Source organism: Litorilituus lipolyticus (assembly GCF_006439335.1).
In the GTDB taxonomy this organism is placed as follows: Bacteria; Pseudomonadota; Gammaproteobacteria; order Enterobacterales; family Alteromonadaceae; genus Colwellia; species Colwellia lipolytica.
Genome location: NZ_SAWY01000007.1, coordinates 1 through 57,336, shown reverse-complemented (window position 1 = coordinate 57,336; position 57,336 = coordinate 1). Strand labels below are relative to the sequence as shown.

General features: G+C 37.8%; 65 protein-coding genes and 1 tRNA gene (1 of these 66 only partly in view). 39 read left to right on the top strand and 27 right to left on the bottom strand.

Features of this window, described 5'->3' with window-relative positions; translation table 11 throughout:
* Both EPA86_RS03875 and EPA86_RS03870 read left to right on the top strand, forming a co-directional pair.
* Positions 1-1,546, top strand: partial view of a choice-of-anchor B family protein gene (locus EPA86_RS03875; protein ID WP_140602085.1) — the 3' portion only. It extends 1,223 nt beyond the left edge of the window; only the last 1,546 of its 2,769 coding nucleotides appear in the window; the start codon falls outside the window, past its left edge; its stop codon occupies positions 1,544-1,546.
* A gap of 242 nt (positions 1,547-1,788) precedes the next feature.
* Positions 1,789-1,865 (top strand) — tRNA-Ile (locus tag EPA86_RS03870).
* Positions 1,866-2,073: 208 nt separating this feature from the next.
* Here EPA86_RS03870 and EPA86_RS03865 read toward each other — a convergent pair.
* The 7 genes from EPA86_RS03865 to EPA86_RS03835 form a co-directional block, all read right to left on the bottom strand.
* Positions 2,074-2,787 (bottom strand): hypothetical protein, encoded by a 714-nt coding sequence (locus EPA86_RS03865; protein WP_140602083.1) that lies wholly within the window; start codon positions 2,785-2,787, stop codon positions 2,074-2,076.
* Positions 2,788-2,865: 78 nt separating this feature from the next.
* Positions 2,866-3,795 carry an FRG domain-containing protein gene (locus EPA86_RS03860; RefSeq protein WP_140602081.1) on the bottom strand — a complete coding sequence of 310 codons (930 nt, stop codon included), beginning with the start codon at positions 3,793-3,795 and terminating at the stop codon, positions 2,866-2,868.
* Positions 3,796-4,243: 448 nt separating this feature from the next.
* The gene (locus tag EPA86_RS03855; protein ID WP_140602079.1) at positions 4,244-5,107 is read right to left on the bottom strand and encodes a hypothetical protein; all 864 of its coding nucleotides are present in this window, start codon (positions 5,105-5,107) and stop codon (positions 4,244-4,246) included.
* Between the two features lie 245 nt (positions 5,108-5,352).
* A complete protein-coding gene (locus tag EPA86_RS03850) occupies positions 5,353-5,547 on the bottom strand; it encodes a helix-turn-helix domain-containing protein (protein WP_246058243.1) in 195 nt (64 codons plus the stop codon).
* A 79-nt stretch (positions 5,548-5,626) separates the two neighbouring features.
* Positions 5,627-6,436, bottom strand: coding sequence for a DUF6387 family protein (locus EPA86_RS03845; protein WP_140602077.1), 810 nt, complete (start codon positions 6,434-6,436; stop codon positions 5,627-5,629).
* A gap of 121 nt (positions 6,437-6,557) precedes the next feature.
* Positions 6,558-7,379, bottom strand: coding sequence for a hypothetical protein (locus tag EPA86_RS03840; protein ID WP_140602075.1), 822 nt, complete (start codon positions 7,377-7,379; stop codon positions 6,558-6,560).
* Positions 7,380-7,418: 39 nt separating this feature from the next.
* Positions 7,419-8,756: a tyrosine-type recombinase/integrase gene (locus EPA86_RS03835; protein ID WP_170309560.1), complete on the bottom strand. Its 1,338-nt coding sequence runs from the start codon at positions 8,754-8,756 to the stop codon at positions 7,419-7,421.
* 339 nt (positions 8,757-9,095) lie between these two features.
* Here EPA86_RS03835 and ltaE point away from each other — a divergent pair, with 339 nt between their 5' ends.
* Positions 9,096-10,106, top strand: coding sequence for a low-specificity L-threonine aldolase (gene ltaE, locus EPA86_RS03830; protein ID WP_140602071.1), 1,011 nt, complete (start codon positions 9,096-9,098; stop codon positions 10,104-10,106).
* A gap of 17 nt (positions 10,107-10,123) precedes the next feature.
* Here ltaE and EPA86_RS03825 read toward each other — a convergent pair whose 3' ends face one another.
* The gene (locus EPA86_RS03825) at positions 10,124-10,408 is read right to left on the bottom strand and encodes a MazG nucleotide pyrophosphohydrolase domain-containing protein (protein ID WP_140602069.1); all 285 of its coding nucleotides are present in this window, start codon (positions 10,406-10,408) and stop codon (positions 10,124-10,126) included.
* A 137-nt stretch (positions 10,409-10,545) separates the two neighbouring features.
* On the opposite strand from EPA86_RS03825, the gene EPA86_RS03820 reads away from it, so the two are divergent.
* Together EPA86_RS03820 and EPA86_RS03815 are read left to right on the top strand one after the other, a co-directional pair.
* Positions 10,546-12,489: a methyl-accepting chemotaxis protein gene (locus EPA86_RS03820; RefSeq protein ID WP_140602067.1), complete on the top strand. Its 1,944-nt coding sequence runs from the start codon at positions 10,546-10,548 to the stop codon at positions 12,487-12,489.
* A 200-nt stretch (positions 12,490-12,689) separates the two neighbouring features.
* Complete coding sequence (locus tag EPA86_RS03815; protein ID WP_140602065.1) at positions 12,690-13,154, top strand: c-type cytochrome; 465 nt, start codon at positions 12,690-12,692, stop codon at positions 13,152-13,154.
* A 70-nt stretch (positions 13,155-13,224) separates the two neighbouring features.
* Here the strand turns inward: EPA86_RS03815 and EPA86_RS03810 are convergent, their stop codons facing one another.
* From EPA86_RS03810 to EPA86_RS03780, 7 genes are all read right to left on the bottom strand, one after another.
* Positions 13,225-13,905, bottom strand: a complete 681-nt coding sequence (locus tag EPA86_RS03810) for a cytochrome b/b6 domain-containing protein (protein ID WP_140602064.1) — start codon at positions 13,903-13,905, stop codon at positions 13,225-13,227.
* A 145-nt stretch (positions 13,906-14,050) separates the two neighbouring features.
* Positions 14,051-14,749 (bottom strand): type 2 periplasmic-binding domain-containing protein, encoded by a 699-nt coding sequence (locus EPA86_RS03805; protein WP_140602062.1) that lies wholly within the window; start codon positions 14,747-14,749, stop codon positions 14,051-14,053.
* A gap of 105 nt (positions 14,750-14,854) precedes the next feature.
* A complete protein-coding gene (locus EPA86_RS03800) occupies positions 14,855-15,310 on the bottom strand; it encodes a GNAT family N-acetyltransferase (RefSeq protein ID WP_140602060.1) in 456 nt (151 codons plus the stop codon).
* Position 15,311: 1 nt separating this feature from the next.
* On the bottom strand, positions 15,312-15,770 hold the full coding sequence (locus tag EPA86_RS03795) for an outer membrane lipoprotein (RefSeq protein WP_140602058.1): 459 nt from the start codon (positions 15,768-15,770) through the stop codon (positions 15,312-15,314).
* 29 nt (positions 15,771-15,799) lie between these two features.
* Positions 15,800-16,402 (bottom strand): penicillin-binding protein activator LpoB, encoded by a 603-nt coding sequence (gene lpoB / locus EPA86_RS03790; protein WP_140602056.1) that lies wholly within the window; start codon positions 16,400-16,402, stop codon positions 15,800-15,802.
* Positions 16,403-16,457: 55 nt separating this feature from the next.
* Positions 16,458-16,901, bottom strand: coding sequence for a YcfL family putative periplasmic lipoprotein (locus tag EPA86_RS03785; protein WP_140602054.1), 444 nt, complete (start codon positions 16,899-16,901; stop codon positions 16,458-16,460).
* 15 nt (positions 16,902-16,916) lie between these two features.
* Positions 16,917-18,350, bottom strand: a complete 1,434-nt coding sequence (locus EPA86_RS03780; protein ID WP_140602052.1) for a COG3014 family protein — start codon at positions 18,348-18,350, stop codon at positions 16,917-16,919.
* Between the two features lie 179 nt (positions 18,351-18,529).
* On the opposite strand from EPA86_RS03780, the gene EPA86_RS03775 reads away from it, so the two are divergent.
* The 8 genes from EPA86_RS03775 (at position 18,530) to EPA86_RS03740 (ending at position 27,181) form a co-directional block, all read left to right on the top strand.
* Entirely contained in the window at positions 18,530-19,468 is a 939-nt protein-coding gene (locus EPA86_RS03775; RefSeq protein WP_140602050.1) for a 4Fe-4S binding protein, read from the top strand.
* 67 nt (positions 19,469-19,535) lie between these two features.
* A complete protein-coding gene (locus tag EPA86_RS03770; protein ID WP_246058241.1) occupies positions 19,536-19,856 on the top strand; it encodes a cupredoxin domain-containing protein in 321 nt (106 codons plus the stop codon).
* Between the two features lie 361 nt (positions 19,857-20,217).
* Positions 20,218-20,658 (top strand): c-type cytochrome, encoded by a 441-nt coding sequence (locus EPA86_RS03765; RefSeq protein WP_140602048.1) that lies wholly within the window; start codon positions 20,218-20,220, stop codon positions 20,656-20,658.
* 4 nt (positions 20,659-20,662) lie between these two features.
* Positions 20,663-22,054: a cbb3-type cytochrome c oxidase subunit I gene (locus EPA86_RS03760; protein ID WP_140602046.1), complete on the top strand. Its 1,392-nt coding sequence runs from the start codon at positions 20,663-20,665 to the stop codon at positions 22,052-22,054.
* A 222-nt stretch (positions 22,055-22,276) separates the two neighbouring features.
* Positions 22,277-23,011, top strand: a complete 735-nt coding sequence (locus EPA86_RS03755; protein ID WP_140602044.1) for a class I SAM-dependent methyltransferase — start codon at positions 22,277-22,279, stop codon at positions 23,009-23,011.
* Positions 23,012-23,035: 24 nt separating this feature from the next.
* Entirely contained in the window at positions 23,036-24,556 is a 1,521-nt protein-coding gene (locus EPA86_RS03750) for a S10 family peptidase (RefSeq protein ID WP_140602042.1), read from the top strand.
* A 215-nt stretch (positions 24,557-24,771) separates the two neighbouring features.
* Complete coding sequence (typA, locus tag EPA86_RS03745) at positions 24,772-26,589, top strand: translational GTPase TypA (protein ID WP_140602040.1); 1,818 nt, start codon at positions 24,772-24,774, stop codon at positions 26,587-26,589.
* A 409-nt stretch (positions 26,590-26,998) separates the two neighbouring features.
* Positions 26,999-27,181, top strand: coding sequence for a hypothetical protein (locus EPA86_RS03740; protein ID WP_140602038.1), 183 nt, complete (start codon positions 26,999-27,001; stop codon positions 27,179-27,181).
* A gap of 15 nt (positions 27,182-27,196) precedes the next feature.
* On the opposite strand, the gene EPA86_RS03735 is transcribed toward EPA86_RS03740, so the two are convergent.
* Positions 27,197-27,421: a hypothetical protein gene (locus EPA86_RS03735; RefSeq protein WP_140602036.1), complete on the bottom strand. Its 225-nt coding sequence runs from the start codon at positions 27,419-27,421 to the stop codon at positions 27,197-27,199.
* Between the two features lie 99 nt (positions 27,422-27,520).
* Here EPA86_RS03735 and EPA86_RS03730 point away from each other — a divergent pair, with 99 nt between their 5' ends.
* The 22 genes from EPA86_RS03730 (at position 27,521) to EPA86_RS03625 (ending at position 40,876) form a co-directional block, all read left to right on the top strand.
* Complete coding sequence (locus EPA86_RS03730; RefSeq protein ID WP_140602034.1) at positions 27,521-28,405, top strand: virulence factor BrkB family protein; 885 nt, start codon at positions 27,521-27,523, stop codon at positions 28,403-28,405.
* 98 nt (positions 28,406-28,503) lie between these two features.
* Positions 28,504-29,496, top strand: coding sequence for a prolyl aminopeptidase (pip, locus tag EPA86_RS03725; RefSeq protein ID WP_140602032.1), 993 nt, complete (start codon positions 28,504-28,506; stop codon positions 29,494-29,496).
* Between the two features lie 71 nt (positions 29,497-29,567).
* A complete protein-coding gene (dtd, locus tag EPA86_RS03720; protein WP_140602030.1) occupies positions 29,568-30,005 on the top strand; it encodes a D-aminoacyl-tRNA deacylase in 438 nt (145 codons plus the stop codon).
* 244 nt (positions 30,006-30,249) lie between these two features.
* Entirely contained in the window at positions 30,250-30,618 is a 369-nt protein-coding gene (gene rplN, locus EPA86_RS03715; RefSeq protein ID WP_140602028.1) for a 50S ribosomal protein L14, read from the top strand.
* A gap of 12 nt (positions 30,619-30,630) precedes the next feature.
* The gene (rplX, locus tag EPA86_RS03710; protein WP_118959330.1) at positions 30,631-30,945 is read left to right on the top strand and encodes a 50S ribosomal protein L24; all 315 of its coding nucleotides are present in this window, start codon (positions 30,631-30,633) and stop codon (positions 30,943-30,945) included.
* A 15-nt stretch (positions 30,946-30,960) separates the two neighbouring features.
* Positions 30,961-31,506 carry a 50S ribosomal protein L5 gene (rplE, locus tag EPA86_RS03705; RefSeq protein ID WP_140602026.1) on the top strand — a complete coding sequence of 182 codons (546 nt, stop codon included), beginning with the start codon at positions 30,961-30,963 and terminating at the stop codon, positions 31,504-31,506.
* A gap of 4 nt (positions 31,507-31,510) precedes the next feature.
* Entirely contained in the window at positions 31,511-31,816 is a 306-nt protein-coding gene (rpsN, locus tag EPA86_RS03700) for a 30S ribosomal protein S14 (RefSeq protein WP_140602024.1), read from the top strand.
* A gap of 19 nt (positions 31,817-31,835) precedes the next feature.
* Positions 31,836-32,225 (top strand): 30S ribosomal protein S8, encoded by a 390-nt coding sequence (gene rpsH / locus EPA86_RS03695; protein ID WP_425462561.1) that lies wholly within the window; start codon positions 31,836-31,838, stop codon positions 32,223-32,225.
* A 10-nt stretch (positions 32,226-32,235) separates the two neighbouring features.
* Complete coding sequence (gene rplF / locus EPA86_RS03690) at positions 32,236-32,769, top strand: 50S ribosomal protein L6 (protein WP_140602020.1); 534 nt, start codon at positions 32,236-32,238, stop codon at positions 32,767-32,769.
* A 9-nt stretch (positions 32,770-32,778) separates the two neighbouring features.
* A complete protein-coding gene (rplR, locus tag EPA86_RS03685) occupies positions 32,779-33,132 on the top strand; it encodes a 50S ribosomal protein L18 (RefSeq protein WP_118959325.1) in 354 nt (117 codons plus the stop codon).
* 10 nt (positions 33,133-33,142) lie between these two features.
* Complete coding sequence (gene rpsE, locus EPA86_RS03680) at positions 33,143-33,652, top strand: 30S ribosomal protein S5 (RefSeq protein ID WP_130603182.1); 510 nt, start codon at positions 33,143-33,145, stop codon at positions 33,650-33,652.
* Between the two features lie 6 nt (positions 33,653-33,658).
* Positions 33,659-33,838, top strand: a complete 180-nt coding sequence (gene rpmD / locus EPA86_RS03675) for a 50S ribosomal protein L30 (RefSeq protein WP_118959323.1) — start codon at positions 33,659-33,661, stop codon at positions 33,836-33,838.
* A 2-nt stretch (positions 33,839-33,840) separates the two neighbouring features.
* Positions 33,841-34,275: a 50S ribosomal protein L15 gene (gene rplO, locus EPA86_RS03670; protein ID WP_140602018.1), complete on the top strand. Its 435-nt coding sequence runs from the start codon at positions 33,841-33,843 to the stop codon at positions 34,273-34,275.
* Positions 34,276-34,281: 6 nt separating this feature from the next.
* Complete coding sequence (gene secY / locus EPA86_RS03665) at positions 34,282-35,607, top strand: preprotein translocase subunit SecY (protein WP_140602016.1); 1,326 nt, start codon at positions 34,282-34,284, stop codon at positions 35,605-35,607.
* A 27-nt stretch (positions 35,608-35,634) separates the two neighbouring features.
* On the top strand, positions 35,635-35,748 hold the full coding sequence (gene rpmJ, locus EPA86_RS03660; RefSeq protein WP_118959320.1) for a 50S ribosomal protein L36: 114 nt from the start codon (positions 35,635-35,637) through the stop codon (positions 35,746-35,748).
* Between the two features lie 151 nt (positions 35,749-35,899).
* Positions 35,900-36,256 carry a 30S ribosomal protein S13 gene (gene rpsM / locus EPA86_RS03655; RefSeq protein WP_118959319.1) on the top strand — a complete coding sequence of 119 codons (357 nt, stop codon included), beginning with the start codon at positions 35,900-35,902 and terminating at the stop codon, positions 36,254-36,256.
* Positions 36,257-36,269: 13 nt separating this feature from the next.
* Positions 36,270-36,659 (top strand): 30S ribosomal protein S11, encoded by a 390-nt coding sequence (rpsK, locus tag EPA86_RS03650; protein WP_070375058.1) that lies wholly within the window; start codon positions 36,270-36,272, stop codon positions 36,657-36,659.
* A gap of 31 nt (positions 36,660-36,690) precedes the next feature.
* On the top strand, positions 36,691-37,311 hold the full coding sequence (gene rpsD, locus EPA86_RS03645) for a 30S ribosomal protein S4 (protein ID WP_140602014.1): 621 nt from the start codon (positions 36,691-36,693) through the stop codon (positions 37,309-37,311).
* A gap of 25 nt (positions 37,312-37,336) precedes the next feature.
* Positions 37,337-38,326: a DNA-directed RNA polymerase subunit alpha gene (locus tag EPA86_RS03640; RefSeq protein ID WP_118959317.1), complete on the top strand. Its 990-nt coding sequence runs from the start codon at positions 37,337-37,339 to the stop codon at positions 38,324-38,326.
* Positions 38,327-38,369: 43 nt separating this feature from the next.
* Entirely contained in the window at positions 38,370-38,774 is a 405-nt protein-coding gene (gene rplQ / locus EPA86_RS03635; protein WP_118959316.1) for a 50S ribosomal protein L17, read from the top strand.
* A 185-nt stretch (positions 38,775-38,959) separates the two neighbouring features.
* Entirely contained in the window at positions 38,960-39,859 is a 900-nt protein-coding gene (locus tag EPA86_RS03630) for a phosphoribulokinase (protein WP_140602012.1), read from the top strand.
* A gap of 54 nt (positions 39,860-39,913) precedes the next feature.
* Positions 39,914-40,876, top strand: coding sequence for a phosphotransferase family protein (locus EPA86_RS03625; protein ID WP_140602010.1), 963 nt, complete (start codon positions 39,914-39,916; stop codon positions 40,874-40,876).
* 27 nt (positions 40,877-40,903) lie between these two features.
* Here EPA86_RS03625 and EPA86_RS03620 read toward each other — a convergent pair whose 3' ends face one another.
* The 11 genes from EPA86_RS03620 to EPA86_RS03570 form a co-directional block, all read right to left on the bottom strand.
* The gene (locus EPA86_RS03620) at positions 40,904-41,311 is read right to left on the bottom strand and encodes an OsmC family protein (RefSeq protein WP_140602008.1); all 408 of its coding nucleotides are present in this window, start codon (positions 41,309-41,311) and stop codon (positions 40,904-40,906) included.
* 105 nt (positions 41,312-41,416) lie between these two features.
* Positions 41,417-41,776, bottom strand: a complete 360-nt coding sequence (locus EPA86_RS03615; RefSeq protein ID WP_140602006.1) for a DUF3802 family protein — start codon at positions 41,774-41,776, stop codon at positions 41,417-41,419.
* A gap of 230 nt (positions 41,777-42,006) precedes the next feature.
* On the bottom strand, positions 42,007-42,849 hold the full coding sequence (argB, locus tag EPA86_RS03610; protein ID WP_140602004.1) for an acetylglutamate kinase: 843 nt from the start codon (positions 42,847-42,849) through the stop codon (positions 42,007-42,009).
* A gap of 13 nt (positions 42,850-42,862) precedes the next feature.
* On the bottom strand, positions 42,863-43,927 hold the full coding sequence (argC, locus tag EPA86_RS03605) for an N-acetyl-gamma-glutamyl-phosphate reductase (protein WP_140602002.1): 1,065 nt from the start codon (positions 43,925-43,927) through the stop codon (positions 42,863-42,865).
* A 104-nt stretch (positions 43,928-44,031) separates the two neighbouring features.
* Positions 44,032-45,126 carry a succinylglutamate desuccinylase gene (astE, locus tag EPA86_RS03600; RefSeq protein ID WP_140602000.1) on the bottom strand — a complete coding sequence of 365 codons (1,095 nt, stop codon included), beginning with the start codon at positions 45,124-45,126 and terminating at the stop codon, positions 44,032-44,034.
* Complete coding sequence (gene astD, locus EPA86_RS03595; protein WP_140601998.1) at positions 45,126-46,589, bottom strand: succinylglutamate-semialdehyde dehydrogenase; 1,464 nt, start codon at positions 46,587-46,589, stop codon at positions 45,126-45,128. The genes astE and astD overlap by 1 nt, the downstream gene beginning before the upstream one ends.
* 26 nt (positions 46,590-46,615) lie before the next feature.
* Positions 46,616-47,632, bottom strand: a complete 1,017-nt coding sequence (astA, locus tag EPA86_RS03590) for an arginine N-succinyltransferase (protein ID WP_140601996.1) — start codon at positions 47,630-47,632, stop codon at positions 46,616-46,618.
* A 74-nt stretch (positions 47,633-47,706) separates the two neighbouring features.
* Positions 47,707-48,921 carry an aspartate aminotransferase family protein gene (locus tag EPA86_RS03585; protein ID WP_140601994.1) on the bottom strand — a complete coding sequence of 405 codons (1,215 nt, stop codon included), beginning with the start codon at positions 48,919-48,921 and terminating at the stop codon, positions 47,707-47,709.
* A 359-nt stretch (positions 48,922-49,280) separates the two neighbouring features.
* The gene (locus EPA86_RS03580) at positions 49,281-50,426 is read right to left on the bottom strand and encodes an HDOD domain-containing protein (RefSeq protein WP_140601991.1); all 1,146 of its coding nucleotides are present in this window, start codon (positions 50,424-50,426) and stop codon (positions 49,281-49,283) included.
* 124 nt (positions 50,427-50,550) lie between these two features.
* Entirely contained in the window at positions 50,551-51,135 is a 585-nt protein-coding gene (locus EPA86_RS03575) for an anthranilate synthase component II (RefSeq protein ID WP_140601989.1), read from the bottom strand.
* A gap of 203 nt (positions 51,136-51,338) precedes the next feature.
* Entirely contained in the window at positions 51,339-52,517 is a 1,179-nt protein-coding gene (locus EPA86_RS03570) for an alginate export family protein (protein ID WP_140601987.1), read from the bottom strand.
* Between the two features lie 310 nt (positions 52,518-52,827).
* On the opposite strand from EPA86_RS03570, the gene EPA86_RS03565 reads away from it, so the two are divergent.
* The 4 genes from EPA86_RS03565 to EPA86_RS03550 all read left to right on the top strand — a co-directional run bounded on the left by EPA86_RS03565 (position 52,828) and on the right by EPA86_RS03550 (position 57,233).
* Positions 52,828-53,058 (top strand): hypothetical protein, encoded by a 231-nt coding sequence (locus EPA86_RS03565; RefSeq protein WP_140601986.1) that lies wholly within the window; start codon positions 52,828-52,830, stop codon positions 53,056-53,058.
* Positions 53,059-53,415: 357 nt separating this feature from the next.
* Complete coding sequence (locus tag EPA86_RS03560; RefSeq protein ID WP_140601984.1) at positions 53,416-55,305, top strand: tetratricopeptide repeat-containing diguanylate cyclase; 1,890 nt, start codon at positions 53,416-53,418, stop codon at positions 55,303-55,305.
* Positions 55,306-55,610: 305 nt separating this feature from the next.
* Positions 55,611-55,949, top strand: coding sequence for a P-II family nitrogen regulator (gene glnK / locus EPA86_RS03555; protein WP_140601982.1), 339 nt, complete (start codon positions 55,611-55,613; stop codon positions 55,947-55,949).
* A gap of 18 nt (positions 55,950-55,967) precedes the next feature.
* Complete coding sequence (locus EPA86_RS03550) at positions 55,968-57,233, top strand: ammonium transporter (RefSeq protein WP_140601980.1); 1,266 nt, start codon at positions 55,968-55,970, stop codon at positions 57,231-57,233.
* Positions 57,234-57,336 lie beyond the last annotated feature (103 nt).

The window sequence follows — 57,336 nt, the reverse complement described above, 5'->3', positions numbered from 1 at the left end:
GCTATTAGGTAGTGCTGAATATAATGATGTATCTAAAGCAAACCAATATGTTCATTCGGGTTGGGGCACTGAAGATCAGCAGTTTATTTTTCTTCACGATGAATTTGATGAATACCGAGGTGGCTTAAACTCTACCGTGAGAATATTTGAAATTAGCGACCTAGCTAATCCTCAACAAGTTGGCCAGTGGACAGGTTCAACACGAGCCATTGATCATAATGGTTTCGTGCGAGGAAATCGCTATTATATGTCTAACTATGAACGTGGTTTAACCGTTTTAGATATTACAGACCCTGCAACACCAACAGAAATAGGCTTTTTTGATACTTTTACGCCATCAAACAGCGCAAGCTTTAATGGTGCTTGGGGAACTTATCCTTACTTACCTTCAGGTAATATTCTAATAAGTGATATTAATAGTGGCTTATATGTTCTTAAAGATAATACGTTGGCGACAACCCAAGGTACTATTTCATTTGAAACTGCTGCGGTATCAACAGAGCAAGGTGAAACACTAACGCTTAATGTAAACCGTTCAGCGAGTAATGATAGCGCCACTACGGTCTCAGTTAACTATGAAGTTTTTGAAGGTAGCGCAAAATCAGGTGAAGACTTTTTGGTAAGTAACGGGACATTAACATGGCAAGCAAATGATAATACTGTTAAAACTATTACTATTGATATCGCTGCTGCAGATGTATCGACAGAGTTTGAAGAATCATTTTACCTGCGTTTATATAACCCAACAAATGGTGCAGCTATTGCTTCGCCTTCCTATACCACGGTAAATATTGCCGGTGAGATTGATACAGGCGCTGCAAGCTTTATTCAAAGTGAGCAATCATTCCCAGAGAACCAGCAAAATATAACTGTTGAAGTGTCTAGGGATGGTAGTAGCTCAGGAGAGTTGTCTGTCAATTATTCCCTCCATGGTGGCAGCGCTACAATTAATGAAGATGTTGAAGAAACTTCTGGTACTCTTACCTGGCAAGATGGTGATAATGCCAATAAGACTATTAGCTTAGCCATTATTGACGACGATATAGAAGAAGAAACTGAGCAATTCTCACTGGTATTATCATCAAATGAAAATAATGATTTAGGAGCTAATACGAGTATGTTGATTAGCATTTCAGATGATGATAGTAATACTGCACCTGTTGTTGTTATTGCTGAAAACTTTGAGGTAAACACAGGGCAAACAGTAACCCTTTCGGTTGTTTCAGTTACTGATGCTGAAAATGATGAATTAACTTATTTGTGGGAGCAAACTGCTGGCACTAACGTAACGATATCAGACGGTGATAAACAAACAGCTAGCTTTGTCGCTCCTTCACAAGCTGGAGAGTTAAGCTTCACTTTAACTGCAACTGATACCAAAGGTGCACAAAGTAGCGATACCCTTACTGTAACAGTGGTTACGGCACCAGTTACTGTTGAACCTCCAGCACCTAAATCTAGCAGTGGTGGCAGTTTTGGCTTCTTATTTACTTATATGGTTGGCATGGTTTTCTTGATGCGTAGTAAGCTAATTGCTAAGAAGTGAGAATAAGCACAATAGAATTAAACAAAGTAATAGCATGAAGGCAGTACGCTTTTTGCTGTTACTTTGTTAAACGTTATTTAAGCTTTTGTTTAATAATGCGCCAATCAGAAGTGAATTAAGAAAAAATTATAATTCTGATAGTGACAATAAAAATAAAAATGCTTATACTGCACGCGCTTTAATGAAGAGCTTTTCCCAAAAGCGATTGATTAAAGTTTTATTTATTTCAAATAAGTAAATTTGGCCCCTTAGCTCAGCTGGTTAGAGCGCCCGACTCATAATCGGTAGGTCCAGTGTTCAAGTCACTGAGGGGCCACCATCTTTTCTTACTTTTCTAGTAAGTAACTGCAAACATAAATTTTCTGGGCCACTTATAGGCCACCTTAGACATTACTTTATCTAAATTTCTAGTGTTAGCTATTACCACACTGCGGACATTAATAGATGGAGGTTTAAAGTTAATTCGGATTAGATTTTGTATCGTTCACACCCTAATATCCCACACCATTATTGGCTCCTTAGATAAATTAAAGGTTATGCTCTTTTTTGATATTATCCATTAACCCTAAAATAACAGGGCTTTCTGTGATGAATCGCGCTGTAGCGGCAGTTTCAACAAAGATAGGATCTAATTCATTTGGGTTTATAATAAACTCACAATTAGGTTCTTTTAAAAATTTAAGGTCAAAACCAAATGTAGGAACTCCTTCTTTAATACTCATTGAAACCGCTGAACGAATTAAATCGATGGTTTTATCAACACCTTTTCGTTTTTTATCAAAATGTGCGTTTCCTGATTTATTGGCTACATAAGCAATGACTTGCTGCCTTGTTACTGTTTCTTTGTTAATAAAAAATACGGGTTGCTTTAGAAAAGCACTTAACCTAAGAGTCTCTCTTTGGTCAGGATGGTAATTATCTAAACAAACAGCATTTGCACCTTTATTTACAATAAATGCTGATAAATAGATACCTAGAACCGTAGTCCCTCCACTTTGGAAGAATTCAATTCGTCCTTTTTTGTTTGCCTTTTCAATAGGTTTATTATTAGGTCCTTCAATTTCCAGTTTATACTTTCTTGGGTTGGCGACCTGCTGTAAAGTATTGTAAATAAGGAAACTACGAAGTATTGTGCCTGTATTCCTAATGTCAGCATTTGTTAAATCTTCCTTTTGCCACATTGCTTTAAGAATATGAAAATCCTCATAAGTTACAATATCTAGCTCTTTATTCATTTCCATTTTAAATTTCTACCATTAAATATAACGCTCATTATGAGTCCTCCTTCACAATCAAATAAATGTGAATGTGATAACAGGTTATGGTATTGATAACATTTTTTTTGTTTTATCAACGGCAGCCGTTATTGTACTTAGATTTGAATCGCCATCAGTTTTTGGGTATAGAAAATCAAAATCAATACCCTGAATCTTTAGATAGCTAAGAATTTCGGCTTTAAACTTTGCTGGTATTTTATAAAGCTTCCTACCGTATTCATAGGTATCAGATGAAGATGTGTACATAATTTGATCTAACAAAGTAGGTTCATTTATATAAACAAAAGTACCTTTTTGATTAAGTATTCTTTGACTGAAGACTATTTCATCCAATTTAAGTATCGGTGTTGATATAGCAACCTCACGATCTATAACTGTCATTTTATCTTTCATTAATATAGCAACTTCTTCATTAGTCATCACAGAGCCATCAGGCTTAGATACAAAACTTCGATGCCCTCCGCTTTTAAAGAATGAATACATATTTTTAACAAATTTATAGATATCGTATTCATAAACTATACAATCTTGTTCTGGAAACTCTTGGCAAGCAAAATATAAAGCCACTTTTGGGTCAGCAGAAAAATCAATTAAATTTGTTGGTAAACCATAATGTTGTGCAAGGTAAGCTATCGTATTCAAGGATAGCTTTTTTGAACCTAATGACAATAGGTTTTGATAAAACACATCTAAGATCTCTAATGACTGACTACTATATTCTGAATCATCAATAACGGGTAAGGGTATTATTGTGTTATGACCCACATTTGTATCTTCCCATTTTAATTGAGTGTTTTGTTGTAGGTAATATCTATAAAATGTAGAAATACCTACAAAGTTATAATCAGCCATACCTCTATAACAAATATCAGAATTACTAATTTCCTTTTTTAATAAGATTTTTTCTATTTCCTCAAAAGTATTTAATTCCTTTTGATACCATTGTCTGTATTCAAATGTAGGTAATCTCATATTGATTTTTCAACCATCCATATTTTAATCGCTAATTTTACTGTTCAATAACGGCGTTTATACGCTTTAAGTAATATTTGATAATATATCAGTTTTAATCATTTTAATTTAACTGATTAAACATTAGAAAATATATGGCAAAAGAATTTAAGCTAACGTCAACTACGCGCACTGAGAAGTCATTAACAGTAATCTGTTTACGCTAATTCTTACCACACACTTTTTACTTGTAAGGCATATATTGAGTATTTATAAAGAAACAAAGAAAATTATATAGTTCATTTAAAATGGGTTAATCAGCAATAAACTGCCGCAGAAACTCTAATTTAGATAACACTATTTTCCAGGGTCGATTATCCCGTATGGCTATATTAGCTTTGTTATCTATATAGGTGATGAGATGGTTGCCCCGAAGTGAGGGTACAACATTTGTTCAGATCGAAGAACACTAGAAATCAACTAAACGATTCAATGCATTTGCTAGTTGTTCTTCAAAATTTATCTCTTGAAATCTAACCAATTTGTACTTTTCTAATTTTTGAATAAATCTATCTCTTTCTCCTCTTTTCATCTTTCTTGTAACAACTATTAAACTTTCATGCCTTGCAAGCTGTAACCGAAGCCTTTCTTCAATGGTAAAGCCTCTGCTAGTTTTCGGCACATAGAAAATTGAAATAGGACTAAAGTGTTTATGCAGTTCCAAAGCACTATGAAAAGTTATGGCTTCTCGTTGCTCCCCTCTTTTATGCCTAATTTCTATTCTAGTAGTTGGTTTTTCTGGCAAAGCCTCCTTTCCATCAGCTAACCTTTTTAAGTTCAGGTACTTAATATGCTTTTCCTTATCGTAATGCACATACATTCGAGAGGAGTCATTAGAACCAAAATAGAAATTACTTCCCCCATCAAAATGAGTAATCCCCCTGCTTGTACTCATTCCATACACAAACAAATTTTCATGGAGTACCCCATAAATATCAAAGGTGGTTTCTAGTAAAGTAATCCTGCACTTATCAAATATGCATTCTATAGACTCTCCTACAATTGAGGTTAAATGGTCAACTACAAAAGGCCAATCTGATTTATTTCGGTTCACATCAACCCTGACAAAATTCATATTAAGACCTTTGGGTGCAAATTGAATCAACAAATTAGAATCCTCTGTAGGGTCATCTTGAACTTGGTTTCCATCACAGCCTAACCCTACACTTATCTTATGCGTAACTGCATATCGTTTATCTTTAAACCAAAGTTCAGGACAACCCGCTATATTAGGCTTTCTACCACTTAATATTGCATCAATGTCTTCTTGCACATTGATACCTAGGTTTCTGAGTACCTGAGAGCGCTTTGAAGGCTCTATATCAAAGGTGAATGACAACTTATCTATAAACATCTCAGAAATACCTATACGGCTCCGTCTTGAGGTCAAAGGTTGTGAAAATACTCTTTGTATATTATCTTGCCTAGAACTACACCTATTCCTACTAGTTCTTTTAACCATGTGTTTATTACCTGTATCATTTGCACTAATACCCCCTTAATAGATATAAGGCTTATTTATTGTGTTTGAGACATCAATCGGCTTTCTAGAAATTTGAGTACTTCTGATTGTGGGTATAGGACGCGCCCGCCAACTTTAACGAACTTCAAATTGTAACGACCTTCACTACGCCATACGGCTAAAGTCTTTGCTGTTACGCCTATCCAGTTCGCGACCTCTTCAGGTTTTAAGAATTGTTCATTTATGTTCATGCTATTTACTCCTGTTTAATTGATGTAAATAGTTAACCATGTTGATAAATATACGGGGTCCCCAGAAATAGGGCTGTAACTATTGGGGGGAGGTGTTAGTAGAGGAGGCTAAGTCAGATAGGAATTGATGCATTAATACAGCATTTGCTAGGTTTTGAGTCACTCTCTCCACCTTCTTCGTTTGGATGTTTCCTTCGTTCTCTTTAGGAAATAAAAGTGAATCCATATACTTATTTCCGTACTTTTTATTACATATCAATGCATATAAAGTCAGATCAATATATGCAAGTACTTGGTAGCTAATTAGTTCATCAAAGTTATGTTTATTTACTATGCGTTTGAAACGGGTTGGTTTAATCCTTTCATAAGTTTTATCAGGTCCGTAAAAGCCTCTAGTTCGCTTGCCACTAACTTTATTGATTGATTTACACCAAAGAGATTCTCTCTTAATAAAGTGGGTTAGCTCTTTAATAATAGTGTCAGGGTTTGCTTGGTGGTTTATTGATATCACAGAGTTCCTTCTGGAGTGTAATGCTTTTTCAATCTCATCAAAATTACCTAATTTCTCATAGGTATTTTGACTATCGTTTATCGAAGGGGTGAGAATTGGAGAATCTAAGGGAGGACAGATAAACTTTTCTGTTTGGAAGCAAACAGATAAACCTAGCCTAGCTTTTGATACGCTAAATGTATCAACCCATTTAGTGAAATTGATTTCATTGAACTTAACTATGCTATTTAATAGTGCAGCTCTTTGGCTTAATACTATAAGCCATGTTTCTGCTGAGTACGATTCTGTTTCTCTATAAAGATTTAAGGAAAATCCATTAGGTAGATTGTATTGTAGGTTTGTGTCTCCTATTTTTGCTCGCACTTCCAATAAATACATTCAAGTTCCTTGTAATGAGCTAACCCTTATCAAGTATCAAAAATTGCTAATAGTGCAGTTTTTGACGAAAAACGAGTATAAAAGGTTATTAAGCTTGTCGCTCCTACCAGCTTATACAAGTTTAGTTTACCACCGATGTTTCATACAAGCAGACGTCTGTCCAGCTTGCTCCATCATCACTTTCACAAAACTTATAAGGGACTTGCCCCCTAAATGTAACTGGCTTTGTCATTTCTCTAACATCTTGAAGCTGTACTATGCCTGAGCACACTTGAGAGCTTCCCCTTACTTTGTCACCATCTTTATAAACAATACCGCTATAACTTCCATACCTTTGCAGGAATATGTCTACACAAATGCCTCCTACAGCGGTACCATGGTTAGTAAAGAAGCATTGTACATCGCCTCTACCATTGATATTGCATTCATGAACAATTCTAGGCTTTTTCTCAGGTAAGCTATATATATAAGCTGAAACTGAACTGGCAGTTAAGGCTAAAGCTATTAAGGACTTGGCTAGAGTACTTAAGCCTTTGACTTTTTTATAAAGGAGCGTGAAATCAGGGAGCTTAGGAAGGGAGGGGAGGTCTAATGTCTTATGTTGAGCTGTAGCTTCATCCCATAGGGTTTCATTACTTTGTGGTGAATCTTCTATTTCTTCAGAATTATTTATCTGTTCGGGAGTTGATTCATCTTTTTTTGTTATCGGCTTTACTTTGACAACTTTGCAATATACGCCTTGATTATTAAATTGCTCCCATAGTTTTAAAGCTTTAGTCGAGGACAAGTTCTCATGGATTACTTCTCCACGTATAAGTACTTTTTCTATTAGGTTTTCGTTTAAATTTAGACTAGAAAGTAGTGCGATTAAGTTTTGTTCATTGTAATCATCAGATACTTTTCCTGTAAAGATTAGGAAGTGGCTTTGCTCGGTACTTGTCATCTTATTATCCCTAATATTGATTGCTGCTCATATACATAATTAGTTATTACTCACTTGCTCATCATCATTTGAGTTAAGTAAGGCGAACAGAAGCTTTCTCTTTTTGTCGCTATCCATATTGCTTATCGTATCAATGAGGTTAGCATTTAGAGTGCTGTCGGATTCTTTAATGCCTGCTAATATAAGAAACTTATCTTCTATCCTTTGGGCTGGTTCTCTCAACTCTTCAGGCGTTAGTACTGTATAGCCAGCAGTAACATCATCCCGTTTAGTTTTATGATTGGTTAGCCGCTTTAATGTATAAGTACCTATATTTAAACTTTCAGCGATAGAAGTAAATGTTCTCCTAAGATCATGTAAAGTGAAATTGATTTCTGATTTTTCAGATATAGCTTTTATGACCTTTTTGGGCTCTCTGATTTGCCCTAATTCATTATCAGCATCGAAAACAAATGTTGAGTTACTTATTACAGCTTTACGCCTCTTTAAGATTGAATATGTATAGCTTGATAATGGCAGCTCAAGTGGATCACCGTTCTTAGTCTTATCAATATAAAAAGACCTTTCTTTAAAGTCGACTCTATCCCAAGTGAGGTTAAGAAGTTCCTGCTTTCGTAGCCCCGTTAACAAGCATATCTCTAAAAAATCACACACTCCAATGGTAAAGTTATTTCTAAATAAGGCAGCTTCCTTTCTTGTTTCTCTGATAGCATTAAACCAGCCCTTAAAGTCCGACTGTTTAATTCTTGAGGTTTTTCGGTCAACTTTATTCCAAGACCTTAAGTGACTTAAGACCTTTACAGGGTTGGATTTGAAAATGGCATTGTTGTCAATGTCTCTATACTCAAACGATGCAAAGTTGAAAAGAGCTCTAAGAACTCTCATAGCACCATCTGCTTGAGACTTGCTATTGGCTGAAGCTTTTCGATGAATCGTTTTTATATCTTCTTCTTGAAGACTTAGGAGAGGTTTTGATTTCCAATCATCAAAGTAGTTATCGATTAAAGATTGATAACTAATAACAGTTTTCGGAGCCAAGGGCTTATGCTTAAAGTAATCAGCTAATACTTGATTTAGTGTTATAAGTTCTAGTTCTGATTGCTTACGTTTAGCATTAGGGTTTACACCTTGATTAATTGTATTTAGCTCTTCTATTGCTTGCTTTCTTGCATTAGCAATAGTCATAGTGGGGAACTCTCCTAATGAAACATTATATTCCTTTCCACTTTGCTTTTTTCTAACAGTAAACTTTTTCTTTCCTGAGGGATGAACAATTAATACTAACTCTGATATTTGAGTATCATAATAACGTTTCTTGCTCTTCTCTGGCTTGATTGCTTCAAGCTTAGATTTGATGAATGAGAACTTATTATCCATGATTGCTCCATGCAGATCGGACGGTCTAAAGTTTAATGTAAAAATAGACCGCCAATGGGCCGCCATAAAGATTAATTTAGCGCAAAAATAATTAAAGAAGGTTAATAACCAAGTTGAGGTTTTATCTTTAATTTCAGCACTTTGTTAACTTTAGCGGAATCAGGTAATTAAGCAAGGAACTATTGAGATAAAAACTCATAATCGGTAGGTCCAGTGTTCAAGTCACTGAGGGGCCACCACTTTCCTCCTTAGTTAATTACTTATAAAACTTTCAAATTTAGTACTTTTGAGCATATAGTTACTGCATTCAAACTCATTATTCTCCCTTAGGATTCTCTCATGATTGATTTTCGTTCAGACACAGTCACAACCCCTTGCGCTAAGATGCGTACAGCTATGGCTAATGCATCGGTTGGTGATGATGTCTATGGCGATGATCCGAGTGTTAATGCTTTAGAAGAGTGGTCAGCTCAAAGACATGGTTTTGAAGCGGCTTTGTTTTGTAGCTCAGGAACACAGGCTAACTTACTGGCGTTAATGTCACACTGTGAACGGGGAGATGAATACCTTTGTGGGCAGCAAGCGCATAATTATCAGTTTGAGGGCGGTGGTGCTGCAGTATTAGGATCTATTCAGCCGCAACCTATTGCAAATGAACCTGATGGCACTCTTTGTTTAACAAAGTTGAAGCAGGCGATTAAGCCTGATGATTTTCACTTTGCTCGCACTAAATTGATTAGTATTGAAAATACCATTAATGGCAAGGTATTGCCTTTAAGGTATTTAACAAGTCTTAGTGAATTTGCTAAGTCTGAAGGTTTAGCTTTACATTTAGATGGTGCGCGCGTTTACAATGCCGCGGTGGCGCTAAATGTCGATATTACTGATATTGCCAAAAATTTTGACACTATGACCATTTGTTTATCTAAAGGCTTAGGTGCCCCCATTGGTTCATTACTGTTTGGGAGTAAAGCATTTATTGCTAAGGCAAGACGCTGGCGAAAAATGCTAGGTGGCGGTATGCGACAAGTTGGCATTTTAGCCGCAGTAGCAGAAATAGCCTTAAAAGAGAATGTTGAGCGATTAACAGAAGATCATAACAACGCTAAATACCTTGCCGAGCAGTTAAACCAAATAGATGGCATTAAGGTTAATGTAAACTTTGTTGAAACGAATATGGTCTTTGCAACTTTGCATGCCTCACATAACATTGCTGATATTGCTAACAAGTTATTGAATAAAAATATACGTATTACTGCTGGTAGCCCTTTAAGGCTTGTAACACATTTGAATATATCAAAGTCTGATATTGATTTTTTTATCAAAGAGTTAACTCAATTGATAAAGTAAATCATTAAACAAAGCCATTACTTTAAACGTCCGCGTGTACCGCGCTCTTGATTAACTTGCATTTTTGCTAAAATGGCATCCTCAATATTAATGCCTTGCCAGTGGGCAATATCGAGTACACGTAAAATAATATCGGCAAGCTCTTCTTTAAAGGCAGGCGTTGGCTCTTCATGGCGACATTCATTAATTGCTTCCCCCACTTCAGAAGCAACTAGGGCTAGGGCTTCTAACACTGATTTATTATGCCAACCCATAGATTCAACCCACTGGTAATTTTTTTCTGCTATATCATTAATATTCATGTTAATTGCTCTTATTTTTTGAATGGTTATACGCGCTAAACGTTTATTTTAAATACTGTTTAGAATTAATAACAAAACCTTAATATATTCTATACTTGAGTAAATTGATGTAAATAGTTAACGAATAAGGGCTTAACATGGCAGACTGGCTAAAAAATTTAAAAATTCGTGATGCGCTTGTCGCAATTATCAGTGTTGCTCTACTTAGTTTAACGGTTACAACTATACTGCTAAATAATCAAATATTTACCAATGTCTCAGAAACGAGTATCGAAGAAGATATCTTACCTAATCAGTTAGCTAAGGTTGAAGCAAGAATTCGTTCACAATTAAGTCCTCCACTTTCCTTGTCAAAATCGATTACCCAAAATCAGTACTTATTAGACTGGGCTCTCAATAATGAGCCAGTAGAAGAACAAGCTAATGTAATCAATTTCTTAAAGACAATGCAGGAAAAGAATGATGCATTGGTGGTTTTTTGGGTGTCTAATATTAGTAAAAATTATTACAACAATGGTGGGTTACTTAAGCAAATAAATGATGTTGATGATGCTTGGTTTAATAATTTTTTAGCAAGTAATAAGCCCTTTGAAATTGCATTTGACTATGAGGAAGGTACTAAGCAATTAACAGCCTTTGTAAATTATAGGGTGGCTGTAGCAGGTCAGAATTTAGCTGTGGCTGGCTTGGGGTATTCTGTAAATGAAATCAGTGAAGATATACTCACAAATAAGGTGGGAGAAACAGGTTTTGTCTTCGTTACTGACACTCAAGGTAAAGTGATAATTCATCCTGAATTGCCTAACTTAAAGCAACGTCAGCTAAGGGAGTTTGATGGCTTTGCCAATATTTCAGATAAATTGCTGCAGAAAAGTGATAGTTATGTTTTTGATCGTGTATTGAAAGATGGCATTGAATATTATGTTGCTAGTGTTGGTATTACTGAACTGAACTGGAAAATTATTGCAATGCTGCCAGTTGATGAACCTATGTCAAAAATACGTTCAGCATTAACCACAACGGCTACCGTGAACATTTTGATTGCATTATTGTTTATCTTTTTGATGATTTTTATGGCTAAGCGGATCACTAAACCAGTGATTGATATTGGTGATAGGCTGCTAGAAATGGCTAACCAAGGCGGTGATTTAACGCAGCGTTTAGATGAAAACAGAAAAGACGAAGTGGGCGTGCTAGCGAAAGGTTTTAATGCCATTTTAGAAAAGGTTAGTCAGATTATTAATGATATTAAAGAAGTGGAACGAGTTATGGAAACTTCTTTCTTACAATTAAGAGGTACATCGGATGAAATTAATGAAAGTGTCAGTTTACAACAGTTAGAAACTGATTCGGTTGCATCGGCTACCACCCAAATGAATCATAGTATTAATGAAGTAAGTAAGTTGGCACATACTACGGCAGATAAAACAGAATCTACACAAAATCGCGTGATGCAAACTGATGAGCAAGTTCATGAAACTAATAATGTGATGGGCGAATTACATTGTAGTAATGAAAGTACCCAACAAGTTATTAGTCAATTAGCTGAGCAAACTCAAACAATTGGCTCAGTTGTTGAAACAATTAACGGTATATCTGAGCAAACAAACTTACTTGCATTAAATGCTGCGATTGAAGCTGCCAGAGCAGGCGAGCAAGGACGAGGCTTTGCTGTAGTTGCAGACGAGGTCAGAACGTTGGCCGCTAGAACACAAGACTCAACGGCTGAGATAAAACAAGTGATTGAGAACTTACAAAATCAAGCGAGAGAAGCTGTAGATTCCATGAATAAAAATACGAACTTAGCGAATCAAGGGCAAGATAAAACGAATCAAGCAAGTGATGATTTAAAACTTGTCGTGAGTGAAATAAATGAAATCACTGAAATGAATACTCAGGTAGCAACTGCAACGCAAGAGCAAGCCAATGTAATTGGTGAATTGAATGTCAATATATCGAAAATTGCTGATATGGCCATTAATGTTTCTCATCTTTCTGATAATACCAAAGAAACAATTGAGAGCTTAAATCAACAATGTCAGCAGCTAGATGAGCTGGTTTCACAGTTTAAAACGTCATAACAATCTTTATTCTATAACTGCCTATTATTGCGATATAGCTATTCTCTAGGTATATCGCATTGTTTTTATTTAACCTAAGTTCAGCATAAATAATTCAAGCTAATCGGTGAATAACCAGCACAGAGCGATGACTTTATTTGTCACGTTTCACTGATTTAAGTACTATGTAGCTAAATTTATTATAAAAACGGAAATGTCCTATGAAATTATTCTCTACAATAGTGGTTGCTGGCTTATTAACTATTACTGCTGCCAATGCACAACCTGCTAAATCGATGAAGCACGCTAAGAAAACAACTGAGCTGCGCCAAGCTATTTTTCAATTAATGGCAAGCAATATGGGCCCTATGGGAGCAATGGCTAAGGGTAAAATTCCTGTTGATGCTGATAGAGTTGCCACCAATGCACTACGTTTAGAGCAATTTTCATATATGTTAAATGACTACTTTAAAACCGACACAAGTAAATTTGATGTAAAAACAGAAGCACTACCTAAAGCATGGACTGATAAAGCTACTTTTGAAGATAAAGTGAATGCTTTAACTCAAGCTTCTAAAAAACTTCAGGCGGCTGCCAAATCAGGCGATGAAGGTAAAATTAAAAAAGCTATTGGCGGTGTAGGTAAAACTTGTGGTGGTTGTCACGATGTTTTCAAAAAAGACTAAGTAGCATTAGTTAATAACGACATAAAAAAACAGCTGATAAAGCTGTTTTTTTATGTCTGAAATCTTATTATTAATAATAGAACTCTTCCATGGGCGGGGGATTAACCACGACAAGCCAATAAATAAAAGCACAGGCTAGAATTGCGATGAATAACGCGAGTATGAGCTTTGAATGGGGTATTTCATCACTTTCGTTTAGACCAAGCGAAGGCTTTTTGCCCGTTACCATAGCTTTAGTTAAGTGTTGATTTTTTATAAGTTTGTAGAAAACTATAGCGGCCACATGTAACGCAATTGCTGCTAGGATAAAATCAAAAGTGTTAAAGTGAAGCGTTCTCATAAGTGAGTCTACTTCTGCCCCTGCACTGTTGAAATATGGGCCAGAAGTAAATACTTCATCATCAACAAATAACCCACTCACACCTTGTACTAATACGAGGGATAACATAGCAAATACCATCAAACCGCCTAAGGGATTGTGACCCGCATAGACTTGGTCTTTATGCTTAAGATATCGGATTATCTTTTTAGGAGTAGGGAAAAAACTAAAAAAACGTGCATGTTGAGGCCCAACAAAACCCCAAACAAGTCTAAAACTTACCAAGGCTAACACTAAGTAGCCAAGCTTTAAGTGCCAATCAATATAATCGGTCCCTAACTCAGATGTTAACCACAACAACATAATACTTGTTGCAAAGCTCCAGTGAAAAATTCGTAAAGGTAAATCCCAAATAAGATAGTGTTTATTCATTTGACGCGCGCTAATCACTTAAAGGTATGTTGATAATTGAAGTTATTTTACCGTGATCTTAAGCGAAGAAAGAAGTTATTTTGTGTAAAGTTAGCATTTGAGCTAACTCAGAAATAGACAAAAGCATGAAGCCCAACATAATAGCTTATAGAATATGAAGGAGAGATCGCATTACTTCAATTTTTTCGTTGGAGGTGTTGCCATAACCAATGTATTGCGGTGAACCATGGATAATAAAAGGGCTAATATTGAGAGGGAGTTTATATTTTGATTTAATTTGATGGGCCCAGCTTGAGTCCACAAACATAATATCTGCTCTATCGTTTATTAATAATGAGAATAAAGCCACATCTTCTCTTGGATTGGTCACATAATACGAAACAGGCATAATATGACTATTGAGAGTCGCAATGAATTCAGTAAATTCTTTAGGGTATTCGTAGTCTTGTGCAATGATTATTCGACTATTTTGAAAAGCTTGTATCTCCTTGATATCATAAAAAGATAATTTTTCAGCCGTAACAGCCGTAATATTCCAATAGGCAATGGCATGATTGAATAACGTTAATCCGTCTTTATTATCAACAAATAAAGCAAAGTCTATTAACCCTTTTTTGACTAATGTTAAGCAGCGCTTGAACGGAAGCTCATAAAAATTGAAAGTTATACCTAAAGAACCTGATGCCCCTTGAAGTTTGGCAATAGTTTCTCCTTTAATTACTTTGTTTTCTGTAAAAGCAAAAGGACGCCACTCTTCGTAGCATATATTTAGGTTATTGCTTTCTTGGGCAACTACGCACGTGCTTGCAATACAGAAAATTATAATAATCCAAAATAACTTCATAACAAAGATTGTGTTGCTAAGTCTACATATCAGTTTAGTAGTATTTTTGAGCAATGAACAATTTAAAGATTATTTAATATGAACTGCATTTTGCAGAAGGTGCCTTTAAATTATAAAGGCACAGAGTGATGATTGTTTTGTCTTATATCTTAAGTATCTCGACAGTAACTCTGGGGTGAGAGCACCTTGTATTGCTAAAGAAGGTATTAAGTTAAATCCCTGCTTTTGATAAAAACTTGTTAAATCTTCTGAGGCAAATAACACAATTGAGTGATGGTTTGCTTTGCATGTGTTGAGTAGGAGTTTGGCCAAGCCTTGCTTTTGATAATTAGACTCAACAACTAAGCCATGCAATAAGCATTGTGTGTTGTTTTTAGTGATTTTAGAAACAATTGTACTGGCAATAATCCGGCTATTCTTTTTAATGGTGTAAATGCTATCAAAACCTTTTAAGCGAGTAGAAAACTGATTGCTTTTATAAAAACGCAATACGGCCTTCTTTTCGGATTTATCAGCACAAATTACGACTTTAGATTCAGATAAAAGTTCATTACTAGCCATGTTATTGCTGCTTATCAACTCTTACGGTTCCATCCGTCAGGTATACCATTCTTACCTTGTCTTTTGCCTGAAAAAGCATGTTTTTATCCAAATCTTGAATCACCATGAAAGTGTTCTTTTCGGTGGTGATCATTAGTTCAACGAGCTGAATAATCTTACGCTTTTGCTTGTTGTTTTTGTTGTTTGCAACAGAGGCACCAATTAAGGCACCCAAAACGGTAGCAATATCTTGACCACTGCCACCGCCAAATTGGTGACCAATAGCGCCCCCAATTAAAGCGCCACCAAATACATGCCAGCCGTTATGTTGATCTTTGACTAACTCTTCTTGGCTAATGTGTCTTACTGACTCAACTTGACCAAAGAGCACCTTTTCTACAGGCACAGCTTTATTACGATCATAATCAGCCATCACATTGAAGCTAAACAAGAGTAATAATAAGTAGAGTACTTTATTCATGTTTAATGCCTTTTATCAAGTGTAAGTGTTTACCAACTAACAAACTCTTTCTGCTTGGTTTTTCTAATTTCTGTTTCATCAGCCCATTCAACTAAGCCACTTTGTAAATCCATTAATCGCATTGTAAATTTATAGTAGACATCTGACTGGTCTTTATTTGATTTTACTATACTCGCTAAATTACCGTATAGCATGTATTGAGCACCTATTTGTTGACCAAACTGAACCGCTTTATTTGTATCAACCATGCCGCCAGTTTGCTGAAATTGTATTTGCTCTCGTGCAGCGGTCACTCTGCCCATATCAACAAAACGAAACTTTCCTGAACGCAATAATTTAGTCGAAATAGAATCGGTAATTGACTCGGTATCAATATGCTCACTGGTTTTATTTTTAATTCCCTCAACAAATATCACCGGGCGAGTGTTTGCGGTTAATGTGCCGACAACGGGAGATACCAGTAATGAATCGGTCATTTGGCTTGCAACTTTCTGCAAGTCTGTTGAAGCAAAATTAATATCCGTTGTTTCAACAGCTGTGGCATCGCCATAGCGGATAACTGACTTATTAGTACAAGCGGTAGTAACGGTTAAAGTAAGCGCTATGGTACTGAAGGCAATTAATTTATTCATAATATAATCCTTGTATTTCGTAATATTCGATAATGTGTTTACTGTAATTTGGCAATTAAAACTTAAAGGCTTTTTCTGGCACTTCTCGCACATAAAGGTTAAATGATACAGCTTCTAGGGTAGGCGCTAGGCCTTTAACTGCTGTTGTTTGCATACCGTGAAGTTCAAGTGGCTGCCATGGCGTTTTTCTTGCTTCAACAGCAAAACCGTCTTTATCAAACCAATTAAAGTGGTATTGCAATTGTAATGATTTTTGATAATGACTGGTGAGCTGTAAATTCACTTCAAGTAATTCGTTTCGTGTCCTTGTTTTTATATCGCTGATAGTCAGTTGTGAGGATAGCTTTTCGTTATCAACTTTTAAGTGTTGACTAAAGTTTTGCTCTGAAGATAATTCGTCAGAACCTATGCCTGAAGTAACTGGTGGAACATTTTTACAGCCAGTTATAATTAAAGTAATAACTACTGCTAAGAAGTGGTAAATACTTGGCCTAAACATGTTAACTCCTTTACGTTATAAATTAATGATTTGGTAATCAGTGTTGTGACCGATTGCCGTCATCGTTATTAAGGTTTTTCTATTGGCTTTCACTAATACGGGTACTTCTTTGGTAACGCCGTTAATGTGTATAGCAATAGTTTGTTTACCCGTAGGTACAGAGAGCTGACTGATGGATATACTATCGGGCAACGTACTCCAACTGCGAGTGTCAGCATGCTCTGTTGCTATGTTATAAAGACTAGCGAGAATATTACCCACATCACCATTTTTTCGACTTAGCTGTTGGCGAATTTCTTCTTTAGTAATAAGTCGTGCTATTTGGCGTGCGACAATAATGGGCATATCATCTTTTAGTTGCTTAGCGGCAAGAGATTGTATGCGAACAAGCTCTTGTGCCAAATAGCGCTGTTCTTTAAAGGATACAGCTGCAGGTGAATAATGCGTGAGCACATTTTGATAAGTGGGAATGGCCACACTATAAAAGCGCATGTCGTGATGGCTGGTATATATTGGTAAGTTTAAAGAAAACTCAGTTTTATTATTGACGATGCCACGTTCAAATATAACTACAATTTGCCCTGTTTTTTCAGATATCGCCTTTTGACGCAGTAAGGGAGTAGGGGAAAAGCGTGCTTTCATTAGAGCTACATCGTTCGACATTTGTAGTTGATTTGCTAAACGCCAGACATCTTGTTGAATAAATTGATTTTCTGGTGTGATCTCTAAGGCTTTTTTATAATCAATGTAGGCATCATTACTTTGTCCTGCTGCCTCATAAAGTAAGGCGGATAAGTAAAAGGTGAATGCATTTTGAAAACCGTTTTTAATATTGCCAATAGCATTATCCATTGAGGGAAAACTATTAGCCCAGTGTTGCTGAGTGACGCCTTGTTGCTGTAACTGTTGTTGATATTGGTACAATTCATTCTTGTTGTTCTTTAAGGCATTTTCTTGTACTAAATTAGCTCGCCTTACTTCAACGAGCGCTGCAGAAAGGTTGTGTTGGTTTAGGTAGTTTAACGATTGATAACTATGCAACATACTCTGCTCATAAGCAGGTACATCATAGCGAGTGGCATTATCGTTACTGATGATTGCTTGTGCATTTTCCACTCCTTTGCTGAGCTGATATTTTGCTTTGTTATTTTCTTTTTGAATCAGTTGATAGGCTTGCTCAAAGTCTTTCTCACTGACTAGATACTCTTTTGACAAATAGCTTAAGCGCCCTTTCTCAAGTAAGTGCAAATTGTAATTTGTGTCAAAATCATATTTTTCCGGTAACAAGCTTAGTGCCTGAACATAATGACCTTGTTGCTGAGCGTGTTTTACTTTTTGCATTTGCTGATGATAACTTGAAAACAAATCAGAGAAATGGCTAGAAGTACAACCTGACAGAGTTAATGCAACAAATAATGATGCAAGGTAAGCGTAAAATGTTTTCATCATGAGTTAAGCTTATTCTGTTACTCGAAATTCACAAGACTAACTTTGTGTGAAAAATGTAATAAAGTCAGCTGAAGTTGTACGTATTGCTCGCTAATGTTATTGAGTCTGATCTAGATTAAAGCCCATAATTCAATAGTCGTTTATAATTTCTACTATGAATAATTTTTTTTTGACTTTATATGGCGCTTCAAGCTGCACGCATTAGCAGTAAAATAGGCTTTTTCGCTCTATTTTTACTCGCACCACTATTAGATATTTTTCGATATGATGTGGATTTAGGTCACATCATCTTGTTTGGCCATGCTTGGACTATCAGCATTGACTCTATTCTCTATGGAGGAGGTGATAGTGTTGATGCTGCAATCAAGATATTCTCAAGAGTTCTTATACCGGGTATGGCTTTTGTGGCAATTACCGGTTATTTAATATGGAAATTTGGCAGGATTTACTGTGGTTGGTTATGCCCGCATTTCTCTGTTGTTGAGCTAGTAAACGACTTAATGCTTAAGCAATTAAACCGAGTGACTATTTGGGAAAAAGCCTCTATTACTAACAAGAAATTGCTACCAAGAATTATCGTCGGTATTGCTGCTGTTGCTATGGCTTTCCTCTGGGCGGTTGCTTTAGTCACCTATTTAGTTAACCCTACCGAAGTACTTTCAGGCATTGTTAATTTCAATTTAGGCTTTGGTACGTCACTATTTATTTGTGTCGCTACTTTTGTCTTTAGTGCCGATTTTATTTTTGCGCGTCATTTATTCTGTAAATATGGTTGTGCTTTAGGTTTGTTCCAAAGCTTAATTTGGATGGCGAATAATAAAGCGATGGTGATCAAGTTTGATAGAGCTCGTGCCAAAGCCTGTCGAGATTGTATTAACTATCATGAGCATAAGCCATGTGATCAAGCATGCCCAATGCGTTTACCAACACGAAATATGAAGCGGGCAAAGTTTACTTGCACACAATGCGTTCAATGTGTTTCTGCGTGTAATCAAGTGCAAAAAGATAATCCTGAAGGTGGTTTATTGTCATGGGTTAGCGGGGAAGAGGCTAAAGAAGTTGATCGCCCAGCGAGCAAGTACAAAATTGATGAAATTGATATAAAAGAAATTAAATAACCTTATTGCAAAAACGGACTCATTATCTATGATGAGTAACTCTTTAATTTTTCTAACAGGAATGTTTATGAAAATGATCAGTGCGATACTCGCGACAGGTTTACTATTCTCAATGCCAAGCTTTGCCAAAGAAGTGGTGGTTGAAATCTATAAGAAGAAATTTATTCCTGCTGAAATTACCATTGAAGCAGGGGACACGGTTATTTGGAAAAATATCGAAAAACGTCAATACCATAATGTTTGGTTTAAGTCGCTCGATGCAGAAGAGCCTGACTACTTTTTCCCTGATGAAAGTTATCAACGTACTTTTGATGAAGCAGGAAAGTTTCCTTATGAATGTGGGCCTCACCCAAAAATGACTGGAGTTGTAACCGTTAAACAGCCCTAATTCTATGACGTCATAAAAGTGATGTGTTTTTACTTATAAATGAGAGCAGCAAAGTGATGAGTTTCTGCTAAATTTAGACTAGATGTGATTGTTGTGAGGAAAGGAGAATAACAATTTAATACATGTTTAGTTGAATATTTAACCGAAATATCCTTATAAATTGAGTGGTTAAGGGCATTTTAATTTTTTTATTAATCTACTATTGTTTGATGTAGCGCAAGGATCACTATTTTTAAGCAACATTTTTTTACATATTTTAAGAAACTTGATTTCAGTCAAGATGTCCCCCCCGTTAAGCAAGCTATTATCAGTTTGCTTTTTAATACTTATTGCATGAATTATTTCATTAAGGAAAAACACCATGTCAGAGAGCTTTACTAAAGGCATGGCAAGGAATATTTATTATGGGGGAGCCGTGTTCTTCTTCCTAATATTCCTAGCTTTGACTTTTCATACTACAAAAGAGATGCCCAAAAGGGATCATCGACACAACATTACTGAAGCTGTAGAACGCGGAAAAGAGCTTTGGGAAGTGAACAACTGTGTTGGTTGTCATTCTTTAATTGGTGAAGGTGCATACTTTGCGCCAGAACTTGCAAACGTTTATGACCGCCGTGGCGGTAAAGATGGTTTTAAAGCCTTCTTTTCTGGTTGGATGAAATCTCAACCGTTAAACATTCCTGGTCGTCGTCAAATGCCTAACTTCCACTTAACAGATCAAGAAATTGATGATCTGGCTGAGTTCTTAAAGTGGACATCAGAGCTTGATGATAATAACTGGCCACCAAACATAGAGGGTTAATGGCGTGAGTACTTTAAAATATCAATCGCAAGCCGTAGCAAAACCTTATTTTGTTTTCGCTCTGATCTTGTTTGTCGGCCAAATCTTATTTGGTTTATTAATGGGTCTGCAATATGTTGTAGGTGACATTGTTGGTGGTTTAATTCCATTTAACGTTGCTCGCATGGTGCATACTAACTTACTAATTGTCTGGTTATTGTTTGGCTTTATGGGTGCTGCGTATTATTTAGTACCTGAAGAAGCAGAAACCGAACTTCACAGCCCTAAATTAGCTATTGCCTTATTCTGGATATTTGCCGGCGCAGGTGTTGCTACTATATTAGGTTACTTATTAGTTCCTTATTCAACATTAGCTCATTACACAATGAACGAACTATGGCCAACCATGGGACGTGAATTCCTTGAGCAACCAACTATCACTAAAATTGGTATTGTTGTTGTCGCTTTAGGCTTCTTATATAACTTAGGTATGACTATTTTGAAAGGCCGTAAAACAGCTATCAACATGGTTTTATTAACAGGTTTAATTGGTTTAGCGGTATTCTTCTTATTCGCATTCTACAACCCTTCAAACTTAGCATTAGATAAGTACTTCTGGTGGTTCGTTGTTCACTTATGGGTAGAAGGTGTTTGGGAATTAATCATGGGCGCTATCTTAGCTTATGTATTAATCAAAATTACTGGTGTTGACCGTGAAGTGATTGAGAAGTGGTTATATGTTGTTATCGCTATGGCGTTAATCACAGGTATTTTAGGTACTGGTCACCACTTCTACTGGTTAATGACGCCTGAGTACTGGCAGTGGGTTGGTTCTATCTTCTCTGCATTAGAGCCGTTACCTTTCTTCGCTATGGTACTTTACGCATTTAACATGGTTAACCGTCGTCGTCGTGAACATCCTAACAAAGCTGCTACATTATGGGCGTTAGGTACTGCGGTAATGGCATTCTTAGGTGCTGGTGTATGGGGCTTCTTACACACGTTATCGTTTGTAAACTACTATACACATGGTTCTCAAATCACAGCAGCTCACGGTCATATGGCTTTCTACGGTGCTTATGCAATGATTGTTATGACAATTATTTCTTATGCAATGCCTAAGATTCGTGGTATCGGTGAAGCAATGCCTAACCGTGCACAAGTTGTTGAGATGTGGGGCTTCTGGTTAATGACAGTATCAATGGTATTCATTACCTTGTTCTTAACTGGCGCTGGTATCCTTCAAGTATGGTTACAACGTTTACCTGAGTCTGGTGAAGCATTAAGCTTCATGGCAACTCAAGATAAATTAGCTATTTTCTACTGGTTACGTGAAATTGCTGGTGTATTCTTCCTAATCGGATTAATCGCTTACTTAGCAAGTTTCTTTGTAACGGAAAAAGAAGCAGAAGCTTAATTTATTCATAACGTAAATATGTTGAAAAGCCGTAACGAAAGTTACGGCTTTTTTTTGCTTAAAAAAATTGTGCTGTTAACTTATCGACAAAGCTCTATTTATCTCAATAAATCTTCAATTCATCGATTAACGGTATAATCTAGCCACGTAAGCAAGTAGTTTGTCATCTATGCTTAGTGATATTTGTTTTGATCACGTTTAATAATTTTATAAGGAATAAAGATGTCTTGTGTAAAAATTATAAGCTCTATTGTTGGCTTCTACCTTGTTGCAGGGTTGGCTATTGCACACGGTAATCAGACAGATCAAGCAGGGCGTTCTGAACGAGATATAGCTCGAGATCCGTTAAGTCAGGGGCCTGCTATTGTAAAAATGGTTGGCATTACTCAAGGGATGGAGGTGCTTGATGTTCTTGGCGGAGGGGGATATTACAGCGAATTACTAAGCAAAGAAGTTGGTGAAAGCGGTAAGGTATATTTGCATAATAACCAAGCCTATATGCCGTATGTGGAGAAAGAGCTTACGACAAGGTTAGCATCGAATCGTTTGAGTAACGTTGTACGATGGGATAAAGAAACGAAAAACCTTGAGTTGAAGAATGAGCAATTTGATGCGGTATTTTTTGTGCTTGGTTATCATGATTTGTATCATAAAACTAAAGGCTGGGATATTGATAAAGATAGCTTTCTTGAACAATTGCATCACGGATTGAAAGTCGGCGGTAAGTTGCTGGTTATAGACCATTCTGCCAAGCATGGCAGCGGTACTAAGTATTCTCAGCAAGGCCATCGAATTGATGTGGAATATGTCAAAAAAGAATTAGCACAAAAGGGCTTTAAACTAATTAAACAAAGTGATTTATTGGCAAACTTAAAGGATGACAGGTTAATTTCGCCTTTTGCAAAAGAGATTCGCCGTAAAACTGATCGATTTATTTTGTTATTTGAAAAAAAATAACACGTTTTTATTAAAGGGTTTTAGATGAAATATAAAGCAAGAAAACTGGTTGTCATAGTATATGCTGTCTGTGTCTCATTCTTTGCCATGGCAGAAGAAAGTTATGAGCGCAAGCCGATTATTGACAGTAAACAAACGTCAAAACACAGTACTAAAATAAATGGTAAAAAAATAAAGTACACCGCAACAACAGGTACTCAACCTGTGTGGGATGAAGAGGGTACACCAACGGCAAGCTTGTTTTATACTTATTACCAACGTACTGACATAGACAATAATACCAAGCGTCCTTTACTTATTTCATTTAATGGTGGCCCAGGCTCTGCTTCAGTATGGATGCACGTCGCGTACACTGGTCCGAAAGTATTGAATGTTGATGATGAAGGCTATCCGCTGCAGCCTTATGGTGTTAAATCTAATCCTTATTCTATTTTAGACGTAGCAGATATTGTTTTTGTTAATCCTGTTAATACTGGTTATTCAAGAGTTCTTCCTGATAAAGAAGGCAAAATGCCAAGTAAAGAACAGCAAAAGAAAATGTTTTTCGGTGTGAATGCTGATGTAAAGTATTTAGCGGACTGGATTTCTACTTTTGTAACTCGAAACAACCGCTGGCGTTCTCCAAAATATTTAATCGGTGAAAGCTATGGTACAACTCGCGTTTCAGGTTTAGCACTTGAGCTTCAACGTAGACAGTGGATGTATGTTAATGGCGTAATTTTAGTTTCACCAACAGATATTGGTATTAAACGTGAAGGCCCAGTAAAAGCGGCAAATAGATTACCGTACTTTGCAGCGACTGCTTGGTATCACAAAGCTTTGCCTGAAGATTTACAGCAACTAACATTAAACGACTTGCTGGCCCAAGTTGAACCATTTACCGTGAATGAATACTTACCTGCACTAGCGAAAGGTGGTTTTATTGGTGATGAAGAAAAACAGGATATTGCAAAAAAAGTTGCTAAATACTCTGGCCTTTCTGTTGATGAAGTATTGAATAATAACTTGGATATTGAAAACAGTTATTTTTGGAAAGAATTGTTAAGAAGTAGAAAATTTACTGTTGGTCGTTTAGATTCTCGTTATTTAGGCATAGATGAAAAAGTGTCGGGCTCACGACCAGATTACAATGCTGAACTTACTTCTTGGCTTCATAGTTTTACTCCTGCTATTAATTATTATCTTCGTGAAGAGCTAAATTACGTCACAGATTTAAAATACAATATGTTTGGTAATGTTCACCCTTGGGATAGAACTAAAAATAAAACGGGTCAAAATTTACGTTTAGCTATGGCGCAAAACCCTTATTTGAATGTCATGCTTCAGTCTGGGTATTTTGATGGTGCAACGAATTATTTCGATGCTAAGTACACAATGTGGCAACTTGACCCAAGTGGCTTAATGAAAGATCGCCTATCTTTTAAAGGTTATGAAAGTGGACATATGATGTATTTGCGTCGCCAAGATTTACAAGAAGCAAATCAAGATATTCGTGACTTTATCCAGCAGAGTTTACCTACAGCTAATCAAGCGGCAAAATACTAAATTAAATTGCATACCCTAATTTGAGCTAAACTCGTACCAATCAAAGATGGTGAATATACTTCACCATCTTCCCTCTAAATTTTTTAAACTTCGCTAAAACCCTTTAGTGATTTATTTATAAGCAAAGTTCCTGTATAATGCGCGCCCAATTATAGTCCCATTCATATTTTGCTACTTATGTAGCACATACATGATAGTAACAGCGAGTAACGCCTGTGTTAGATAAGTTAAGAAATATTGCAATCATCGCCCATGTTGACCATGGTAAAACGACTTTAGTAGATAAACTACTAGAGCAATCAGGTACGTTGGGTGAGCGTTCAGATCATGACGAACGTGTTATGGATTCAAACGATATCGAAAAAGAGCGTGGTATTACCATACTTGCTAAAAATACAGCGATTAACTGGAATGACTACCGCGTTAATATTGTAGATACTCCGGGTCACGCCGATTTTGGTGGTGAAGTTGAGCGTGTTATGTCAATGGTTGACTGTGTATTATTGATTGTTGATGCGCAAGAAGGCCCAATGCCGCAAACGCGCTTCGTTACACAAAAAGCTTTTGCTCAAGGGTTAAAGCCAATTGTTGTTATTAACAAAATTGATAAGCCTGGTTCTCGTCCTGATTGGGTTATGGACCAAGTTTTTGAGTTATTTGATAACTTAGGTGCTACAGATGAACAGTTAGACTTTAAAGTGGTTTATGCTTCAGCAATTAATGGTTGGGCAACACTTGAAGAAGGTGAAACTGGTTCAGACATGACGCCTTTATTTGAAACCATTGTTGAAGAAGTGCCTGCACCTGATGCTGATCCTGAAGGCTCTTTTCAAATGCAGATCTCTCAACTTGATTACAGCTCATACTTAGGTGTAATCGGTGTAGGTCGAGTTACTCGTGGTAGTGTTAAGCCTAACCAACAAGTTACAGTACAATGTGCCGCAGGTAACATTCATAACGGCAAAGTTGGTAAAGTATTTGGTTACTTAGGCCTAGATCGTCACGAAGTAGAAGAAGCACATGCTGGTGATATCATTGCTATTACGGGTTTAGGCGAACTAAAAATTTCAGATACCATTTGTTGTCCAAATGAAGTTGAAAGCTTACCTGCTTTATCAATTGATGAACCAACGATTAACATGACTTTCCAAGTTAATACTTCACCATTTTGTGGTAAAGAAGGTAAGTTTGTAACGTCACGTAATATCAAAGATCGCTTAGAAAAAGAATTGGTTCATAACGTGGCTTTACGTGTTGAGCAGTTAGATGATCCAGATAAATTTAAAGTATCAGGTCGTGGTGAATTACATTTAGGCATATTAATTGAAAATATGCGACGTGAAGGCTTTGAGTTAGCTGTTTCTCGTCCAGAAGTAATTGAACGTGAAATTGATGGTGTATTACAAGAACCTTATGAAACAGTAACTATTGATGTTGAAGAGCAACATCAAGGTACTATCATGGAGAAAATGGGCGTTCGTAAAGCAGAATTAACTGATATGGCACCAGATGGTACTGGTCGTATCCGTATGGACTTTATCATGCCAAGCCGTGGTTTAATCGGTTTCCAAACTGAGTTCATGACCATTACGTCAGGTTCTGGTTTGATTTACCATACTTTTTATGAATACGGGCCTCACAAGGGCGGCGATATCGGACAGCGCTTAAACGGTGTTATGATTGCAAACGCGACAGGTAAAGCGTTAACAAATGCTATTTTTAACTTGCAGTCTCGTGGTCGCATGATGATTGGTCATGGTGTTGAAGTGTACGAAGGACAAATTGTTGGTATTCATAGCCGAGATAATGATTTAACGGTTAACGTACTTAAAGGTAAGCAATTAACTAACGTTCGTTCTTCAGGTTCAGATGAAGCGCAAGTATTAACACCTGCTATTGATATGACTTTAGAACAAGCTTTAGAGTTTATTGATAATGACGAATTAGTTGAAGTGACTCCTGATAATATTCGTATTCGCAAGAAGTCGCTTAAAGAAAGTGATCGTAAGCGTGAAAGCAGAGCGCCTAAGTAAGCTTTTCTCACTCTGCGGGTAAATGAAAAAACGGTAATGTGCTCATTACCGTTTTTTTATGCGCTAAATATTAGATTCCTAAATGTAAGTGTTGAGTTTTTGCCCTAGCTAATAGAGTTAATAGTTAAATTTAGGTTTGTTTGGTTTGTAAGACATATCTGCAATTACTGTCAGATATTTTTCTGTTTGAAAAAGTTGACCAACAAAACAGGTTTTAAGTTATTGTTTTGTTGAAATAAAAAAATAGGAGTAATATTTTAAATATTTTGTTACTTCTAAAAGGCGTTTTTCACTGTGCAGAACTAAAAAAATTAATCTATTATTTTAATAGTTAGAGGCTATCTGATAGTACGTTTTATCTTACCTAGTGAAGTAATGATGCACTAGGCTCAACAAAAGGATTTGCATTATGTCCCCAGCACAACTTAAGAAACTTCAAGAATTGAGCCAAATATTTAGTCAGGGTAAAGCGAACCCTAAACAAATCCAACAATTGTCAGCATTGTTAGCTCAAATCAATCAATTTGAAGATGAGCACCCCCCACAAACTACAGATGATGTAGCATTTGTTGCTGCTCCAAGGTTTGGCTAACAAAAGCTGTTGATGTTAGCCTGTGTTTTTGTAGGTTGCAGCATCTATTATCGCCCATAAGTGAAAGATACCAGCGATTATTGCTGGTATTATAAAATACCATAGAAAATAACCACCAAAACAAACAATTGCGAAAATTAAAGCCGCAAAAATTCTTCCTTGAACTAATTGCCCTAACCCCGGGAAAAATACAGTACATAATGCTGCGATAACGTTACCCGCAGAACCTTGACTTGCCATAATAAAACCTCTTCATAGTCACTATGAGTAATAATAGTGAAACTAGTAAATTAATAACTGTTATCATAATATAAACTTACACAATCTAGTAACTTAAATTTGTTAACAAATATGAGCTTACCAAAGCATTTTCCAAGTAAGGAATCTCTTTTGAGCGGACATCGAAAAATAGTAGTGTTTTTGACATTTTTCACACAGCGTTTAAAACAAGAGCAATTACCCGTCGTTGCTGGGTACTTGTCATATGTGTCGTTAATGTCACTAGTTCCGTTGCTTGTAGTGATGTTGTCAGTCATGACTGCTTTTCCTTTGTTTGCTGAATTACAGCAATCTGTAGAGGCTTTTGTCTACCAAAATTTTGTTCCCGCAGCTGGCGATGTGGTTCAGCAATATCTATCAGGTTTTGTGAGTAATGCTTCGAAAATGTCGGCTGTCGCAATTCTCTTTTTATTTATTGTCGCGTTGTTGTTGATTTCAGCTATTGATAAAACGTTAAATAAAATTTGGCGAGTTACGCAAAAACGAAGAACGATTACTTCATTGGCATTGTATTGGATGGTATTAACACTTGGACCAATTTTTGTTGGAGCAAGCATTGCATTAACCTCGTATATTATTTCTCTGGTATCGCTTGGTGATTACGACGTGTTTGGCCTGACTAATATCGTTATTCGTTTATTACCACTTTTAGCTTCAGTTTTGGCCTTTATTATTTTGTACATGGCGGTTCCAAATAAAGAGGTGCCATTTAAATATGCTGCAGGTGGTGCTTTCATAGCAGGAATGCTCTTTGAGTTTGCTAAAAAAATGTTTGCATTGTACCTAACCGCCTTTCCATCATATCAGGCTATTTATGGTGCATTAGCTACAGTACCAATACTTTTCTTATGGGTGTATTTATCTTGGCTAATAGTGTTAGCCGGTGCGATATTTAGTGTGACCTTGCAAGAGTTTTCAGGGCGATTAAAACAAAGTGATAGATAAAAATATAAAGTAAGTACATTACCTGTTTTAGATACAGCAAAATAGGCGATAGCGTCTAAACTAAGTAAAGTATAAGTCATTGTTACTTTATAACGTTTATGAGCAGAGCTTTATATGCACCGATCAAGCCCTATCATAGGGAGTGGTTAGCAGTAGATAGCATTCACCAGATATATATCGAACAATCAGGAAATCCTGAAGGCATTGCTGTGATATATCTTCATGACGGCCCTGGAATGGGAAGTTGTGATGAAGCTCGTCGCTTTTTTGATCCTGAAGTTTATCGCATTATTGTTATTGATCAACGCGGTTGTGGTCGTTCAATACCTGCTCCTTGTCTTATTGATAACACCACCGATTTTTTATTGGCTGATCTTGAAAAGGTTCGTCAATACCTTGGTGTCAGCAAATGGCTAATATTTGGTAGCAATTGGGGAGCAACTCTAGCTTTACTCTATACGATTAAATATAAAGCATGTGTCTATGGCTTGATACTTAACGGGGTATTTCTTGCAACTAAAGAAGAGCTGTACTGGCGATATGGGAAAGAAGGGCTTGCCAGGCTGTTTGCTGACTATTTTGATGAATTACTAAAAGGAGTTCAACAAGTACCAAATGAAGGTGAACGCAGTATAGTTACTAATGTTTATCAAAATTGTTTTTCAGGCAAGAATGAATTAGCTATTTTATCGGCATGTAAGGCTTGGTATTGCTGGCATAGACGTATTGAAACATTAGAAACCCTAACACATGAAGAGTGCCATGCTATTACAGCACAGCAAACTCACCAAGCATTATGTTTTGCCCAAGTTGCAAACCACTATTTCACTAAACAATGCTTCCTTCCCGAAGATTACATAACTGAAAATATTGAAGAATGTAGCTTCATTCCCGCCACGATAATACAGGGTCGTTATGATTTTCTTTGCCGAATTAGCAGTGCAGAAAAGCTTATGCCTTTGTGGTCAAGAGCACGCTTACAAATTGTACCAAAAACAGGACATAGCATGCTTGAAGCAGAAAAGATCAGTGCTATATGTCAGTCTACAGATGCCATGGCATCTTTTTTAAACCAAGCAAATCTTATTTAAGGCATCAAAAAACTTTATCAGCTTTGAATGGGTTTGTTAGTATAACGATTTTCGAAAATGAGTAAAAAGCAATGATAGCGTTAATACAGCGAGTTTCTCGAGCAAGTGTCACTGTAGAAGAACAAGTCATAGGTGAAATAGCACAGGGCTTGTTAGTATTGTTAGCGATTGAGCCTGAAGACAACGAAACAAAAGCAAAGCGTTTAGCTCAAAGAGTTGCTGGTTATCGAGTCTTCAATGATGAAAATGGTAAAATGAACTTAAATGTAGAACAAGCAGGTGGTGATTTACTGGTTGTTTCTCAATTTACCTTAGCCGCAGATACTAATAGCGGTTTACGCCCTAGCTTTACTACGGCAGCGAATCCCGAATTAAGCGAACACTTATACGAGTATTTTACTCATCAGTTACGTGAAAAGGGTTTTAAAGCACCTACAGGTGAATTTGCTGCAGATATGAAAGTTGAACTCATTAATGATGGTCCAGTTACCTTCCAGTTAACCATTTAGTGTTACCCAACCACTGTTTAATTTTTAGCTAATTAAACTACCACTTTTGATTTAGTGGTGTTATAATCTCGCGCCCATTAAGTTTGAGAGCAGACCTTATTGCCTAAAGTCTGTACTTAATGGGAGAATGAAAAGGCAGTGACGGGTCAAATTTCTGGCCTTGAATTTAAATTTACTTTCTTGATTTTTCTTAACTTTTTTTGGAGTGAAGTGAGAAAAGAAAGTATTAGCGGAGCAAAAATCAATGATCCAAATGCAATCACAGCTGAATGTTGCTGATAACAGTGGCGCTAAGCGTGTTCAATGTATAAAGGTTCTTGGTGGCTCGCACCGTCGCTATGCACGTATTGGTGACATCATTAAAGTTGCCGTGAAGGAAGCAAGTCCTCGCGGTAAAGTAAAAAAAGGTGATGTTGTTACTGCGGTAGTGGTGCGCACTAAGAAAGGTGTTCGTCGTACAGATGGTTCTGCCATCCGTTTTGATGAAAACGCGGCTGTTGTGTTAAATGCAAACTTACAGCCAATTGGTACTCGTATTTTCGGGCCTGTGACACGTGAACTTCGTAATGAGAAATTTATGAAGATCGTATCATTAGCACCAGAAGTACTATAAGGAGTCACGATAATGGCATCTAAGATTCGTCGTGATGATGAAGTAATCGTACTTGCGGGTAAAGACAAGGGCAAAACTGGTAAAGTTACTAAAGTTCTTGTTGAAGACAGCAAAGTATACGTAGAAGGCGTTAACTTAATCAAAAAGCACACTAAGCCTGTACCTCAGTTACAGCAGCCTGGTGGCATTGTTGAGAAAGAAGCACCTTTGCATGTTTCTAACGTAGCAATCCTTAACCCTAAAACGGGTAAGGCTGATCGCGTTGGTTTTAGATTTGAAGACGGCAAAAAAGTACGTTTTTTCAAGTCTGATAACGAATTAGTTTAATAATTGGAGTAAACGATGGCGAAACTGCATGATTTTTACAAAGATACAGTTGTAGCAGAACTTTCTAATAAGTTCGGTTATAAAAGTGTCATGCAAGTCCCTCGGATTGAAAAGATCACCCTTAATATGGGTGTTGGTGAAGCAATTTCTGACAAGAAAGTGTTAGAGCACGCCACAAATGATCTTACTGCAATCTCAGGTCAAAAGCCGATCACGACAGTAGCACGCAAATCAGTTGCGGGCTTCAAAATTCGTGAAGGCTATCCTATAGGTACAAAAGTAACTCTACGCGGCGAGCGTATGTGGGAATTCTTAGAACGTTTAATCTCTATTTCAATTCCTCGTATCCGTGACTTCCGTGGCTTAAACCCTAAGTCATTCGATGGTCGTGGTAACTACAGCATGGGCGTTCGTGAGCAAATCATCTTCCCTGAAATCGATTACGATAAAATCGATAAAATTCGCGGATTAGATATCACTATTACTACTAGCGCGAAAGACAACGAAGAAGGACACGCATTATTGTCTGCCTTCAATTTCCCGTTTAAGAAGAAGGTGTAGAGTTATGGCTAAAGCGTCAATGAAAGCTCGTGAAGCAAAACGTACTAAACTAGTAGCTCAGTACGCTGAAAAGCGTCGTGCGTTAAAAGAAATCATCTCAAATGTTAACTCTTCTGAAGAAGAGCGTTGGGATGCAGTATTGAAACTTCAAAGTTTACCTCGTGATTCATCAAGTAGCCGTCAACGTAATCGTTGTAACGTTACTGGTCGTCCACATGGTTACTTACGTAAGTTCGGTTTAAGCCGAATCAAGTTGCGTGAAGCAACTATGCGTGGTGAAGTTCCAGGTCTTAAGAAAGCTAGTTGGTAATTCACGGGAGTAAATGGTTATGATGACTGATCCTATCGCGGACATGTTTACACGCATCCGCAACGGTCAATCTGCAGCAAAAGTTGCAGTACAAATGCCATCTTCAAAAGTTAAAGTTGCAATTGCTAACTTGCTTAAAGAAGAAGGTTATATTTCAGATTACACAGTAGCTGAAGGTGTTAAGCCTGAGTTATCTGTAACTTTGAAGTATTTTGAAGGTAAAGAAGTAATTGAAAAGATCAAGCGTGTTTCACGTCCTGGTCTTCGCGTATACAAAAGCTGTGATGAACTTCCACAAGTTCTTGCAGGTATGGGTATCGCAATCGTATCTACTTCAAAAGGTTTGATGACAGATCGCGCCGCTCGCAATGCGGGTATTGGCGGTGAAATCATCGGTTTCGTAGAGTAAGGAGCAAATTATGTCTCGTGTTGCAAAAGCACCTGTCGCTGTTCCTGCTGGCGTTACCGTAACGTTATCAGGTCAAGACATCACAGTTAAAGGTCCAGTAGGTGAACTTTCTCACACTGTTCACGGTTTAGTTAAGGTATCTCAAGAAGAGAATAACTTAGTAACAACTGTAGCTGAAGAAAGTAAGCAAGCTTGGGCTCAAGCCGGTACTGCACGCGCTTTAATCAACAACATGGTTGAAGGTGTGAGTAAAGGTTTTGAAAAGAAATTAGTTTTACAGGGTGTTGGTTACCGTGCAAAAGCTGCTGGTAAGGCGTTAGACTTATCTTTAGGTTTTTCACACCCAATCAAACATGAAATTCCAGCTGGAATTACTGTTGAAACTCCTAGCCAAACTGAAATCACACTTAAAGGTGCTGATAAGCAGTTAGTTGGTCAAACCGCTGCGAACATTCGCGCATACCGTAAGCCAGAGCCTTATAAAGGTAAAGGTGTACGTTACGCTGATGAATACGTTCGTCGTAAAGAAGCTAAGAAGAAGTAGGGTAATACTATGGATAAGAAAACATCTCGTTTGCGCCGCGCTAAACGCGCTCGTGCAAAAATCAGCGAGTTGGGTGCGAATCGTTTAGTTGTATTCCGTACTCCTCGTCACATTTACGCTCAATTAATCGCTCCTACGGGTTCTGAAGTAATCGCTGCGGCGTCTACTGTAGACAAAGAAGTTCGTGGTTCAATTGAAAAAACAGGTAATGTTGCCGCTGCTGCTGCAGTAGGTAAAGCAATTGCTGAACGTGCAAAAGCAAAAGGCGTTGAGTCTGTAGCATTTGATCGTTCAGGTTTCCGTTACCACGGTCGCGTTAAAGCATTAGCAGAAGCAGCTCGCGAAGCTGGTCTTCAGTTCTAGGGGTTTGATAATGGCTAATCATAATCAAGAAAACTCACAACAAAGTGATATGGCTGAAAAGCTAATCGCCGTTAACCGCGTATCAAAAGTGGTTAAAGGTGGTCGCATTTTCAGTTTCACCGCATTAACAGTAGTTGGTGACGGAAATGGTCGTGTTGGTTTTGGTTACGGTAAAGCACGTGAAGTGCCTGCTGCAATCCAAAAAGCAATGGAAAAAGCACGTCGTAACATAGTAACAGTTGACTTGAAGGGTACTACTCTTCAACACCCTATCAAGGGTCGTCATTCTGGTTCTAAAGTTTACATGCAACCAGCTTCTGAAGGTACAGGTATCATCGCCGGTGGCGCGATGCGTGCAGTACTTGAAGTTGCAGGCGTTCAGAACGTATTGTCAAAAGCATACGGTTCTACTAACCCAATCAACGTAGTTCGCGCTACTGTTTCTGCCCTAGCGAATATGCATTCGCCAGAAGGCATGGCAGCTAAACGTGGCAAAAGCGTTGAAGACATTTTGGGGTAATTGAGCATGTCTAAAACAGTAAAAGTAACACAAGTGAAGAGCTCTATTGGTCGTTTACCAAAGCACAGAGCTACATTAAGAGGCCTTGGTCTACGTCGTATCAACCATACAGTTGAGTTAGAAGATACTCCTTCTGTACGTGGTATGATTAACAAGGTTTATTACATGGTTAAGGTGGAGGATTAATAATGCATTTAAATACTTTATCCCCTGCACCGGGATCTAAAAAAGCTAAGAAACGCTGCGGTCGTGGTATTGGTTCTGGCATCGGTAAAACTGGTGGTCGTGGTCACAAAGGTCAGAAGTCTCGTTCTGGCGGTAGTGTGCGTCCTGGTTTTGAAGGTGGTCAAATGCCTTTAAAACAACGTTTACCTAAGTTTGGTTTTACTTCACGTAAGTCTTTAGTTCGCGCTGAAGTTCGTTTACATGAATTAAACCTAATTGAAGGCGATGTTGTAGATATCCATGCACTTAAAGACGCTGGTCTTATCAGCCGTAACATTGAAACAGCAAAAATCATGCTGTCTGGCGAAATTACTCGCAAGATCACTGTTCGTGGCTTAGGCGTAACTAAAGGTGCTCGTGCAGCTATTGAAGCTGCCGGTGGTAAAATCGAGGAATAATACAGAATGGCTACACCAGGAATGGATAATAAAGGCGCAGGCGGTTTGTCTGAGCTAAAACAAAGATTATGGTTCGTATTCGTTGCGATAGTTGTGCTTCGTTTAGGGTCATTTGTACCAATCCCTGGTATTGACGCCGCTGTATTAGCTCAGTTCTTTGAACAACAAAAGGGCACCGTTGTAGAGATGTTTAATATGTTCTCTGGCGGTGCACTTGAGCGAGCCTCAGTATTGGCTCTAGGTATTATGCCGTACATCTCAGCTTCTATCATTATGCAATTGCTTACGGTTATGCACCCAGCAATGGCAGAGTTGAAAAAAGAAGGTGAAGCTGGACGACGTAAAATCAGTCAATACACACGCTACGGCACATTAGTTCTAGCAACAGTTCAATCGATTGCGATTGCGAGAAGTTTACCTGATATGATGCAAGGCTTAGTTATTAATGCTGGCTTTGGTTTCTATTTCACTGCGGTAGTAAGTTTGGTCACTGGTACTATGTTTTTAATGTGGTTAGGTGAGCAAATTACAGAACGCGGTATTGGTAATGGTATCTCAATCATTATCTTCGCTGGTATTGTTGCTGGCATGCCTTCAGCTGTTGGTCAAACAGCTGAGATGGCGCGTCAAGGTGAAATGCACCCATTAGTATTATTGCTTATTGGCGTTGTGGTATTTGCAGTAACTTTCTTAGTTGTATTTGTGGAACGTGGTCAACGACGTATTGTTGTAAACTACGCTAAACGTCAGCAAGGCCGTAAGGTATTTGCTGCACAAAGTACACATTTACCATTGAAAGTGAATATGGCTGGTGTAATTCCAGCTATCTTTGCCTCAAGTCTTATCTTGTTCCCCGGCACAATTGCGAGCTGGTTTGGTCAAGGTGACGGCCCCGTTGCAGATTTCTTGCAAGGACTATCTGGTGCAATGTCCCCAGGTCAACCTTTGTATGTAATGATGCTTGCGGCAGCAATTATATTTTTCTGTTTCTTCTACACGGCATTGGTTTTCAATCCGCGTGAAACAGCAGATAACTTGAAAAAGTCAGGTGCGTTCATTCCAGGGATTCGTCCAGGTGAACAAACATCCAAATACATTGATAAAGTAATGACACGTTTAACCTTAGCTGGTGCGATGTATATTACCTTTGTCTGTTTGGTTCCTGAGTTTATGATGATGGCATGGGACGTACAGTTCTATTTTGGTGGTACATCACTACTAATTATTGTTGTTGTTATCATGGACTTTATGGCACAAGTACAAACGCATATGATGTCTCATCAATATGATAGTGTGCTTAAAAAAGCTAACCTTAAAGGCTACGGCCGTTAGGCTAAAGCTAGGTAAACGGAGTATAAAATGAAAGTACGTGCATCCGTAAAAAAGATTTGTCGTAACTGTAAAGTGGTAAAGCGTAAGGGCGTTATTCGCGTTCTTTGTGCAGAGCCAAAGCACAAACAACGTCAAGGTTAATTTTAACCTAAGCGAAAGCTAAATCTTTTAGGAGTGGCATTATGCAGATATTTCTGTATAATGCCGCTTCGATTTGCGAAAAAGAGTCTGGTTGAGTATCCTAACGGGCTTTTCAACCAATTAATTTTAAATTTTTATAGGAGATGTGTTAGTGGCCCGTATCGCTGGCATTAACATCCCTGATCGTAAGCATGCAGTAATCGCCATTACTGCGATTTACGGTATCGGTGCAACCCGTGCAAAAGCAATTTGTGCGGCAACTGGTATCGCTGAATCAACGAAGATCAGTGAATTAGACGAAGCTCAAATTGATTTGCTTCGTGCAGAAGTGGATAAATTCACCGTAGAAGGTGATTTACGCCGTGAAGTTTCAATGAACATTAAACGTCTTATGGATTTAGGTTGTTTCCGTGGCATTCGTCACCGTCGCAGTCTTCCTCTACGTGGTCAACGCACTAAAACAAATGCGCGTACACGTAAAGGTCCTCGTAAGCCAATTAAGAAGTAAGAGGAACTAGACAATGGCTAAAACCCCAGTTCGTACGCGTAAACGCGTAAAAAAACAAGTTGCTGATGGCATGGCTCATATCCATGCTTCTTTCAACAACACAATCGTGACTCTTACAGATCGTCAAGGTAATGCTTTATCTTGGGCGACTGCAGGTGGTTCAGGTTTCCGTGGTTCACGTAAATCTACACCTTTTGCTGCGCAAGTAGCTGCAGATCGCGCTGGCGCTGCTGCAAAAGAGTTTGGCTTGAAGAATATTGAAGTGTTCGTTAAAGGTCCAGGTCCAGGTCGTGAATCTGCTATCCGTGCCTTAAATGCTGCTGGTTTTAAAATCACCAACATTACAGACGTTACACCAATTCCTCATAATGGTTGTCGTCCTCCTAAGAAACGTCGCGTTTAATCGCTCTTTTTAGGATAGTTGGAGAAAGAAAATGGCAAGATATTTAGGTCCTAAGTTAAAGCTTAGCCGTCGTGAAGGTACAGATTTGTTCCTTAAAAGCGGTGTTAGAGCTATTGACACTAAATGTAAAATCGAAACAATTCCTGGTCAGCACGGCGCCCGTCGCGGTCGTTTATCTGATTACGGTGTTCAACTTCGTGAAAAACAAAAAGTTCGTCGTATTTACGGTGTACTTGAGAAACAATTTAGTAATTACTACAAAGAAGCGGCACGTTTAAAAGGTAATACAGGTGAAAACTTGTTACAACTTTTAGAAAAACGCTTAGATAACGTTGTATACCGTATGGGCTATGCAAGCACTCGTGCTGAAGCTCGTCAATTAGTTAGCCATAAGGCTATCGTAGTAAACGGCGTTGTAGTTAATATTCCATCTTTCACTGTTAAAGCTGAAGATGTGGTTTCTGTTCGTGAGAAATCTAAAACTCAAGCACGTATCATCGCTGCTTTAGAATTAGCTGAACAACGCGAGAAGCCTGTCTGGGTAGAAGTAGATAACAAGAAGCTTGAAGGCGTGTTCAAACGTGTTCCAGATCGTGCTGATTTATCTGCGGAAATTAATGAACAGTTGATTGTTGAACTTTACTCTAAGTAAAGTTGCACTTTAAGAGAGGACATATATGCAGGGTTCTGTAACCGAATTCCTTAGACCACGCTTAGTAGGCATTGAAACCGTTAGTGCTCGTCGTGCTAAGGTAACTTTAGAGCCATTAGAACGTGGTTTTGGTCACACTTTAGGTAATGCTTTACGCCGTATCCTTTTATCTTCAATGCCAGGTTGTGCTGTAACTGAAGTTGAAATTGACGGTGTATTACACGAGTACAGTAGTAAAGAAGGTGTTCAAGAAGACATCATCGAAATATTGTTAAACCTTAAAGGGCTTGCAGTTATTTTAGAAGGCAAAGATGAAGCCGTTCTGACCTTAACTAAGTCTGGTGAAGGCCCTGTAACGGCAGCTGATATTCAGCATGATGGCGATGTAACTATTGCTAATCCAGATCATGTTATCTGCACCTTAACAGGTGATGGCTCTATCAGCATGCGTATTAAAGTTGAAATGGGACGTGGTTATGTTCCAGCTTCTACGCGCCGTGATGCCGAGGAAGAAGATCGTGCTATTGGTCGTTTGTTGGTTGATGCCTCATTCAGTCCTGTAGTAAGAATTGCTTATGATGTTGATTCTGCACGTGTTGAACAACGTACAGATTTAGACAAATTAGTATTAGACATGGAAACTAACGGTACGTTAGATCCAGAAGAAGCAATCCGTCGTGCTTCAACCATTTTAGCTGAACAGCTAGATGCGTTTGTTGAACTACGTGATATTAAAGAAGTTGAGCAAGTGGAAGAGAAACCATTGTTTGACCCTATTTTGCTTCGTCCTGTTGATGACTTAGAGTTAACTGTTCGTTCAGCTAACTGTCTAAAAGCAGAAGCAATTCAATATATTGGTGATTTAGTACAACGTGCTGAAGTTGAGCTTCTTAAAACGCCTAATTTAGGTAAGAAGTCTTTAACTGAAATCAAAGACGTTTTAGCGTCTCGTGGTTTATCTTTAGGTATGCGCTTAGAAAATTGGCCGCCTGAAAGCATCGTTGACAACGACTAGTTCGATCATCGTTTTTTTAATAGTTTGAGAGAAGGATTAACTTATGCGTCATCGTCACAGCGGTCGCCAGTTAAACCGTAATAGCAGTCATCGTAAAGCGATGTTCCGCAATATGGCAAGCTCTTTAGTTAAGCACGGCGTTATCAAAACGACTGTTGCTAAAGCTAAAGAACTACGTATGGTAGTTGAGCCATTGATTACATTGGCCAAAACCGACAGTGTTGCAAACCGCCGTTTAGCGTTTGCTCGTACACAAGACAAAGAAGTAGTAGGTATTTTATTCAGCGAACTTGGTGCACGTTACCAAGATCGCCCAGGTGGTTACACTCGCATTTTAAAATGTGGTTTCCGTACTGGTGATAAAGCGCCTATGGCTTACATTGAGTTAGTAGACCGCCCAGTAGTAGAAGATGCTCCTGAAGTAGTTGAAGAGTCAGCTGAAGCTTAAGCAATCGCTTAATCTTCATGATTTAAAAACCGAGCTATATGCTCGGTTTTTTATTGCTCATGTTATATCAAATAACTAGCGTTAATAGGCAAATATACCCTGTTGGTATCTTACTTACTTGACCTATGCGTTAATACACCGTATAAATTTAGATCCTGTAATTTACCTCGCTAGCGAAACAGAGTATGTCATCAAGAAACCCTATTATTGCCGTCACTGGTTCATCTGGAGCCGGTACGTCAACGACAACATCATCGTTTGAACATATCTTTAGAACATTAGGTATTAGCTCTGTTAATGTTGAAGGGGATAGCTTTCACCGCTTTTCACGCCAAGAAATGGATATGGAGAAAAGAAAAGCTAAAGAGTCTGGTGAGAATATTAGTTATTTCGGAGATAAGGCAAATGATTTTGAAGCTCTAGAACGGCTATTTCGCGATTATGGTGAACATGGTAAAGGTAAAACCAGACGTTATTTACACACCTTTGATGAAGCTGTACCTTATAACCAAATGCCTGGTACTTTCACCCCTTGGGAAGATTTAGGGGAGGGCACAGATTTACTTTATTATGAAGGACTTCATGGTGGCGTGGTAACTGACACAATTGATGTGGCTAAGCATGTTGATTTGCTAATAGGCATGGTACCAATCGTTAACTTAGAATGGATTCAAAAAATTATTCGCGATACCAATAAACGTGGTCACAGCAGAGAAGCTGTTACAGCCAGTATCGTTAGAAGTATGGAAGATTATATTTCTTTTATCACGCCACAATTCTCACGTACGCACATTAATTTTCAGCGTGTCCCTACCGTTGATACTTCCAACCCATTTAGTGCTAAAGCCATCCCTTCCCTAGATGAAAGCTTTGTAGTTATTCGCTTTAGAGAAGTCAAGAATGTCGATTTTCAGTACTACCTAAGAATGATTGATGGTTCATTTATGTCTAGGGTCAGTACATTAGTGGTACCAGGTGGTAAAATGGGATTGGCAATGGAATTAATTTTAACCCCCTTAATACGTGATCTCATCGAAAGAAAAACGCAAGCTAATAAGCAGTTAGATTGGATGAGCGACCTTTAAACGAACAAATAGAGATTTCCCTTTATTTATACTAAGAGTGATCTAACTCATTTTATGGTCAAACTACCAAATCAACCGAGTTATCAACATGCGTGTGAAATTATAGATAATTTTGCACTATCTTTTTGGTTGCCTTTACTCGAAACCCTACAGGAAGATTACGCCTTAGGTGCTGGGCAATGGCATCGAATTAATGAGGGTGGGAATGCCTTATTTGACTTGAACGACGCATATATTGTTAAAGTAGTACCACCCAATTGGATCTCGCAAGGATTAAAAGAGATCGATATAAATAGCATCCTTGTTGAAGATCTTTCGGTTGAGCGACCTGCACTTATCGCACATGGTGAAATCAATGGCTGGTTATACCTTGTGATGACAAAGCTTTCAGGTATTTGTTTAGCAGAAATCTGGCCAGGGTTAACTCAGCAAGAAAAACTCCCAATTATTAAGCAAGTCGGTCAACTGATGCGAGAATTCAGTCAAGTTAAGCCTCTTCAGGTTTCTTGTTTGTCGGTTGATTGGTCAACATATATTGCGCGATTAAAAGAAGACTGCTTAGCTAGGCATAAAAGAAACAAGCTTGATGACCATCTGTATCAACAAATTACCTCATACTTAGAAGAGCATTTATCAGATCTTCAAATTGATAATAATTGTTTCATCCACATGGATTTGCATCCTTGGAACTTAATGGCACAGCAAAACGGCTCTCAGTGGGCTATTAGCGGTGTTCTCGATTTTGGCGATGCAATTATAGGAAAAAGCCATCTGTATGAAGTATTAACTCCCTGTTGCTTTATGGTGCAAGGCGATAAAGTCCTTTATAAAGCGATGATAGAGCAATATGGAATTATAAGTACTGAGAAAATGGATGAGATGCAGGATGTACTCATGTCACTAGCATTAATCAGAGAAGCCTCAGACATAAATTTCGTCATGGGACAGGTACCTAAGATAGGTAAGCGCGATAATTGGTCAACTATCGCGCGAGAGCTATTCCCCTTAATAAATTAATTATTTTGAAGGGGAGCTATTTTTTATCTAATCTTTATTTCTAATTTCAAAGTCATGGGTGATATTAACTTTCTCTGCTAACATCAAAGCTACAGAGCAATATTTGTCAGCAGATAAACTTACAGCTCGCTCGACATGTTTTTCTGCAATATCTTTTCCAGTCACTACAAAGTGTAGGTGAATGTCTTTAAATAGCTTAGGAACGCTATCAACACGTGTTCCGGTAATCTCAACATAACATTCATCAACCTGTTGGCGTGTTTTTTGTAAAATGCTGACAACATCAACCGATGAGCAACCGCCGAGCGATATGAGAACATTTTCTAAAGGGCTTGGTGCTAGATTACCGCCATTTGCATCAAGAACCATCGTATGACCACTTGCTGATGTACCCAAAAAAAGCTCTTCACCGAGCCACTTTACTTGTGCTTTCATTGTAAAATCTCTTAATTAAAAAGGAGAGGGGATAACCACTATATTACCAAAGATTTATTGCGCCAACCTTACAATATTATTGTGTAAGTCTAAGCAATATCTAGTTTATTCGTCTTGTTTCGTAAGGAGGGTATTTATTACGCTATCAAATAGGTTTTTGATAAGGCCAGCAAATTCTTTAATGAATGTTCTCTGTTCGGCGGTTACAGGATTATTAACAACGCCACTTAGAATTTCTTCTAAGTCATATACAATAGCATCAACTTCTCGAATTATTGCATTACGTTGATTGAAGGAGAGAGTTGAATTTTGACTACAAACCATGATGATTTGTTCACTGAGCTCAATTTCTATTACTTCCATCACAGACTCTGAGTCTTCAGCTGTGGCAGAGTTTTCAAACAAACTCAAATGCTCAGTGAGGTATTCTATAATGTGAATATAACCTTCAGTGTCTGTAACCATAATATTAATTGTTACCTTTGAGAAAATTCAAACTACTTTCGTTTGATTATAGCAGCTTAAAATTGTTTGTAATTTCTACTACTCAGTTTATACCACAGATGAACAATAAAGGAATGTAAAAAGAAAAAAAATGAATAGCTACAATAAAAAAGCACCTTGTTCTGTTAGAGTGAGAACAAGGTGCTTTAGGTATGGTGTATGCTATTTATACAATATTGGCTTGTTTGCAATTATAAACTAATGCGTGTGCCCTTATCGCCTTTGCCGACAGCAACATCAAGGAATGCCCCTTTAATTTGAGGTCCAACAATAGCAATATTTTTAACGCCATCAACTAACACTGATAATGCTTCTTCTACCTTAGGTATCATACCGCCTTGGATAACTCCTTCGTTGATTAGTTCACGCGCTTCTTGTTCGTTGACATGGGCAATACGTGTATCTTCATCACCGAGTTCACCGTATATGGCTCCTACAGCAGTAGTAAGTAGTAATAAGTCTGCTTTAAGCGCTCTGGCAATTTGCACAACCGTCGTATCTGCATTGATATTAAAAATACGCCCAGAGTCCTCTTCTACGCCTAAGGTGGCAATAACAGGGACTAAGCCTAATTCAGTTAACTGCGTTAATAATGCCGCATTAACTGAGGCTACATCACCCACTTCACCAAAATCAATAGGTTTGTCACCAGCACCTGACATTACTCTAGGCGGTCGTTTAGTTGCCGTAACAAGCTTTCCAGATGCACCATTACAAGCAAAAGCATTAACACCAACCTGCTGTAACTCTTGTGCTAAGCTTACGTTTACTTCTCCGCAAATGGCTTGTTTAACAACAAGTAAATCAGCTTCACTGGTAATTCTTCGTCCAGCGACTTTATTTGGCACTAAACCATGCTTTTCTTGTAATTCATTGACCTGTGGGCCGCCGCCATGCAACAGCACTACACGCCAGCCAGCATCAACAAGATCCTTTACATTAGCGGCGATACCACTACGTTCAACTTCACCTTGTAATACATCGCCGCCGACTTTTACGACAGCGATAGGTTGATGACTTTGATTGTCAGTCATAATAAAGCCTTATTTATGGCCAAATACCAGGCTGATCAAGACCAAACGAAGCATCTTTACCTGTCATTAAATTGAAGCTTTGAATGGCTTGCCCAGCACCACCTTTAACAAGGTTATCTATTGCTGTGATACACGCTAAGGTACGTTGACCTGTAACTTCGTCAATACGAACACTGATACCTACTTCAACACGAATAGTATTTTTAACGGCTACCACTTCAGGGCTTTGACCTACAGGCATAACGATAACACTACGCTGATCGGCATAGTATTCTTCATATAGTTTTTGAATATCAGCTTCTGAAAAGTTTTCAGGCAAGTCTAATTGTGAAATAGCTAAAATACCACGAACAAGCGGAGCTGATACTGGGATAAAATCAAGAGAGGTATTGCTTGCGCCCGCTTTACCTAATGTTTGTAAAATTTCAGCTCTGTGCTGATGTTGTAGCGTTTTGTATGCTTTTAAGTTATTTGTGCGTACAGGGTGATGCGTACCTTCAATTGGACGAACACCAGAACCAGATGAGCCAGTCATGGCTACTGTTCTAACGTTACTATCAACCAGAATACCTGCCTTAGCTAATGGTAATAAACCAACAGCAATACCTGTCGCAAAACAACCAGGGCTTGCAACATATTGAGCTTCTTTAATGGCTTCAGCGTTTAGCTCAGGCATACCGTAAGTAAACGTACCTAATCGCTCTGCACACGGATGCTCAGGAGCGTAATCGCGAATGTAGTCATCCAAACTATCTAAACGGAAGTCACCTGATAAATCAATGATACGAACACCTGTATCAAACAACTCCATCGCTACGCGAGCAGTAATGATGTGTGGCATCGCTAAGAAAACAATATCAGCACCTTCGACACAAGCTTGTGGTGTAATATCTTCAATAACTAGGTCAGTTTTATCTAAACCAAATAAAGAACGATGAACTTGACCAATGGTTTTTCCAACGTAGTCTTTACTTGAAACACGTAATACTTCTACATCATCACGGACAATTAAGTGGCGAAGTAATTCTGCAGCGCCATAGCCTGCGCCGCCAATAATCGATACTTTAGTTTTGCTCATGAGTTTCCTCTTTTATTCAGTGATTAATCGCTGTTATATGATAGCTGATTAATTAATGACTGGTCATTAAGCGGACCAGTATGACGCTTTATCATTAAATCTATTTATAATTCACAAGGTATAACCATTAATGCAGCACGTTGGTTGATACCAACATTGGCATTAGGAAATACAATGCTTTCACCTTCATGGGTGGTTTGATAGTTTTGTTCATCTTCAGCTAACAAAGTGCCTGCTGGGTACCCAGTAAAGTTACTGACATCGTCAGCAACATTAAGCTTAAAGTTATCTGTATATTTAGTGATGTCACCTAACACTTTAAATAAATTAAAGTCGGCATTATCGAATTCTTTAAGCGCTATAGCTTCATTGCTAACAAATGCCGATAGGGTATTGTAAGCAGCTGCAAATTTAGACATGTCATTTTCACCAAATCCTCTTACTTTGCCGAGCTCTACTGTGAAGGCGTGGGCTGAGAAATTGGCGCTGCTGTAGTATGAGAAAGTCCCGCTGGGAGCATGACCAAATAATATAGTACTGACCCCACATGCTCGCATAAAGGCGAGTTGTTCTTTGTCCCAAGGTTTATCACCCTGGTAAGGGTAAATAGCGAACTTCTCATGTTTTGAAGGTCTAATGGCTGTGTGCAGATCATAGTGATACGTTGTAGCTCCGTTTGACGCAAAGTCGCTACCAACATGATTAAAAAAGTTACTAACGTATGTTTCTAATTTTTCAGCACGTTCTTTTTCATAACATGGCGCAATATCGTTATATTTTCCACAGAATAAGCGATTCAAGTTTTCAACAGAAAAACGTTTACTTATGTTCATTGACACTGGGTTACCAATAATGAATAAAGTACGGTGAGCCACATGACGTCTACCTTGCACAATATCTTTAAGCATTTGGTTGACTATTTCGATAGGCGCAGTTTCATTACCGTGAATACCTGATGAAATAACAATATTCTTTAACGGCAGTGCAAGTTCATTTGGTTCTATTACTATTACACCGATATCAAGTAACTTAGCTGTCGCTTGAGAAAGAGAAAATGTCAAAGAGGCATTTTCTTGATTTTCTAAACCTTGCTCGAATGGTTGAGTTATTGCAAGAAAGTCACCCGTTTCTTTAAAGGCATTAAAAGCTTCAGTAAACTCTGCTGAAGAGGCATTGATTAACGGTGTTTTAGTAGTCATTAGAATGATAATCCAGGGCTAAGTGATTCAGGTAACGCTACTTTTTCAACTTCTACAGAAGAAATCGGGAATGCGCAGTAATCTGCTGCATAATAAGCGCCAGCTCTGTGGTTACCACTGGCACCAATGCCACCAAACGGTGCTGCACTGTTTGCGCCAGTCGTTGGGCGGTTACGGTTTACAATACCTGCACGAATGCGGCTTAAAAATTGTTGCCATAACGCTTCACTGTCGCTCAGTAAGCCAGCAGATAGACCAAAGCTAGTGGCATTAGCTTGTTCAATAGCTTGCTCAAATGTGTCGTAGCGATAAACTTTTAGTAAAGGACCAAAATGCTCTTCATCAGGAATGTTGGCAACGTTAGTGACTTCAACTATTGAAGGTGTAACAAAACCGGTACCTGCAGTGTGCTTCATCTCAACCAGTACATTGCCACCTAAATCGATTAACTCTTGTTGAGCTGCAACTAATCCAAGGGCTGCCTTTTCAGAGATAAGCGAGCTAATAAATGCATCACTATCATCATATGGACCACTTTTTATTTGTTGAGTCACTTCAACTAAGCGCGCTAAAATAGCATCGCCTGTTTCATTATTTTCTAAGAATAAGCGTCTTGCACAAGTACAACGTTGACCTGTGGTAACAAAAGCAGATTGAATAATGTCATGCACTGTTGCATCTATATCTGTAACATCTTTAACGATTAGAGGATTATTCCCGCCCATTTCTAACGCCAAAATTTTACCTGGCTGACCGGCAAATTGTTGATGTAAAATATGTCCTGTCGCTGAGCTACCTGTAAAGAATAACCCGTCTATACCTGAGTGACTTGCTAACGCTTTACCGGTTTCAACTTCACCTTGAACCATATTGATAACACCATCGGGCAAACCTGCTTTTTGCCATAGTTTCATAGTGATCTGAGCAACGAGAGGTGTTAATTCACTTGGCTTAAATACAACGGTATTACCTGCAAGTAAAGCCGGAACAATGTGGCTGTTTGGTAAATGTGCAGGGAAGTTATATGGACCAAATACAGCAACTACGCCGTGCGGTCTGTGTCTAATATATGCTTTTGCACCAGGCATAGGGTTTTCAACAGTGCCAGTACGCTCATTAAAAGCGCGAACCGAGATGCCTACTTTACCTACCATAGCACCAATTTCAGTTCTGGTTTCCCAAAGTAAACGACCTGTTTCTTGTGCAATGGCGGTCGCTAATTCTTCTTTATGTTCAGCTAACACTTCAGCGAATTTTTCAACAATAGCCAAACGTTGTTCGAACGTCTTGTCAGCCCATTGATAAAAGGCTTCACGTGAAGAGGAAATGGCTTGCTCAACTTGGTCTGCTGTTGCAGATTCGCCTTGCCATAACTGCTCATTATTAGCTGGGTTAGTTGAAACGAAGGTATGGCCTTTGCCTGCTTGCCAATTGCCTTGGATGAAATGCGTATGAGTTGACATATTTATTCCTAATAATCTTTTAAGGGTTAGTTAGAAACTAAGCGAACCCAGTCACCTTCTTTCACTAGTAATGCATCAGCAACTTCTTGGCTGATCACAACTTGCTCGGCAGTTGCTCGTAATGAAAGGGGAGCTTGTGTCGCTCTAAAATTTGCTACGTCACTGTTACAAATAATATAGTTATCTGTGGATTGCACGTCACCGATAATCACTTGGCAACGCTTACTTTTATTAATGGTTTTAATATTTTTGATATCAGCTTCGACAGTTGGACCACCGTCAAAAATATCAACATAACCACGTCGTGAGAACCCTTCGGCTTCTAACAAACGCACTGCTGGAACAGTATGCGGATGTACTTGGTTAATCACTGCTTGCGCATCTTTACTAAGTAAATTGACATAAATAGGGTATTTCGGCATTAATTCAGCAATAAACACTTTTTTACCGATACCTGTTAAGTAGTCAGCTGTGGGAAAGTCCATCGAAAAGAAGTGCTCTTCTAGCCATGCCCAAAATGGAGAACGTCCCTCATCATCTGAAACACCGCGCATTTCAGCAATGACAGTTTCAGAAAATCTTTCTTGATGCTCTGTAATAAATAAGAAACGAAAACGCGATAAGAAGCGGCCATTATTATTTTTACGGTGGCTCTCACTTAGGAATAAGGTACAAATTTCTGTTGCGCCAGTATAATCATTACACAATGAGAGTGTTTCTACTGTGTTATAGATATTGAGTTCACGAGAATTATGGACAACTTTACCTAGATGATAGTGATAAAAGGCATCTTCTAAACCGACAGCTGCTTCTATACCACTAGTCCCTACAACTTGGCCTGTTTCTGTATCTTCCATAACAAATAGGTAGCCTTCATCACCTGGCTGGCATACTGTTTTAGAAAATGAAGTTTCAGCACGAGCTATTTTGTTTTGTAATAACTCTTCGTTTACGGGTAATGAGGTAAATCCATGGCCAGATTCCACGGCAATCTGATGCAATGCTTCATAGTCATTTTTCTGAATAGGACGTACGATGATCATAAAATGCTCTCAATGATTACTTTGAAGAAAATGGCATAAGTAACAATACTTATGCCATAGGAAGGGGAAGTTAATTAACCTGCAATTTTAGCAACGGCTTTTTCAAAACGTGCTAAACCTTCAACGATATCTTCATCAGGAATTACTAATGATGGAGCAAAACGTACAATGTTAGCGCCAGCAACTAATGTCATTACGCCTTCTGCCATTGCAGCAACTAAGAAGTCTTTTGCTTTACCTTGGTAGTTTTCATTTAAAACGGCACCAATTAGTAAGCCTTTACCGCGGATTTCAGTAAATACATTGTATTTAGCATTGATAGCATTTAAACCATCAACGTATAGTTGTGATTTAGCTTTAACGCCAGCGTATACTTCATCAGTGTTTACCGTATCAAAAACAGCTTCACCTACAGCACAAGCTAACGGGTTACCACCATAAGTACTACCATGAGTACCAATTTTTAAGTGCTTAGCAATTTCTGTTGTAGTTAACATAGCGCCGATAGGGAAACCGCCACCTAAACCTTTTGCTGAAGTAAGAATATCAGGTGTTACACCTAAATCTTGGTAAGCATATAAAGTACCTAAACGGCCAATACCTGTCTGAACTTCATCAAATATTAATAAAGCATTATGTTGATCACATAAATCACGTACACCTTGAATAAACTCAGGTGTTGGTGAAACAATACCACCTTCACCTTGTAATGGTTCAATCATTACAGCACAAGTTTTATCAGAGATTAGTGCTTTTAAACTATCTAAATTGTTGTATTCAGCATGGTCAATAGCACCTGGCTTAGGACCAAAGCCATCAGAATAAGCTGCTTGACCACCTACTGTAACAGTAAAGAAAGTACGACCATGGAAGCCTTGTTTAAACGCAATGATTTGTGACTTATCTTCACCGTGAACATCTAAAGCCCAGCGACGAGCAAGTTTTAATGCCGCTTCGTTTGACTCTGCACCAGAGTTGGAAAAATAAACTTTATCAGCGAAAGTATTATCAACAAGCTTCTTAGCTAAGCGTAATGCAGGTTCATTTGTCATGACATTCGATAAGTGCCAAATTTTCTCGCCTTGTTCTTTTAAAGCGTTTACTAATGCTGGGTGGCAGTGACCTAAACAATTTACCGCAATACCGCCAGCAAAATCGATTAGTTCATTATCTTGTTGATCCCACACTCGAGAGCCTTGACCACGTACTGGAATAACCGCTGAAGGTGCGTAGTTTGGCACCATAACATCATCAAATAATTCGCGACCAACAGGAAAATGTTCTGACATTTTAAAATCCTCATATTTAGTGGGTAAAAGTTTTTAAATAGTAATAGAGATAAAGCTTACTTTATTTTGCTTCATTTAGTTAATGCACTGAGCAAATAATGTTTAACTATTTAAAAAATAGGCGCATATTATGACAGATTATAGCTAGTTTGTCTTGTGTTGTTGGGCTGAAGCCCTTGTAAAATAAGGGTTTGACGGGTTTTATTCAGTTATAATGAATATTTATGGTGCAGTTATTAATTAAACAGAGGCTGATCATCTGTTAAAAGCTATGAGCTTGCATTTACCCTGTGAATAATATGTGCTTCTCATAAATAATCAGAAATAAATTGATGAAAAGTTACTAAAATGTCGTTTTTTTAGCTGAAATTGAGTTTAATATGATCAATATCACTCTTTTTCAGTAAAGCGATTTCGCTTGGATTTAGGTTTACAGACTGCAATAAAGCTTTGGTTTCATCAGCATTGATCAATTCGTCTTTTGCCAAGCTACGAAATGTGACAAAGGCCTTTGCTTTAGCAACAACCTCAGCAATTGGACACATTTTTTTGGTATCTTCTGCATAAGCTAAATCAAATATTGCCTCAGTGATCCTCAAATGCTCAAAGTTCATCTGTTCAATTAAGTCTGCTGACAGTTTTGCACTACGTAAAACGATCTGTTCCAACAGAATATCAGGCGAGGCTTCTATTTTGACTAATATATTATGTAGACGCTTATCTTTATTGTTATAGGCATCTTTTAGTTGTTCGCTATGCATCTCATTAAACGTAGTGAGAAAACAACGAGTAACAGCTAGTTGGCCTATATTTGATAACATGCCAGCGGTAAAGGCGGTAAATGAATCAAGTTCTAGCTTTGCGGCTAAAGCTTTTGCCGCTAAGGCAACAGATAAACTATCGTTCCATAATTTTCTTTTCATCAAACCGTATGGTGCAGTGCTGGTAGGTAGCCAATGTTTCAAAATGAATGTTGGCATTACAAGTTTTAGATTATCTAGCCCAATATAACTTAAAGCAAGTTTACCATCAGTTACTTGAACATCGGCACGTTTGCGATACTGTGGTTTATTAACAAGATTAATTAAGTCGTTATTAAGCCAGGGTAAAGAAGTTGCAAGTGGGTAAATACGGTTAACAGAGGCAGCTCTTTTTGACAATATTTCTAAAATATCAGGAGCAGCATCTTCTATACCTAAAATGGTGTGGTATAAATGTTCTTTGCTATCGAAATCTTCATTAATTTTACTGCGGACTTGATCAAAGAAACGTTGGGTAATTTGTTGCCTAAAGTGTGCTTCACCGTGATCAGCAATTATTTTATTTTGTTGGGCTTCAAGCTCTACGTCTAATAATTCTCTACGTCTATTTTCTTGCTCACTTCCTTGATGCTTCACTGTGGCAACTTTACCGTTGCGTTTTTCAGCGTAATCTTTGCCGATGGATAAACTAATCGCACGTTGGTAAAGAGAAGAAGTAAGGTCTTGATTATCGAAAATTTGCATAGAGTTTGCTTTTAATGATCCATATATCGAATTGCTAGATATTATTTTTTAAGTTTATCGTTTTCTAAAAAGAAAGCACGTATATAATGAAAAAACATAATAAAATATTCGTGTACAGTATAAATTAAGTTATCGGATAGTTTTTGTATTCCTTGATAAAATTCTCTAACAGTTGATGTCCTTGCTCAGTAAGAATTGATTCAGGATGAAACTGTACACTGGCAATAGGATAGTGCTTATGCTTTAACGCCATTATCTCATTAGTATTTGTCCAAGCAGTAATTTCCAAATCAGCGGGTAAACTATCTCTATCAACAATAAGTGAATGGTACCTTGTGACGGATAGTGGTAGGGCTAAATTTGTGAAGAGACCACTATTATTATGCTGTATTTGACTTACTTTACCATGCATGACTTGTGCGGCTTTTTCTACCTTACCACCAAAGTGTTGTGCAATGCATTGATGCCCTAAGCAAACACCTAAAATAGGGATGATATTTGCATAGTGTGCAATAACCGCTAGGGAAATTCCGGCACTATCAGGATCGCAAGGACCAGGAGAAATAACGATAAACTGAGGAACAAGTGATTCAATATCCTTAATCGTCACTTCGTCATTACGCTTAACGATTACCTCTTCTCCAAGCGCTTGAAAATAATGCACTAAATTGAAGGTAAATGAATCGTAGTTATCGATCATTAAAATCAAAAGGGAAGCCTATTACATAGAGGTAGTGAACAACGCGGCTATTCTAATGTTTTTGTATGGAAGTGGCAATGCTACAAATCAGATGACACTGGTGCTGTTAAGAATAAAGGGGATTAAAGCAAAATAAGGATTAAAATAAAAAAGTAAGAAACCAGCGTGTGTTCCAGTTTCTTACTTTTAGTGTGGAGACGTTATTTTAGCTATTAAAATTTAGCAGTTAACTGTACCCATAACTTGTCTGTATCAGTGTGAAGATCTTCTGCACTGAAGTTAGCGTACTTAACTAGCACACCGTAGTTTTTGTTAAATGCGTAAGTACCTACTAAGTTTAATTCATTACCGAAATCTAAACCATCAACGTCAGATGAATAGTCATGGTATGTAGCAGCTAGTTTAACACCTGCAAATTTACCTTTAGCTGTTAAGTAGATATCTTCTAAACCTTGGCCTGGAGTGCCCAAGAATTTATCTGCCCAACCATTGAACTTATGCTTTGTTGCTAGAGGAGTATTGAAACCAACACCATTATCACTACCAAGTAACTCATAACCACCTAACACAGTAACAGGACCAAATTTAGTACCAACTTCCGCATTGATGTAAGTTGCTGTGTAACTTGCTGGGTTATCACCGTTGTCACTTTGCGAAGCAAGGCTGGCGTTAACAAATACAGGGCCAAACTTACCGTTATAAAGTGCACCATAAGTACTTGTTGAGTTAGCTACTGCTGTATCATAGTCTAAGATGTAAGCAAAACCGGCAACTTTGTGCTGCTTATTGAATTTGTAGTTAACATTCGCTAAATGGAAATCACCCTTAACATTACCACCTAAAATGCTGTTAATGTTATGAATGTAGCCATAATCTACTGATAAAGCACCCGCTTTGTATTGTCCACGAACACCATCATAAGTTTGTTCGTTTTGACGCCAACCTACACCACCTACAAAACGCTGGTTGTTGTGTAAAATGCGTTGACGACCAGCAATTGCACTAAAACCATTATTAGCATATTTAACAAATGCTTGGTTTACATCAGTACCTTGAGGATCAGCAACAACTGGGTATTCAGTTTGGCCATTTGTTTTGCTGTTGTAGTCATCAACTAATGCATCAACTTTGTCTACTTCAAGACCAAGAGAAAAGTTTTGATATGAACCTGTGTTAATTGTAATACGGCTTTTTAATGTTAAAGCGTCAGCCGTTTTATCGATACCATCTTGGTCAACACCTTCATAACGTGCGCGGAAGTTAACTTTTACTTTGCTATCAGAAAGTGCTGCAGAAATATCTTTACCGTGTTTTGTTTCGCCTGCGAATGCTGTAGGAGCAGCTAGTATAGAGGCTGCTACTAAAGATAAAGCAAATTTACCTGTTTTCATAATAATATCCTAATGTCATGTTTTATAAAAAATATGTTATTTGGTTTTTATTGTTATTATTTGTAACCAACTTACTGCTTGGGTGAATTTTTGCACTCGGCTCACTTTGAATGTTTGATTTAAATCAAGTTGTGAAAGTAAGTTATTTAATAGATTAAAAATCTTGATTTGCATCAAGTTTACTACGACTTTGGTCTATATTCCTCTATCGTTTTTAAATAAATAATGAAATGATTAAAGGCTCAGCTTGCGTTTTACTCTTTTCTGACCCACCTTTAAGTATGCATTAACTGTATTTTAGGGGGCTTAGGTGCCAATAGAGCGACGTCAAGTTCAGGAAAAAGTTACCAAATTACTTAAAGAGTTGTCTGTTGCTCAACAGTGCTCTTTAAGTGAAGTAAATCGCTATGGTTATACGCTGGCTTTTGTTCGACAAAATGAAAATGGTAAATTAGCTGTTGTGCAGCTTAATGAAGGTATTTTAACAATTGATGATGACGGTGAGATTGATCACCAGCCTGATATCACGTTAAGACATTAATCGAACTTGATTGCTATTAATTATAAGTAGATAACGTAAATGCATGTTGTTTATACCCATTGAAGAATGCTTTCATTAAACCATGTAGATAAGTGCTGGTTGGCATAGAGGATGGTTTTTGTCATTAAAGTTATGTGCAGGCCCAAACTCATAAACAACAGGGGAAATTTTTAAGGGGTTTTTCTTCAGACAATAGCCAAACTTATAATGTTTAATCTTTTTTTGTTATGTTGTTTTTCATAACTTAATGTTATGGTGGATAATAAGTAAGCGGGCAATCTTTCACGGACGATTCAGTTATTGTTTAAAGTATTAATTCAGCGTTTTTATCGCCTATTTCTTTCCTTATGGCTCTTCATGTTTATTCATTCAGCGGCAGCTGAAGGGATAGATATTAATGGTGTTTCGTTAGCTGAATATAACGAGCAACTTTATCTTAAACCGTGGCAAGGTTATCAAGATTTATTAGCTATATCTCCACAATTTAATCAAATGTCACATGAAGATAAATTATGGTGGCTAATTCGAAAAATAGAAGCTGAACATTTATTATTTTTTTATGAAGATTTTAAGCAAACTTTACAGCAAGTAAATGACGTATTGTCAGAAGATCCTACTAGCAATTTACCGTCAGAAATTACAATTACTATCAATTTGTTTTCGGGTATTTTGCAGCAAAAAGAAAGCCAATATACTGAAGCGATCACAACTTTAGAATTAGCGTTAACCCAAGCGAAACAACATAATAATCTTCGTTTAGCGATACGAGCAAAACAAGAATTAGCGTATACCTTAAGTTTAACAGAGCATTTTGAAAATTCATTAGCAGATCTTCAGCTTGCCTATATAGATGCCTTTGCTTTAAAAAATGACTTTTTGATAGCGACTATTAATGAAGTATATGGCGCTATATATGGTTATATGAACGATTATGCGAAGTCGATTAATTATTATGAAAAAGCATTGGCAAGCTATTTGATTTTAGGCTATCCAAGCTATATTGCCGATGCCTTGAACGGATTAGCTGCCACATACCGTTATTGGGATAAGTATGAGCTGGCTGTTGAGCATTACGAACGATATAGACAAGTAGTCACTCAGTTTAATAACCCTGAGATATTGTTTTTTGCTGATTATGGTTTAGGGATGACGTTAGCTGAACAAGGTCAATGTGCTCGGGCTATTACGGTCATTGATCGCGCTTTAGCTTTAAAAGGACATGATGACTATAAGGCTGAACTATATAAACGAAAAGCAGAGTGTTTGATTGAATTTTCTCGGTTAGATGAAGCTGAAGTAGCAATTAACCATGCCAATACAATATTTAAAATGATACCTGAGTTAGTAGATACAAGGTGGCAAAATGAAGTAATGCTCATTGCTGCTAAACTAGCCTATGCGCAAGATAATTACCAAAAAGCTTATCAATTATTAGATCAATATCACCAAAAGAATACTGCGTTAGTCTTAGAGAAATCTTCAGAGCGGTTAGCTAAATTAAAAAGTAATTTAGAATTAGAAAGGCAAGGCGTAGAATCTGCTTTACTGCAACAAAGAGCAAAAGTACTTGAATTGCAGGTCAATCAGCAAATGCAGCGCAATGAATTACAAACGTATATCATTTTTTTCTCGGTGGTATTTTTATTACTTATTATTGTTGTACTAGTTTTACAACAGCGCAGCGCTAAAAAAATTAACAACCTTTCGGTTATTGAACCTTTAACAGGGTTGTTTAATCGCCGCTATAGTTTTGCCTATTTGGATAAATTACTCTCCTCCTCTTCGTGGAATAAAAACCATGTAGCCGTATTGCTAGTAGATATTGCTGATCTTAAAAGCATTAATAACTTATATGGTGAGGCTTTTGGTGATACGGTTATTAAAAGTATTGCCACTATCACTCAAAATGCATTAAGAGGTGAAGATGTGGTAGGCAGGATTGCTGGAGGTGAGTTTTTATGTATTTTATCTCGCTTAGGGACAGAGCAAGAAATTCAAGTATCTGAACGTATTGTTGAAAATGTCGCAAGGCAGGACTTTCGTTGTAATGGTAAGAAAGTTGATGTTGCTGTAAATATTGGTATTGCTATTCGAAATGCCGAAACTCATGATAGCGCAACACTTTACTCACAAGCTGATGAAGCATTAACCGAGGCAAAAAAATTAGCCACAGGGCAAGTCTTTCGCTATCGACGTTTTATGGTTCATCCTCAGCAAGATCATGATTTGCCAAAAAAGAAACTTTAAAGTAAAAATTTATCTTTGCCAGTAGTTACTTTTGCTCAAAAAACGCTTATTAAGCTTATAAACAAATATGAGCTCCTCCTTGAAGATCAGTAATCAACCGTTTTGTTTTTAATATTTTCTTAATCGAAATAACTCTGCACCACACTCAACCAACCCCTTGTAATTGCGCTCTAAAATGGTGCAACTTTTTACCTTTTTGTTAATGAAATGTATTAAACGTGCTGATTTTTAATGGTTTTATTTTATGGCATGTGATTTGTATTGTGATAGTTAGTGCTCATAATGCTAAAAAATAAGAGGTAATAATGAAACTAATTAGCGCAATAATTAAGCCTTTCAAATTGGATGATGTCAGAGAGGCTATTTCGGAAATTGGGGTTGAAGGTATCACTGTTAGTGAAGTTAAAGGGTTTGGCCGTCAAAAAGGGCATACTGAGCTTTATCGTGGTGCTGAATATCAAGTGGATTTCTTACCCAAAGTAAAACTAGAAATAGCGGTAAATGATGATGTGGTAGAGCGTTTAGTTGAAACCATCACTAAAGCGGCCTATACCGGGAAAATCGGTGACGGAAAAATCTTTGTTTATGACCTAGAGCAAGCCGTACGAATTCGTACAGGCGAGCAAGACTCTGAAGCAATTTAATCAATTTAAGGGCTAATCATGGAACAGAATATTTTTCATTTACAATATGCACTCGATACATTTTATTTCTTAATTTGTGGTGCGCTAGTTATGTGGATGGCAGCAGGCTTTTCAATGCTTGAAGCCGGCTTGGTTCGAGCAAAAAATACCACAGAAATTTTAACGAAAAACGTCGCTTTATACGCTATCTCTTGTATTGCCTATTTAACCATAGGTTATGACATTATGTATGGTGGAGGCGTTTTCCTTTCAGGTATTGAAACCGTTGATCCTAGTAAGGTTTTAGAAGATTTTACAAAACGAGAAGATGGTTTTACTGGTGGTGCAATCTACTCTGCAGCTTCTGATTTCTTCTTCCAAGTTGTATTTGTTGCAACAGCGATGTCAATCGTTTCGGGTGCCGTAGCAGAACGCATGAAGTTATGGGCATTTTTAGCCTTTACCGTGGTGTTAACGGCATTTATTTACCCAATGGAAGGTAGTTGGACATGGGGTGGTAATGCTGTGTTTGGTTTATTTACTCTATCTGACCTAGGTTTCTCTGACTTTGCTGGTTCAGGTATTGTACATATGGCAGGTGCTTCTGCAGCATTAGCAGGAGTATTGCTACTTGGTGCTCGTAAAGGAAAATACACAAAAGATGGTCGAATCAATGCGATTCCAGGTGCTAACTTACCACTGGCCACGTTAGGAACTTTTATTTTATGGATGGGCTGGTTTGGCTTTAACGGTGGCTCAGTATTGAAGTTAGGTGATATTGCCAACTCTCATGCTGTGGCAATGGTCTTTTTAAATACCAATGCGGCAGCAGCTGCTGGAGCCGTGTCAGCGTTGGTCTTTGCTAAATTACTATTTAAAAAGGCTGACTTAACTATGACATTAAATGGTGCTTTAGCTGGTTTAGTTGCTATTACTGCAGAGCCATCTACACCTACAGCATTACAAGCAACCTTGTTCGGTGCCATTGCTGGGGTAATTGTTGTTGTATCAATTATTGGTTTAGATAAATTACGTATTGATGATCCTGTTGGTGCTATTTCTGTACACGGAGTTGTCGGCTTATTTGGCTTGTTGTTAGTACCAGTGACTAACAGTGGTTCAACTTTCAGTGGACAATTAATTGGTGCTGCGACAATTTTTGTTTGGGTATTTGCAACAAGTTTTGTTGTATGGTTTATCCTTAAACAAGTCATTGGTATTCGCGTGACAGCTGAAGAAGAGTATGAAGGCGTAGATAAAGCGGATTGTGGTATGGAAGCTTATCCGGAGTTTACTCGAGGTTAATTCTTAACTTAGCACTGTGTTGTCCTGATATAGGTTGACACTTTTTTTCTAAAACGCCTGATGAATTTCATCAGGCGTTTTGTATTTTAAGGCCATATGAGGC

Bases quoted from the DNA above. Each gene is read 5' to 3' on its own strand.
- EPA86_RS03805 (WP_140602062.1), bottom strand. From the start codon at position 14,749: ATGAAGTTATTTTGGATTATTATAATTTTCTGTATTGCAAGCACGTGC.
- EPA86_RS03865 (WP_140602083.1), bottom strand. From the start codon at position 2,787: ATGGAAATGAATAAAGAGCTAGATATTGTAACTTATGAGGATTTTCAT.
- EPA86_RS03740 (WP_140602038.1), top strand. From the start codon at position 26,999: ATGTCCCCAGCACAACTTAAGAAACTTCAAGAATTGAGCCAAATATTT.
- EPA86_RS03580 (WP_140601991.1), bottom strand. From the start codon at position 50,426: ATGCAAATTTTCGATAATCAAGACCTTACTTCTTCTCTTTACCAACGT.
- EPA86_RS03845 (WP_140602077.1), bottom strand. From the start codon at position 6,436: ATGTATTTATTGGAAGTGCGAGCAAAAATAGGAGACACAAACCTACAA.
- rplR (WP_118959325.1), top strand. From the start codon at position 32,779: ATGGATAAGAAAACATCTCGTTTGCGCCGCGCTAAACGCGCTCGTGCA.
- EPA86_RS03835 (WP_170309560.1), bottom strand. From the start codon at position 8,756: ATGGATAATAAGTTCTCATTCATCAAATCTAAGCTTGAAGCAATCAAG.
- ltaE (WP_140602071.1), top strand. From the start codon at position 9,096: ATGATTGATTTTCGTTCAGACACAGTCACAACCCCTTGCGCTAAGATG.
- EPA86_RS03770 (WP_246058241.1), top strand. From the start codon at position 19,536: ATGAAAATGATCAGTGCGATACTCGCGACAGGTTTACTATTCTCAATG.
- EPA86_RS03850 (WP_246058243.1), bottom strand. From the start codon at position 5,547: ATGAACATAAATGAACAATTCTTAAAACCTGAAGAGGTCGCGAACTGG.
- EPA86_RS03625 (WP_140602010.1), top strand. From the start codon at position 39,914: ATGGTCAAACTACCAAATCAACCGAGTTATCAACATGCGTGTGAAATT.
- EPA86_RS03585 (WP_140601994.1), bottom strand. From the start codon at position 48,921: ATGTCAGAACATTTTCCTGTTGGTCGCGAATTATTTGATGATGTTATG.
- EPA86_RS03550 (WP_140601980.1), top strand. From the start codon at position 55,968: ATGGAACAGAATATTTTTCATTTACAATATGCACTCGATACATTTTAT.
- EPA86_RS03615 (WP_140602006.1), bottom strand. From the start codon at position 41,776: ATGGTTACAGACACTGAAGGTTATATTCACATTATAGAATACCTCACT.
- rplE (WP_140602026.1), top strand. From the start codon at position 30,961: ATGGCGAAACTGCATGATTTTTACAAAGATACAGTTGTAGCAGAACTT.
- rpmD (WP_118959323.1), top strand. From the start codon at position 33,659: ATGTCTAAAACAGTAAAAGTAACACAAGTGAAGAGCTCTATTGGTCGT.
- EPA86_RS03820 (WP_140602067.1), top strand. From the start codon at position 10,546: ATGGCAGACTGGCTAAAAAATTTAAAAATTCGTGATGCGCTTGTCGCA.
- astD (WP_140601998.1), bottom strand. From the start codon at position 46,589: ATGTCAACTCATACGCATTTCATCCAAGGCAATTGGCAAGCAGGCAAA.
- EPA86_RS03785 (WP_140602054.1), bottom strand. From the start codon at position 16,901: ATGTTTAGGCCAAGTATTTACCACTTCTTAGCAGTAGTTATTACTTTA.
- EPA86_RS03735 (WP_140602036.1), bottom strand. From the start codon at position 27,421: ATGGCAAGTCAAGGTTCTGCGGGTAACGTTATCGCAGCATTATGTACT.
- argB (WP_140602004.1), bottom strand. From the start codon at position 42,849: ATGACTGACAATCAAAGTCATCAACCTATCGCTGTCGTAAAAGTCGGC.
- EPA86_RS03640 (WP_118959317.1), top strand. From the start codon at position 37,337: ATGCAGGGTTCTGTAACCGAATTCCTTAGACCACGCTTAGTAGGCATT.
- astE (WP_140602000.1), bottom strand. From the start codon at position 45,126: ATGACTACTAAAACACCGTTAATCAATGCCTCTTCAGCAGAGTTTACT.
- EPA86_RS03800 (WP_140602060.1), bottom strand. From the start codon at position 15,310: ATGGCTAGTAATGAACTTTTATCTGAATCTAAAGTCGTAATTTGTGCT.
- EPA86_RS03570 (WP_140601987.1), bottom strand. From the start codon at position 52,517: ATGAAAACAGGTAAATTTGCTTTATCTTTAGTAGCAGCCTCTATACTA.
- rplN (WP_140602028.1), top strand. From the start codon at position 30,250: ATGATCCAAATGCAATCACAGCTGAATGTTGCTGATAACAGTGGCGCT.
- rpsH (WP_425462561.1), top strand. From the start codon at position 31,836: ATGATGACTGATCCTATCGCGGACATGTTTACACGCATCCGCAACGGT.
- glnK (WP_140601982.1), top strand. From the start codon at position 55,611: ATGAAACTAATTAGCGCAATAATTAAGCCTTTCAAATTGGATGATGTC.
- astA (WP_140601996.1), bottom strand. From the start codon at position 47,632: ATGATCATCGTACGTCCTATTCAGAAAAATGACTATGAAGCATTGCAT.
- EPA86_RS03560 (WP_140601984.1), top strand. From the start codon at position 53,416: ATGTTTATTCATTCAGCGGCAGCTGAAGGGATAGATATTAATGGTGTT.
- EPA86_RS03815 (WP_140602065.1), top strand. From the start codon at position 12,690: ATGAAATTATTCTCTACAATAGTGGTTGCTGGCTTATTAACTATTACT.
- pip (WP_140602032.1), top strand. From the start codon at position 28,504: ATGAGCAGAGCTTTATATGCACCGATCAAGCCCTATCATAGGGAGTGG.
- EPA86_RS03750 (WP_140602042.1), top strand. From the start codon at position 23,036: ATGAAATATAAAGCAAGAAAACTGGTTGTCATAGTATATGCTGTCTGT.
- rpsN (WP_140602024.1), top strand. From the start codon at position 31,511: ATGGCTAAAGCGTCAATGAAAGCTCGTGAAGCAAAACGTACTAAACTA.
- rplQ (WP_118959316.1), top strand. From the start codon at position 38,370: ATGCGTCATCGTCACAGCGGTCGCCAGTTAAACCGTAATAGCAGTCAT.
- EPA86_RS03780 (WP_140602052.1), bottom strand. From the start codon at position 18,350: ATGATGAAAACATTTTACGCTTACCTTGCATCATTATTTGTTGCATTA.
- EPA86_RS03775 (WP_140602050.1), top strand. From the start codon at position 18,530: ATGGCGCTTCAAGCTGCACGCATTAGCAGTAAAATAGGCTTTTTCGCT.
- EPA86_RS03755 (WP_140602044.1), top strand. From the start codon at position 22,277: ATGTCTTGTGTAAAAATTATAAGCTCTATTGTTGGCTTCTACCTTGTT.
- EPA86_RS03630 (WP_140602012.1), top strand. From the start codon at position 38,960: ATGTCATCAAGAAACCCTATTATTGCCGTCACTGGTTCATCTGGAGCC.
- dtd (WP_140602030.1), top strand. From the start codon at position 29,568: ATGATAGCGTTAATACAGCGAGTTTCTCGAGCAAGTGTCACTGTAGAA.
- rplF (WP_140602020.1), top strand. From the start codon at position 32,236: ATGTCTCGTGTTGCAAAAGCACCTGTCGCTGTTCCTGCTGGCGTTACC.
- EPA86_RS03810 (WP_140602064.1), bottom strand. From the start codon at position 13,905: ATGAATAAACACTATCTTATTTGGGATTTACCTTTACGAATTTTTCAC.
- rpsE (WP_130603182.1), top strand. From the start codon at position 33,143: ATGGCTAATCATAATCAAGAAAACTCACAACAAAGTGATATGGCTGAA.
- EPA86_RS03840 (WP_140602075.1), bottom strand. From the start codon at position 7,379: ATGACAAGTACCGAGCAAAGCCACTTCCTAATCTTTACAGGAAAAGTA.
- rplX (WP_118959330.1), top strand. From the start codon at position 30,631: ATGGCATCTAAGATTCGTCGTGATGATGAAGTAATCGTACTTGCGGGT.
- secY (WP_140602016.1), top strand. From the start codon at position 34,282: ATGGCTACACCAGGAATGGATAATAAAGGCGCAGGCGGTTTGTCTGAG.
- rpsK (WP_070375058.1), top strand. From the start codon at position 36,270: ATGGCTAAAACCCCAGTTCGTACGCGTAAACGCGTAAAAAAACAAGTT.
- rpmJ (WP_118959320.1), top strand. From the start codon at position 35,635: ATGAAAGTACGTGCATCCGTAAAAAAGATTTGTCGTAACTGTAAAGTG.
- EPA86_RS03765 (WP_140602048.1), top strand. From the start codon at position 20,218: ATGTCAGAGAGCTTTACTAAAGGCATGGCAAGGAATATTTATTATGGG.
- argC (WP_140602002.1), bottom strand. From the start codon at position 43,927: ATGAGCAAAACTAAAGTATCGATTATTGGCGGCGCAGGCTATGGCGCT.
- EPA86_RS03620 (WP_140602008.1), bottom strand. From the start codon at position 41,311: ATGAAAGCACAAGTAAAGTGGCTCGGTGAAGAGCTTTTTTTGGGTACA.
- EPA86_RS03825 (WP_140602069.1), bottom strand. From the start codon at position 10,408: ATGAATATTAATGATATAGCAGAAAAAAATTACCAGTGGGTTGAATCT.
- EPA86_RS03795 (WP_140602058.1), bottom strand. From the start codon at position 15,770: ATGAATAAAGTACTCTACTTATTATTACTCTTGTTTAGCTTCAATGTG.
- lpoB (WP_140602056.1), bottom strand. From the start codon at position 16,402: ATGAATAAATTAATTGCCTTCAGTACCATAGCGCTTACTTTAACCGTT.
- rplO (WP_140602018.1), top strand. From the start codon at position 33,841: ATGCATTTAAATACTTTATCCCCTGCACCGGGATCTAAAAAAGCTAAG.
- rpsD (WP_140602014.1), top strand. From the start codon at position 36,691: ATGGCAAGATATTTAGGTCCTAAGTTAAAGCTTAGCCGTCGTGAAGGT.
- EPA86_RS03860 (WP_140602081.1), bottom strand. From the start codon at position 3,795: ATGAGATTACCTACATTTGAATACAGACAATGGTATCAAAAGGAATTA.